A 41674-nucleotide genomic window follows, 5' to 3' on the forward strand; every position below is an offset into this window, starting at 1 on the left:
TCGCCACTGCGATAGGGGCGGTTTGCGTTTATGGGGACTGGTTTTTGTTTACAGCACTGTGAGGGCTGGTTGTCGGACTTGGCATGAGTCGCTCGAGGAAATGGCGTACTCTTCGTGCAATGATACCCCGATGACAGGGCAGGCAATGGACGAGTTAATGGTAATAGGCGCCGTATTGGTACTGTTTGTACTGAGTGGCGCGCTCATGGGCTGGCTCAGCATGCTGAGAGTCAGGGGGTTGGAGCGCCGTCTCCGTCAGGTGGAGGGAAAGCTCTCACGCTCGACACACTCTGTTATGCACAGCAGGGGCGCATTACCAGGTGTGGATAAGTCAGGGCGCTCTCAGTCAGCAGAGTCAGCTCCATCACCATTAGCCTCGCCGGTATCTGGGTTATCCACGACAGTATCGAATGAGAGTGATCGCACCTTAGGTAATGACAGGGCTTCCCCGCAGGAAGCTGCTGGTGGAAGAATTGATTCACCTCGTCCTGCTGCAGAAAATTCTCCCTTCAATGCTCTGCTGAAGCGTTTGTTGTATGGGGCTTCCGGAGCTGCTGTCCGTGCTGAGCAGAATCCAGATAATACTGAAGGTTACAAGTCAGATCGAGGTGGCGCGTATAGCTACACTGCTCGACTCATCACATTAGTGCGCGAGCACTGGATGATATTGATAGGTGCACTATCGCTAGTGATGGCTGGCGTATTGTTGGTGGGCTATTCCCTTGACCAGGGTCTGCTGGGACCTGGAGTGCGGCTGGTGCTTGGTCTGGGCTTCGGGGTGATCATGACAGTACTCGCCGAATGGCTCCGGCTCCGAACGAATCAGTCATCCAGTCTGACAGGGGCTATCAGCGCTGCCGGTAGCTTGGTCATGGCTGCCAGCTTGCTTGCCGGTCACTATCTTTTGGCGTTGATCTCGTTGCCGATGACCTTCTTTGTGCTTGCCACGCTCAGCCTTTGGACGATGGAGCGAGCCCGCCATCATGGTCCGTGGTTAGCAGCTCTTGGCATGCTGGGAGGTTATGCGTTGCCGCTAGCCTTGCCTGTTCAGGCAATGTTGGGGAATTCAGGAAATTTGTTGTTGCTTGGTCATGTTGGTGTGATTGCCCTGGCATGCCGACTCCTCTATCAGCAGGTCGCGGTAAGCTGGCTGTATTGGGGAGGATTGATGGGTGCGGTGGCATGGTGGTTCATGTTGAACCCAGCAGATCTGGGGGTGTTTGAAACACGCATGTTGGGCAGCGTGTGGCTGGGTGTGCTGGCACTCGCATATCTGCATTCGTGGAAAAGCACGTTATCTCTCCAAGCGGAGCAGCAGGAAGAAGTGATGACCTGTGAGGAAGCTTGGTGCCCATGGCAGGTCAGTACAGCGCTACGCCGCCAATGGCTCGCCGGTGCCCTGCTTGGTGTTACCACTGCCTTGAGCCTATGGATTCAGTCCATTGGGGCAAGCAGCTTGGCGGGTGATGTGCCGGGTATCGTCATCAATGACATGAGCTGGGGCATGATCGGAGTGCTTCCGATGCTGGTTATTGCCGGGGTATCTCGCCGACACGCGGTGTTGTGGTCCATGCTCTTGATCAATGTTGTGCTCTGGTTGCTGGTCTGGGCTCTTGCGCTGTCGCCGACGAGCGGTATCGAAGCCATCGGCTGGCCGCTACTGATAACCCTGACGCTACTGATCCTGGCGCGGCTGAAGCTGGCGAGCGCCACTAGTGCAGTACACCTTCGCTTAATGGGGGCCTGCTGGTGGGCACTGGCTACACTAACGCCACTGTTGGCATGGGCGCTGGCGACTTGGCAGGGAGCAACCCCCGGAAGTACTGAGCAAGCAGGGCATGAAATACTGCTCAATGGAGCACTGCCGCCGCTGATCTGGGGGCTTATCTGCTGGGTAGGCGCTAATCGCTTTCATGCCAAGGAGGGGGTGCAGCTTGCCGCAGGGCTTTGGCTGCCGGCCCAGTTTGGTATTTTCCTGTCACTGGTGACCGGACTGGAAGGCCCGTCACTAACACTGGCGTTGGCATTGCAGCTGCTTGGATTGACAGCCTGTGAGTGGCGCTGGTGGCGGAGCCAGCAGAGTGAGGTGAATGCAGGGCGTTCATTGTTCGCCGAGTTGTCGAGGTTACTGGCCTGGGGGCTGGTGCTGCGTTTGATGTATGAGGTCGCTACGGATGGCTATGTTGGTGTCGCGCACTGGCCCCTGCAGATCTTCCTGCCGGTATTGCTGTGCGTCACCCTTGGCAGTTACGGCATGCGTCATCGCCCGCGTATCCAGCGCTGGCTGGAAGGAGTCGTCGTCCAGCTCATGCTTGCCACGGCGGTATTGGAGATTCGTTACCTGCTGACGGAGGGGCATCCTTTCAGTGGTGAGTTGTCGCTACCGGAGCTTTCCTTGCAGGTACTAGCGCTCGCAGGTGTGGCGGCAGGCTATACATGGCGTGCTCGTGGCGTGGGTGCCAGTGCCCGTCTGTATCGTGCGCTTGCACTTGGTGTCGGTGGTTTGGTGGTGCTCATATGGCTGGGCGGTGTCGTCATGATGTTCAATCCGTTGTGGCATGACGGTGACGTTGGCCGCTGGCCGCTGCTGAATTGGTTGCTGCCTGCTTATGGGCTGCCGGCAGTATCGGCGGCACTCGTATGGCGTCTTATACCGCAAGAGGTTCGTTCACGACGTTTGTGCGAAGGGATGGGCCTGCTCTCCGCTAGCTTGTGGCTTGGCTTGAATTTACGCCACTACTGGCACGGAGGAGAGCTTGGGCTATGGTACGGCGTCGTACAGGCAGAGCTTTATGCCTATAGCTTGACGTTGTTGTGTGTCGCCGCGGCGCTTGTAATGAGTGGTGCCAGGTTGCAGCAGCTACATTGGCAGCGGGTAGGGCAAGGTGTACTGATTCTAGCTGTCATCAAGGTAGGGATATGGGATACCGCGACCCTTGAAGGGTTATGGCGGGCAGGGTCGTGGCTTGGTCTGGGTACGGCATTGATGCTGTTAGCGGGCCTGTTCAAGCGTCTCGCAGGAGCGGGGGGGAGTGGTAAAGGCAAGAATTCATGAATTGTCAGGCAACTTTGGTCGTTGTTCTTGGCTTGCAAGCCTCTGAATCCGATAGAATGTGGCCTTTTACACAGGGACACGCCTCGCATGACTATCCGTGATCTCATTCGCCTACTTGGAGATGGTGGTTACCACTCTGGAGAGGCCCTGGGCGAAGAGCTCGGGGTGTCGCGTACGGCGGTCTGGAAACAGCTGAAAAAGCTGGAAGCACTTGATATCCCGCTCGAAGCCGTCAAGGGGCTCGGTTATCGTCTCGCGCACCCTATTGAGCTGCTGGATGGACAGTCCATTATCGAAGCGCTGCCGCGAGAAACGCGTAAACGTCTGACGCGTCTGTTCGTCGAGGAGTCGGTAGAGTCCACCAATACCTTCCTGCGTGAGCGGTTTCGTCAGGGAGCGGGCCACGCTGAAGTCTGTCTTGCGGAAGTTCAGTCTGCTGGGCGAGGCCGTCGCGGGCGCGAGTGGCAGACCCCTTGGGGGCGCAGTTTGGTCTTTTCGCTGGGTTGGCGTTTTGAATCGGGCGCCTCCTCTCTGGAAGGGTTGAGCTTGGCCATCGGTGTGGTAGTCGCTGAAATGCTGGAGAGCGACGGTTTGCCGGCGCGCTTAAAGTGGCCAAATGATGTTCTTTTGCAGATTCAGAAGGATCAGCCCAAGATTGCCGGCATTCTGGTCGAAGTGACGGGCGATGTCTCCGGGCCTTGTGATGTTGTGATCGGTATCGGGTTGAACATCGAGTTGCCGGCGAGTCATCGCGAGGATATCGGGCAATCGGTCACGGCGGTACGTGACATCATCCCGGGGGCTTCACGCAACGCTTATGCGGCTCGCCTGATGGAGTCGCTGCTGGCCCTGTTGCCTGAGTTCGAAGCTGAAGGGTTTTCTGCCTGGCAGCAGCGCTGGAATGAGCGCAATGCGTTCAAGGGGCGCGATGTGGTGATTCTGCGAGGCGACAAGCGGGAGGAAGCCATCGCTGAAGGTGTGGATATCAACGGAAATCTCGAGGTGCGCATGAATGGCGAAACCATCACACTCGCCGGTGGCGAGATCAGTCTGCGCGCTGTCTCATGATTCTGGATCTTGATATCGGCAACACCTTGTCCAAGTGGCGTCTCAAGGACACTGTCTCCAGCGAGATCCGCTCACGCGGCGCAGTATGGACCCGTGAAGAGTGGCGTCCAGGGGAGGATATTCCCGATCTGGACGTCGTCACGGCAGTGCGCATTTCCAGCGTGGCGCGCAAGCAAGTGTTGGACGAGACAGTGACCTTGTTGCGTAATCAAGTGGGGGCAGTGCATGTTGCTCGTTCTACGCGTGAAGCACTCGGAGTTACCTGCGGCTACGAAGAGCCTCAACGTCTTGGAGTTGATCGTTGGCTTGGGGCGCTGGCTGGGCACCATCTGACGGGAGGCTGTTGCAGTGTCGACTGTGGAAGTGCCATCACAGTGGACTTCGTCCTGCCGGGTGGGCGTCACCTTGGTGGCTACATCATCCCAGGACTGCGCCTGATGAAAGAAAGTCTCAAGCTGGGAACGCGCAATGTCGCCATCGACCCTGATAGCGAGGTCGACAGCTTATTGGCGCCCGGCCGCAACACCGTCGAAGCTGTCAATCATGGCATCTATATGGCTGCGGTCAGTGCGGTTAATCGGTTGTATGCTGAAGTTTGCGACCGTGAGGGCGTAGCCTTGCCGCTACTGTTGACAGGAGGCGATGCGCGAGTGGTTGCGCGCGGCCTGCGTGTCCCGCACGCTTTATGGCCGGATATGGTCTATGCAGGGCTCGAGGCGCTATACCCATTGACGCTGCCGAGCGTGCGGGCCGCCTTTCCGGTGCGCCAGAATTGCCACGCGTAGCAGACTTGGAAAAAATTCGCTCGGGACTTGCACTGACCCAAATGCTTTGACATACTACGCCCCGTTCTGAGGCGATACATTCCCTCAAGCGCTTGAAGTGAAAGAAAATCAAGCACTTGACAGCGTATTGCAAGCGACGTAAGATTTGTCGCCAGAGATGGTGGGGTTCCCGAGTGGCCAAAGGGAGCAGACTGTAAATCTGCCGCGAAAGCTTCGAAGGTTCGAATCCTTCCCCCACCACCAGATTCGCTTATGATGCTTCGTGCATCAGGGCAGCAAGAGTTGGAAAGCGGGCATAGTTTAATGGTAGAACCTCAGCCTTCCAAGCTGATGACGCGGGTTCGATTCCCGCTGCCCGCTCCAGTTCATCTCGCAGTGCGAGAGTGATGCAAGGTTTTGCTCGTGTAGCTCAGGGGTAGAGCACACCCTTGGTAAGGGTGAGGTCGGCGGTTCAAATCCGCCCACGAGCTCCATACAATGAAGAAGGCGAGTCGCTGGTTGGCTCGTCTTTTTTGTTTCCGACGACCTCCCAGGTCGCGGTCAAAGATAAGGCTTGTCAGTTTGGGTTGTCTCAGCTATGATGGCGCCCGCTGTTAAATCAGCCTTGTTTTTAGTCTCTGGAACACGCAAGTGTTACAGGCCAGTAGCTCAATTGGCAGAGCAGCGGTCTCCAAAACCGCAGGTTGGGGGTTCGATTCCCTCCTGGCCTGCCATCCTTCCCCAGGATGGTATCGACTTCTTACCGATTCTCGATTCTAGCGATCGCTGCACCCTTGAGGAGTCTCTTTTGATGAAACAGAACGCCGAGGTGCAGGAAGCGCGCCACGACGGATTCAAGTGGTCGGTCGTCGTCATTCTTCTTGTGCTGGCTGTCGCCGGCAACGCCTATTTTGCTGACCAAGCGCTGCTTTATCGCGTGCTTGGCGTCGTCGTGCTTGGCGTTGCAGCGACCGCTTTGGCTATCACGACCAACAAGGGCCGTGATGTTGTTGAGCTGGCAAGTAGTGCGCGCCGTGAGATCCAGCGCGTCGTTTGGCCGACCCGACAGGAAACTGTCCAGACAACTGCCATCGTGCTGGGTGCCGTGCTTATCGTGGGCCTGTTGCTATGGCTCATCGATACCACCCTCGGCTGGCTGATGTCCGGCATCGTCAGTTAACGGAGTTTCCATGTCCAAGCGTTGGTATGTCATACACGCCTATTCCGGTTTCGAAAAGCAGGTGCTGCGTTCGCTTACTGAGCGAGTGAAGCTTTATGCCATGGAAGATCATTTCGGTGAGATCCTGGTACCTGTAGAAGAAATCGTCGAAATGCGTGACGGCAAGCGCCGCAAGAGCGAGCGCAAGTTCTACCCGGGCTATGTGCTGATCGAAATGGAAATGAATGATCAGTCCTGGCACATGGTGAACGAAACCCCGCGCGTCATGGGTTTCATCGGTGGCACTCCGGAAAAGCCGGCAGCGATCACCCAGAAAGAAGCGGATGCCATGCTGCAGCGTGTGCAGGATGGTACCGATAAGCCGCGGCCGAAGACGCTCTTCGAGCCGGGCGAGACTGTTCGTGTCACCGATGGTCCGTTCGCGGACTTCAACGGCGTCGTCGAAGAGGTGAATTACGAGAAGAGCCGTCTGCAGGTCAGTGTGCTGATCTTTGGGCGTGCTACGCCGGTGGAGCTCGAGTTTTCTCAGGTAGAGAAAGATTAATCTTCGGATTATGACATCTTGCTGAGTATGAGCATCGCGGCAACATGACGGGTCGCCTGAGGCGGCCCGGTTTTACGGGGAGCCGCAAGGCGCTACCACCCATACTGGAGTCTTATCATGGCTAAGAAAGTTAATGCTTACATCAAACTGCAGGTTGCAGCCGGTAAAGCAAATCCGAGTCCGCCCGTAGGTCCTGCCCTCGGTCAGCACGGTGTCAACATCATGGAGTTCTGTAAAGCGTTCAATGCCGCTACCCAGAACATCGAAGTCGGTCTTCCGACTCCTGTGGTCATCACTGTGTATTCTGATCGCAGCTTCACTTTCGTCACCAAGACGCCGCCTGCGGCCGTCCTGTTGCTGAAAGCAGCTGGCATCAAGTCTGGTTCTGGCGAGCCGAACAAGAAGAAGGTCGGTACTGTGACCCGCGCTCAGCTGGAAGAGATTGCGGCCACCAAAGAGCCGGACCTGACAGCTTCCAATCTGGATGCTGCTGTTCGTACTATCGCTGGTACTGCCCGTAGTATGGGCCTGAACGTGGAGGGTCTTTGATCATGGCTAAAATTTCAAAGCGCACCCAGGCAATCAACGAGAAAGTTGAAGCTGGCAAGGTCTACAGCGTTGAAGAAGCTGTCGCTCTGCTGTCCGAGCTATCTACCGTCAAGTTCAAAGAGACCATCGAAGTCGCTTTGAATCTGGGTGTTGATCCGCGTAAATCTGATCAGGTTGTTCGCGGTGCTACCGTTATGCCCAACGGCACTGGTAACGATGTGCGCGTCGCGGTCTTCACTCAAGGCGCTAACGCTGAAGCAGCGAAGGCAGCTGGTGCAGATATCGTCGGCATGGATGACCTCGCCGAGCAGGTCAAGAAAGGCGTGATGGACTTTGACGTCGTCATCGCTTCTCCGGATGCCATGCGCGTCGTCGGTCAGCTGGGTCAGATTCTTGGTCCGCGCGGTCTGATGCCGAACCCGAAAGTTGGTACTGTGACGCCGGACGTTGCAACTGCCGTCAAGAATGCCAAAGCAGGTCAGGTTCGCTTCCGTACCGATAAAAACGGCATCATTCATGCTGGTATCGGCAAGACTGACTTCAGTGCTGACTCTATTCAGGGTAACATTGATGCATTGGTCGCCGAAGTCAAGAAGCTCAAGCCGAGCACTTCCAAGGGTATCTACCTGAAGAAGATTTCCCTGTCCAGCACTATGGGCCCGGGTCTGACCGTCGATCACGCCAAGTACGCGTAAGGCAGTCACAGAATGTTTCACTTTGCGGTCCCCGTGCTCAGCCGCGGGGCGCCGTCAAAGACCGCAGGCGCTGGTCTCGTTACTTCGGTATCTAGGCTGGCTTAATCGTGATGTGATGCTTGCATTACTCGTAGCCTGCGCAGATGGTGTCCCAGCCTTGCTGGTGGCAACCATCATCCAAGACTCTCCCGCGCACCACAGGTGAGAGAGATGGTAAACCACTAGGGAATTCGTTCCCTGGCACGAAATGGAGTCAACACCGTGGCTTTAGGTCTCGAAGACAAGAAGGCAATTGTTGCTGAGGTCACCGAAACCGCCAAGGGTGCTCTCTCCGTAGTCGCTGCCGACTCTCGTGGTGTTACTGTTGGCGCAATGACCGAATTGCGTAAACAGTGCCGCGAAGCGGGCGTCCAGCTACGTGTTGTTCGCAACACGCTAGCTCGTCGTGCGCTGTCCGGTACCTCTTATGAGGTGCTGAATGAGTCCTTCGTCGGCCCGACCCTGCTTGCATTCTCCATGAAACACCCGGGCGCTGGCGCTCGTTTGTTCAAGGAATTTGCCAAGAAGGTCGAGGCATTCGAAGTCAAGGCATTAGCCTACGAAGGCGAGTTCATCCCGGCGGCGAACATTGACCGTCTGGCATCTCTGCCGACTCGCGATGAAGCACTGTCCAAGCTGCTGTCTGTCATGAAGGAAGCTTCTGCAGGCAAGCTGGTCCGTACTATCGCAGCACTGCGCGATCAGAAGCAGGAAGCCGAAGCCGCTGCGTAAGCTGCGCTTCTCCCTCCTCGCTGTCTCGTGCAGCCTGAATCGATTTCCGTTTGACTGAGCATCTTTGCTCCGCAAAGTTTAGGATTGCTAAAATGGCACTGACCAAAGAAGACATCATCAACGCCGTCGCTGACATGACCGTCATGGAAGTGGCTGAGCTGATCGAAGCAATGGAAGAGAAATTCGGCGTTTCTGCCGCTGCCGCTGTCGCTGCTGGCCCGGCTGCTGCTGAAGTTGTTGAAGAGCAGACTGAATTCGACCTCATTCTGACCGCTGCTGGTGACAAGAAAGTTAACGTCATCAAGGCTGTTCGTGAGCTGACCGGTCTGGGTCTGAAAGAAGCCAAGGCAACTGTCGACGGCGCTCCGGCTACTGTGAAAGAAGCCTGAGCAAAGACGAAGCTGAAGCTGCTAAGACGAAATTGGAAGAAGCTGGCGCGACCGTGGAACTCAAGTAACACGTGTTCCAAGCTGCGCACGCTGCGTAAGCTTCCAGGCTGGTGGCGGACTCCGCCGCCAGCCTTTTTCTGTTGCAAGATGAATTATGACGGCGAGCCAGCCCGCAAGGGAGGCTTGCCGTCCGCGCCTGATGGACATCGCCGCGCCATCAGGATGAGCCGACCACGCATCGGTCACCCAAGGTGAACAAGCTGGGGAATACAGATGGCTTACTCATACACTGAGAAAAAACGCATCCGCAAGGATTTTGGCAAACTGCCCCAAGTGATGGATGTGCCTTACCTGCTGGCCATCCAGCTTGATTCCTACCACGACTTTCTCCAGCAGGACAGGGCGCCAGAACAGCGCCTGGAAGTCGGCCTTCACGCTGCCTTCAAGTCCGTGTTCCCGATTGCCAGCTTCTCTGGCAACGCAGCGCTCGAGTATGTCAGCTACCGTTTCGGTACGCCGGCGTTCGACGTCAAGGAATGTCAGCTGCGCGGAGTAACCTACTCTGCACCGCTGCGCGTGAAAGTGCGCCTGATGATCTATGACAAAGAATCGTCAAACAAGGCGATCAAGGACATCAAGGAGCAGGAAGTCTACATGGGGGAAATCCCCCTGATGACAGAGAACGGTACCTTCGTTATCAATGGTACTGAACGTGTCATCGTGTCTCAGCTTCACCGCTCGCCGGGTGTGTTCTTCGACCATGACAAGGGCAAGAGCCACTCCTCCGGCAAGCTGCTGTATTCGGCACGTGTGATTCCTTACCGCGGTTCCTGGTTGGACTTCGAGTTTGATCCGAAGGACAACGTCTACGTCCGTATTGACCGTCGTCGTAAGCTGCCGGCCTCCGTGTTGTTGCGTGCCATGGGCATGACCAGCGAAGAGATCCTCGGTGCCTTCTTCGATACTACGATGTACAACATCGAGCGCAGCGGTTTCTCCGTTGAGCTGGTGCCGTCGCGTCTACGTGGCGAGACTGCAGCCTTCGATATCAAGGATACCGATGGCAGTGTAATCGTGGAGGAAGGTCGTCGTATCACCCAGAAGCACATCCGTCAGATAGAAGCGTCCGGCCTCAAGCAACTCGAAGTGCCGATGGACTATCTGTATGGCAAGGTGTTGGCCAAGGATCAGATTGATTCGGCCACGGGTGAGTTGGTATGCGAAAGCAATAGCGAGATTACCCCGGAATTGTTGGAGAAAATGGCTCAGGCCAAGATCACCCAGTTCGAGGTTATCTACACCAATGATCTGGATTGCGGACCGTTTGTTTCCGACACGCTGAAGCTGGATGGTACGCGTAATCAGCTTGAAGCTCTGGTCGAGATTTACCGCATGATGCGTCCGGGCGAGCCGCCCACCAAGGACGCTGCAGAGTCACTGTTCCAGAACCTGTTCTTCAACGAAGACCGCTACGACTTGTCGGGCGTTGGTCGTATGAAGTTCAACCGTCGCCTGCGTCGTGAAACCGACACTGGTAGCGGTGTGCTGGGTCAGGATGACATTCTGACGGTCATGCAGGAATTGATCAGCATCCGTAACGGTAATGGCGATGTCGATGACATTGATCACCTGGGCAACCGTCGTATTCGCTCTGTAGGCGAAATGGCGGAAAACCAGTTCCGTGTCGGTCTGGTGCGCGTCGAGCGTGCGGTCAAGGAGCGTCTCTCCATGGCCGAGAGCGAAGGCCTGATGCCACAGGATCTCATCAACGCCAAGCCGGTTGCGGCAGCGGTGAAGGAATTCTTCGGTTCCAGCCAGCTCTCCCAGTTCATGGATCAGAACAACCCGCTGTCCGAAGTGACGCACAAGCGTCGTGTCTCGGCACTTGGCCCGGGTGGTTTGACCCGTGAGCGTGCCGGCTTCGAAGTGCGTGACGTTCACGCTACTCACTACGGCCGCCTGTGCCCGATCGAGACACCTGAAGGCCCGAACATCGGTCTGATCAACTCGCTGGCGACCTACTCCAAGACCAACAGTTATGGCTTCCTTGAGACGCCGTACCGCAAGGTCGTGGATTGTCAGGTCACCGACGATGTTGTCGATCTGTCCGCGATCGAGGAGGGCGATTTCATCATCGCTCAGGCCTCGGCGACTGTCGACGAGAATAATCGTCTGGTAGATGCCCTCGTTCAGGTGCGTCACCGTGGTGAGACCACCTTCATGGCGCCCGAAAAGGTGACCATGATGGATGTATCGCCGCGTCAGGTTGTTTCTGTCGCAGCTGCGCTGATCCCGTTCCTCGAGCACGATGATGCTAACCGTGCCCTGATGGGTGCGAACATGCAGCGTCAGGCCGTTCCGACACTGCGTGCTGATAAGCCGCTCGTCGGTACTGGCATGGAGCGCTTCGTGGCGCGTGACTCCGGCGTCTGTGCCGTGGCACGTCGTGGCGGCCTCATCGACTCTGTCGATGCCAAGCGCATCGTGGTACGTGTGCGGGAAGAAGAAATCATCGGCGGTGAAGCTGGCGTTGATATCTACAATCTGACCAAATACGTACGTTCTAACCAGAACACCTGTCAGAACCAGCGTCCGATCGTTCGTCCGGGTGATGAAGTCGCCATTGGCGACATCCTGGCCGACGGTCCGTCCGTCGACATGGGCGATCTGGCGCTCGGTCAGAACATGCGTCTGGCGTTCATGCCCTGGAACGGCTTCAACTTCGAGGATTCCATCCTGTTCTCGGAGCGTGTGGTGCAGGAAGATCGCTTCACCACGATCCACATCCAGGAACTGACCTGTGTCGCACGTGACACCAAGCTCGGGCCGGAAGAAATCACTTCCGATATTCCGAATGTCGGCGAATCTGCACTCTCCAAGCTGGATGAGTCTGGTGTTGTCTACATCGGTGCCGAGCTGAACCCGGGCGACATCCTGGTCGGCAAGGTCACGCCGAAGGGTGAGACCCAGCTGACGCCGGAAGAGAAGCTTCTACGTGCCATCTTTGGTGAGAAGGCGTCTGATGTTAAAGACACCTCTCTGCGTGCTCCTACCGGCATGAAGGCCACCGTCATTGACGTTCAGGTCTTCACCCGTGATGGCGTCGAGAAAGATGCGCGTGCACTGTCTATTGAGCAGATGCAGCTCGCTGAGGTCCGCAAGGATCTGCAGGAAACCTACCGCATTGCGGAAGAGGCGACCTTCGAGCGTATGCAGCGCAACTTGATGGGCCAGGCCGTCAACGGTGGTCCGAAGCTCAAGAAGGGCGACGTGCTGACTGATGACTATCTTGAGTCACTGCCGCGTCAAGAGTGGTTCAAACTGCGTCTGCAGGATGAAGCACTCAACGAGCTGCTGGCTCAGTCCGATGAGCAGCTTGAGATTCGTCGTCGCGAGATGGATGAGCGCTTTGAAGACAAGAAGCGCAAGCTCACTCAGGGTGATGACCTGGCACCAGGCGTACTCAAGATCGTCAAGGTATACGTTGCCGTGAAGCGTCGTATCCAGCCGGGCGATAAAATGGCTGGCCGTCACGGTAACAAGGGTGTCATCTCCGCCATCATGCCGGTAGAAGACATGCCGTTTGATGATTCTGGCGAGTCGGTTGATGTGGTTCTGAACCCGCTGGGTGTACCGTCGCGCATGAACGTCGGTCAGATCCTCGAGACTCACCTCGGCATGGCCGCGCGTGGTCTTGGTGTGAAGATCGAGCACATGCTGCGCGAGGAGCGTGCCGAGCAGGTCAAGCAGATCCGCGAGTTCCTCGACAAGGTGTACAACACTGTCGGTGGCCGTCAGGAAGACCTGTCTGTGCTCAGCGATGATGAAATCATCTCCATGGCCCATAATCTGAAGAAGGGTGTGCCGATGGCAACGCCGGTCTTCGATGGTGCCAAGGAGCATGAGATCAAGCAGCTGCTCACGCTGGCTGGCATCCCCGATTCCGGTCAGATGGACCTCTACGATGGCCGCACCGGCGAGAAGTTCGATCGCAAGGTGACCGTCGGTTACATGTACATGCTCAAGCTCAACCACCTGGTGGATGACAAGATGCATGCGCGTTCTACCGGCTCCTACTCCCTCGTCACACAGCAACCGCTGGGTGGTAAGGCGCAGTTTGGTGGTCAGCGCTTCGGTGAGATGGAGGTCTGGGCCCTCGAGGCGTATGGCGCTGCCTACACCCTCCAGGAGATGCTCACGGTCAAGTCCGATGATGTGGAAGGCCGTACCAAGATGTACAAGAGCATCGTAGATGGCGATCACACTATGCAAGCGGGCATGCCCGAATCCTTCAACGTGCTGGTGAAGGAAATCCGCTCGCTGGGTATCGACATGGAGCTGGAAGGCTGACGCCGAAAAGCCACAAGTTTGACGGTCCGCAAAGCCTGGTGTCAGCAGCCAGGCTTTGCCCATGACAACTCCGCAGCGGAGCGACCCATGAAAGATTTGGTGAAAGTTCTCAAATCACAGGCGCAGTCCGAAGAATTCGACGCTATCAAGATTACGCTAGCGTCACCGGACATGATTCGCTCGTGGTCTTTTGGTGAAGTGAAAAAGCCTGAAACCATCAATTACCGGACATTCAAGCCGGAACGTGATGGTCTTTTCTGTGCCAAGATCTTTGGTCCGGTAAAGGACTATGAGTGCCTGTGTGGCAAGTACAAGCGGATGAAGCATCGTGGCATCATCTGTGAAAAGTGTGGCGTAGAAGTGACCAAGGCGGCTGTTCGTCGTGAGCGTATGGCTCACATCGAACTGGCGAGCCCGGTCGCGCATATCTGGTTCCTGAAATCACTGCCGTCTCGTATCGGCATGCTGCTCGACATGACATTGCGTGATATCGAGCGCGTACTGTATTTCGAAAGCTTCGTGGTCATCGATCCGGGCATGACGACTCTTGAAAAGGGTCATCTGCTCAACGATGAGCAGTACTTCGAAGCGCTGGAAGAATTTGGTGATGACTTCGATGCCCGCATGGGCGCCGAAGCTATCAAGGCGCTGCTTGAAGACATCGAGCTGGAAGAAGAGGTCGAGCGTCTGCGTGAAGAGATCCCGCAGACCAACTCCGAGACCAAGATCAAGAAGCTTTCCAAGCGCCTCAAGCTGCTGGAAGCCTTTTACTATTCCGGCAACAAGCCGGGTTGGATGATCATGGAAGTGTTGCCAGTGCTGCCGCCGGACTTGCGTCCGTTGGTACCGCTGGACGGCGGCCGTTTCGCGACCTCGGATCTGAACGATCTGTATCGTCGTGTGATCAACCGTAACAACCGTCTCAAGCGTCTGCTTGATCTCAATGCGCCGGATATCATCGTGCGCAACGAGAAGCGTATGCTGCAGGAATCCGTGGATGCACTGCTCGACAACGGTCGTCGCGGTCGTGCCATCACCGGTTCCAACAAGCGTCCGCTGAAGTCGCTGGCCGACATGATCAAGGGTAAGCAGGGTCGTTTCCGTCAGAACCTGTTGGGTAAGCGCGTCGACTACTCTGGTCGTTCTGTTATTACCGTGGGCCCGACACTTCGTCTGCACCAGTGTGGTCTGCCGAAGAAGATGGCACTTGAACTGTTCAAGCCGTTCATCTACGCCAAGCTGCAAGCGTCTGGTCATGCCAGCACCATCAAGGCTGCCAAGAAGATGGTCGAGCGCGAAGCCCCGGAAGTCTGGGATTTCCTCGCCGATGTCATCCGTGAGCACCCGGTGTTGTTGAACCGTGCCCCGACTTTGCACCGTTTGGGTATCCAGGCGTTCGAGCCGTTGCTGATCGAAGGCAAGGCCATCCAGCTTCACCCGCTAGTCTGCGCTGCGTACAACGCTGACTTTGATGGTGACCAGATGGCTGTTCACGTGCCGCTGACGCTGGAAGCCCAGCTGGAATCGCGCGCGCTGATGATGTCGACCAACAACGTGCTGTCGCCGGCCAACGGCGAGCCGATCATCGTGCCGTCTCAGGACGTCGTGCTGGGTCTGTACTACATGACCCGCGAGAAGATCGGTGCCAAAGGTGAAGGCATGGCCTTCGCGAATCTGGGTGAAGTGGAGCGTGCCTTTGGCACCCATAACGCTCACCTGCACGCGATGGTCAAGGTACGTCTGACCGAAACGCTCAAGGATGAAGAGTCCGGTGAGCTGTACGAGAAGGTCTCCCTGCATGACACTACCGTCGGTCGGGCGCTGCTGTTCCGCATCCTGCCGAAGGGTATGCCGTTCGAGCTGATCAACCAGGTGATGAAGAAGAAGGCCATCTCCGGATTGATCAACGAGGCATATCGTCGCGTGGGTCTGAAGGACACCGTCATCTTTGCTGATCAGCTGATGTACACCGGTTTCCGTCTTGCAACGTGGTCTGGCGCCTCTATCGGTGTCAACGATTTCGTTATTCCGGACGCGAAGAAGGTCATCATCGACGCAGCCGAAGATGAAGTGAAAGAAATCGAGAACCAGTTCTCCTCCGGTCTTGTGACCGCGGGTGAGAAATATAACAAGGTCATCGATATCTGGGCGCGTGCCAACGACCGCGTTGCCAAAGAGATGATGGCGGGTATTTCGAAAGAGACCGTCATCAACTGGAAGGGCGAAGTTGTCTACGGTGAAGATGGTAAGCCGTTGGAGCAGGACTCCTTCAACAGCGTCTTCATCATGGCTGACTCCGGTGCGCGTGGTTCTGCTGCTCAGATCCGTCAGCTGGCCGGTATGCGTGGCTTGATGGCTAAGCCGGATGGCTCGATCATCGAGACGCCGATCACCGCTAACTTCCGTGAAGGTTTGAACGTACTCCAGTACTTCATCTCGACTCACGGTGCCCGTAAGGGTCTGGCGGATACGGCTCTGAAGACCGCCAACTCTGGTTACCTGACGCGTCGTCTGGTCGATGTTGCCCAGGATCTGGTCATCACCGAAGTCGATTGCGGCACCCAGGAAGGCTTGATTCTGCACCCGGTCATCGAAGGTGGCGACATCATCGTCCCGCTGTCTCAGCGTGTGCTGGGTCGTGTCGTGGCGCAGGACGTGATTGATCCGACCTCTGACGATGTGTTGATCGCTCGCGGTACGTTGCTGGATGAAGCTTGGTGTGCACAGCTCGATACCATGGGTGTCGACGAGATCATCGTGCGTACTACCATCGGCTGTGAAACTGTGCACGGTGTCTGTTCGTCCTGTTATGGACGTGATCTGGCACGTGGCCATCAGGTCAATGTCGGTGAAGCCATCGGCGTCATCGCGGCACAGTCCATTGGTGAGCCGGGTACCCAGCTGACTATGCGTACCTTCCACATCGGTGGTGCCGCATCGCGGGCCTCTGCCGTGGATAGTGTTCAGGTCAAGCATGGCGGCAAGGTGCGTCTGCATAACATCAAGTCGGTCGAGCGTGCTGATGGCAAGTTGATTGTCGTTTCGCGTTCCAGCGCCTTGGCTGTGGCAGATGATCACGGTCGTGAGCGTGAGTTCTATAAGCTTCCGTATGGTGCTGAACTGTCCATACGTGATGGCGACCCGGTTGCATCCGGTCAGTCTGTTGCTAAGTGGGATCCGCACACCCACCCGATTGTCGCGGAAGTCGCGGGTCAGGTGCAGTTCACTGATATGGAGGATGGTCAGACCATCAACCGCACCACCGATGAGATGACAGGCTTGTCCTTCATCGAGATCATCGAAAGCGCCTCACGCCCGTCCGCGGCTCGTGATAAGCGTCCGATGATCATGCTGGTGGATGACAGTGGTCAGCACGTGACTCTGCCGGGCTCCAATACGCCGGTCCAGTACCTGCTGCCGGGCAATGCTGTTGTTTCCGCCGAGAATGGAGCGACTGTCGGCGTCGGTGACGTTATCGCACGTATTCCGATGGAAGCGACTAGTAACAAGGACATCACCGGTGGCCTGCCGCGCGTTGCCGACCTGTTCGAAGCACGTCGTCCGAAGGAACCGGCTATTCTTGCCGAAATCTCCGGTACTGTGACCTTCGGCAAGGAAACCAAAGGCAAGCGTCGTCTGACCATCACCCCGACTGAAGGTGATCCGTTCGAGTTGTTGATCCCGAAATGGCGCCAAATCAGCGTCTTTGAAGGGAGACGGTCGAGAAGGGTGAAGTTATCTCCGATGGCCCGAGTAATGCGCACGATATTCTGCGCCTGCTCGGTGTTGCGGAAATGACCAAGTACATCACTACTGAGGTCCAGGAGGTTTATCGCCTTCAGGGCGTTGGCATCAATGATAAGCACATTGAAGTTATCGTGCGTCAGATGCTGCGTAAGGTAGAGATTACTGACTCTGGTGATTCCACCTTCATCACCGGCGACCAGGTGGAATACGCCCGTGTCGTTGAACAAAATTTGCGTCTCGAGGCTGATGGCAAGTTCTTGGCCAAGTTCGACCGCATCCTGCTCGGTATCACCAAGGCGAGCCTGGCAACCGAATCGTTCATCTCCGCGGCATCCTTCCAGGAAACCACGCGAGTTCTGACCGAAGCGGCTGTTACCGGCAAGCGCGATTATCTCCGTGGTCTGAAGGAGAACGTCGTGGTCGGTCGCCTGATTCCGGCGGGTACTGGCCTGGCTTATCATGATGAGCGTCGCCGCCGTCGTGATGGCCTGCCGCTCGCACCGGCCCCGTCGGCACAGGACGTTGAGCAGGAGCTGGGTGCCCAGCTCACCGCACTCGACGCGGACGACGACGACCTCTGAGGTCTTGCAACCCCGTCGTCTCTGGCGGCGGGGTTGACGCCCTTGTGGCCCAAGCCCTAGAATATGCAGCCTTTAACAGTAGGACAGGTGAATTCTGTCTTGCTGTTGGAAGGCAGTACAACCCATTGGAGCAAGCAAATGGCAACCGTTAACCAGCTCGTGCGCAAGCCGCGCAAGCGTCAGGTCACGAAAAGTGACGTCCCTGCGCTGCAGGCATGTCCGCAAAAGCGTGGCGTGTGTACTCGCGTATACACTACTACCCCGAAGAAGCCGAACTCCGCACTCCGTAAGGTTTGCCGTGTTCGTCTGACCAATGGTTTCGAAGTCACTTCGTACATCGGCGGTGAAGGTCACAACCTTCAAGAGCACTCTGTTGTTCTGATCCGTGGCGGTCGTGTGAAGGATTTGCCGGGTGTCCGTTACCACACAGTTCGTGGTGCACTGGATACCTCTGGCGTCCAAGGTCGTAAGCAGGGTCGTTCCAAGTACGGCGCCAAGCGCCCGAAAGTCTAAATCAAAGTTTAATATCGGTCTGATAAGAGTAAGGTCGGGCGTTGCGTATATCGCGAAGCATCCCGGGTTTACCTGAAGGACCCTTCTACTGAGGGCTTATCATGCCTAGAAGACGTGTAGCAGCTAAGCGCGAAATCCTCCCGGATCCTAAGTTCGGAAGCGAGCGCCTGGCCAAGTTCATGAACCACCTGATGTTCAGCGGCAAGAAGTCTGTTGCAGAGCGCATTGTTTACGGTGCCCTCGATCGCGTTGCCGAACGCTCCAATGAAGATCCGCTGGATCTCTTCGACAAGGCGCTGGAAGCCATCCAGCCGATGGTTGAGGTGAAGTCCCGTCGTGTCGGTGGTGCAACTTATCAGGTGCCCGTGGAAGTTCGCCCGTCCCGCCGTCACGCGCTTGCCATGCGCTGGCTGGTGGACGCTGCGCGTAAGCGCGGCGAAAAGACCATGGTGCAGCGTCTCTCTGGTGAGATCCTGGATGCCGCTGAAGGCAAGGGTTCTGCTGTGAAGAAGCGTGAAGACGTGCATCGCATGGCGGAAGCCAACAAGGCCTTCTCCCACTACCGCTTCTAAACAACGGGGATACTCACCGTGGCACGCAAGACTCCACTTAAGCGTTACCGCAATATCGGTATCGTGGCTCACGTTGACGCCGGTAAGACGACTACTACCGAGCGTGTCTTGTTCTACACTGGCCTGTCTCACAAGGTCGGCGAAGTCCACGATGGCGCAGCACCATGGACTGGATGGAGCAGGAACAGGAACGTGGCATCACGATCACCTCCGCGGCGACCACCTGCTTCTGGCAGGGCATGAACAAGCAGTTCGACGAGCACCGTATCAATATCATCGATACTCCGGGGCACGTTGACTTCACGGTCGAAGTCGAGCGTTCACTGCGTGTTCTCGATGGCGCGGTTGTTGTGCTGTGTGCTTCTTCCGGTGTCCAGCCTCAGACAGAAACTGTCTGGCGCCAGGCTAACCGTTACGAAGTGCCGCGTCTGATCTTCGTCAACAAGATGGACCGTGCTGGCGCAGACTTCTTCATGGTTGTTGACCAGGTGCGCAAGCGTCTGGGTGCTAACGCTGTGCCGATCCAGATCAACTGGGGCGCAGAAGAAGAGTTCAAAGGCGTCATCGACCTTCTCAAGATGAAGGCGATCGTCTGGGACGAAGCTAACCACGGCATGAACCACGAGCTGATCGACATTCCGGCTGAGCTGCAAGAAACAGCTGCCGAATGGCGTGAGCATATGCTCGAGGCTGCTGCTGAGGCGTCTGAAGAGCTGATGGACAAGTACCTTGAAGAAGGCGAACTGTCCGAGGAAGAAGTCAAAGCTGCGCTGCGTCAGCGTACTCTGGCCAATGAAATCTGCCTCGTGACCTGTGGTTCTGCTTTCAAGAACAAGGGTGTTCAAGCAGTTCTGGATGCGGTCATCGAATACATGCCGTCTCCGCTTGAAGTCAAGGCCATCGAAGGTGAGCTTGACGATAAAGACGGCACCATCGAGACGCGTGAAGCAGACGACAGCGCGCCGTTCGCGGCCCTGGCGTTCAAGATTGCCACCGATCCGTTCGTGGGTACTCTGACCTTCATTCGCATCTATTCTGGCGTGCTGAAGTCTGGCGACGGTGTCTTCAACTCCGTTAAGAGCAAGAAGGAGCGTGTTGGTCGTATCGTCCAGATGCACGCTAACTCTCGCGAGGAGATCAAGGAAGTGTACGCTGGCGATATCGCGGCGTGCATCGGTCTGAAGGACGTGACCACTGGGGATACCCTATGTGATCCGGACAACAAGATCATCCTTGAGCGCATGGAATTCCCGGAGCCGGTGATTTCCGTTGCTGTTGAGCCGAAGTCCAAGGCTGACCAGGAAAAGATGGGTGTTGCACTGGGTAAGTTGGCCCAGGAAGATCCGTCATTCCGCGTCGAAACTGACGAAGAGTCAGGTCAGACGATTATCTCCGGTATGGGTGAGCTTCACTTGGACATCCTCGTCGACCGTATGCGTCGCGAGTTCAATGTCGAAGCGAACATCGGCAAGCCGCAGGTGGCTTACCGTGAAACCATCCGTAGCAAGGTCGAGCAAGAAGGTAAGTTTGTTCGTCAGTCAGGTGGCCGTGGGCAGTTTGGTCATGTCTGGCTTCGCATTGAGCCTCTGACTGCAGAGGACAAGGGCGATGACGAAGAGATGACCTTCAAGTTCGTGTCCGAGGTCGTCGGTGGTGCGGTTCCGAAGGAATACGTACCTGCCGTCGAGAAGGGCGCCGCTGAGCAGCTCAAGAATGGTGTCATCGCCGGCTATCCGATGATTGACGTCAAGGTAACGCTGTTCGATGGTTCCTACCACGACGTCGACTCTAACGAGACTGCGTTCAAGGTTGCCTCTTCCATGGCAATCAAGGCTGGTGCCCCGAAAGCCGGTGCCGTGCTGCTTGAGCCGCTCATGAAAGTCGAAGTCGTCACACCTGAAGATTTCATGGGTGACGTCATGGGCGATCTGAACCGTCGTCGTGGTCTCGTTCAGGGCATGGATGACTCTTCCACTGGTAAGATCATCAATGCACTGGTGCCTCTGGGTGAGATGTTCGGTTATGCGACCGATCTGCGCTCACAGACCCAGGGCCGCGCAAGCTACTCTATGGAGTTTGCGAAATACGACGAAGCGCCGAACAGCATCGTCGAAGCCGTCATCAATCAGAAGTAACCGATTAGCTAACGAAAGAGGTTATAGCAGTGGCTAAGGAAAAATTTGAGCGTTCGAAGCCGCACGTCAACGTCGGCACCATTGGTCACGTCGATCACGGCAAGACCACTCTGACTGCGGCTCTGACTCGCGTCTCTGCAGAGGTCTTCGGTGGTGACGCGCGTGCGTTTGACTCCATCGATAATGCCCCGGAAGAGCGTGAGCGTGGTATCACCATCTCCACAGCTCACGTTGAGTATCAGTCTGAAGTGCGTCACTACGCGCACGTCGACTGCCCGGGTCACGCTGACTACGTCAAGAACATGATCACCGGTGCTGCGCAGATGGATGGCGCTATCCTGGTCTGTTCTGCCGCAGATGGCCCGATGCCGCAGACTCGTGAGCACATCCTGCTGTCCCGTCAGGTCGGCGTTCCGTACATCGTTGTCTTCCTGAACAAGGCAGACATGGTCGATGACGAAGAGCTGCTCGAACTGGTCGAAATGGAAGTTCGTGAACTTCTGAGCCAGTACGACTTCCCGGGTGACGACACTCCGATCATCATCGGCTCTGCCCTGATGGCTCTGGAAGGCAAGGATGACAACGGCATGGGTACTACCGCCGTCGCCAACCTGATCAAGGCTCTGGATGACTACATCCCGGAGCCGGAGCGTGCTATTGATCAGCCGTTCCTGATGCCGATCGAAGACGTCTTCTCTATCTCTGGCCGCGGTACTGTTGTTACTGGCCGTATCGAGCGTGGTCTGGTCAAGACTGGCGAAGAGATCGAGATCATCGGCGTGCGTGACACTACCAAGACTACCGTTACCGGTGTCGAGATGTTCCGCAAGCTGCTGGACGAAGGTCGTGCTGGCGAAAACGTTGGCGCCCTGTTGCGTGGCACCAAGCGTGATGACGTCGAGCGTGGTCAGGTTCTGGCCAAGCCGGGCTCCATCAAGCCGCACACCAAGTTTGAAGCCGAAGTCTACATCCTGTCCAAGGAAGAAGGCGGACGTCACACTCCGTTCTTCAAAGGCTATCGTCCGCAGTTCTACTTCCGTACCACCGATATTACTGGTACTTGTGAACTGCCGGAAGGCGTCGAGATGGTCATGCCGGGCGACAACGTCCAGATGGTCGTATCTCTGATCGCTCCGATTGCGATGGAAGATGGTCTGCGTTTCGCTATCCGTGAAGGCGGTCGTACCGTCGGCGCTGGCGTCGTGGCCAAGATTGTCGAGTAAGGTTCTCCTTGCCTGACACAGAAGGGGGTCCTTGAAAGGGCCCCCTTTTCTCGCATGTTTGACACCTGATGTCAGTCTGCCTATAATGCGCATCCTTTGAATGCGTGGGTGACGGCCTACGCCGTCGACATCCATTGGAGTTTTGGGCAATGCAAAACCAGAAGATTCGCATCCGGTTGAAAGCATTCGACCACCGTCTGATCGATCAGTCCTCTGCAGAGATCGTTGAAACTGCAAAGCGTACTGGTGCTCAGGTTCGTGGCCCGATCCCGCTGCCGACCCGTCGCGAGCGTTACACCATCCTGGTCTCTCCGCACGTCAACAAAGACGCGCGTGACCAGTATGAGATTCGTACCCACAAGCGCGTTCTCGATATCGTCGAGCCGACAGAGAAGACTGTCGACGCGCTGATGAAGCTTGACCTGGCCGCCGGTGTAGACGTCCAGATCAAGGTTGACTGATACCTCACTAGTCACTGCGGCCCAGCGCTCCGAAACTGATTCCGGAGCAGCAGCCGCCACGCCGGGATGGCGTCATACAATGTGCTAGTGGAATGCTCTGGAAAGGGCAGCCATAGCGGGTGACAGCCCCGTACACTAAAGGAGACTGAACATGTCTATCGGTTTAGTCGGTAAGAAGGCCGGGATGACCCGTGTCTTCACCGAAGCTGGCGCATCTGTGCCGGTTACCGTGATTGAAGTTGAGCCTAACCGCATCGTAACCATCAAGTCTCTCGAGACTGACGGCTACAATGCCATTCAGGTGACAACTGGCTCTCGTAAAGCCAAGCACCTCACCAAGGCGACTGCTGGTCAGTACGCCAAGGCGGGTGTTGAGGCTGGCCGTACCCTAATGGAATTCCGTCTGAATGAAGGCGATGAAGCTCCTGCAGTGGGCGGCGAACTCACCGTATCCCTCTTTGAAGCTGGTCAAAAGATTGACGTGACCGGCACCTCCAAGGGTAAAGGTTTCCAGGGCGCAGTTAAGCGCTGGAACTTCCGCACCCAAGACGCTACCCACGGTAACTCACTGTCGCACCGCGCGCCGGGTTCCATCGGTAACTGTCAGACCCCGGGCCGCGTCTTCAAGGGTAAGAAGATGGCTGGCCAGATGGGCAACGTCCGTTCCACCGTCCAGAGCCTGGAAGTGGTTCGCGTCGACGCTGAACGCAATCTTCTGTTGGTCAAGGGTGCCGTTCCAGGTGCTCCGGGCGGCGAAGTGATCGTGCGTTCCGCTGTGAAAGCTCGCTGAGGGGAATTAACCGATGAATCTTAATCTTGCAGGTGCAGGCGGCGCAGTAGACGTCTCCGATGCCACCTTTGGTAAGGACTTCAACGAGGCTCTGGTTCACCAGGTCGTCACCGCCTATCTGGCTGGTGCACGTCAAGGTACAGTGGCTCAGAAGACCCGTTCTGACGTGTCCGGCGGTGGTAAGAAGCCGTGGCGTCAGAAAGGTACTGGTCGTGCACGTGCCGGTACCATCCGCTCTCCGCTGTGGCGTTCTGGCGGTGTTACCTTTGCGGCGCGTCCTCAGGACCACTCGCACAAGGTTAACCGCAAGATGTATCGCGCTGCCATGCGTTCCATCCTGTCTGAGCTGGTCCGTCAGGATCGCCTGGTCGCGGTCGATGCTATTAGCGTCGATGCTCCGAAGACCAAGCTGCTGATTGCCAAGCTCCAGGAACTGGGCCTTGAGAAAGCGTTGATCGTCACTGAAGAGCAGGACGTCAACCTGTATCTGGCTGCGCGCAACATCCCGTATGTTGACGTCGTCAATGTCGCTGGCGCTGACCCGGTCAGCCTCGTCGGTTACGACAAGGTGCTGATGACTGTCGCTGCCCTGCGTAAGTTCGAGGAGAACCTGGGATGAATCAGGAACGCGTATTCAAGGTCCTGCTTGGTCCTCATATGACCGAGAAGGCCGCGGTCGCCGCCGAGAACAACCAGTACGTGTTCAAGGTTGCCAGCGACGCGACAAAGCCCGAAATCAAGAAAGCCGTCGAAGCGCTGTTTGGTAAAAAGGTCAATAGTGTTCAGGTTCTGAACATGAAGGGCAAAACCAAGCGCACCGCTCGCGGTGTTGGTCGTCGCGCTGGTTATCGCAAGGCCTATGTAACTCTGGCCGCCGGCGAGACCATCGAAGACTTCTCTGGCGCCGAGTAAGGCAGGAGTATGGATCATGGCAATTGTTAAGACAAAACCTACCTCCGCCGGTCGCCGCCACCTGGTAAAAGTCGTCAATGACGAACTTTTCAAAGGTCGCGCGTACGCTCCGCTGCTTGAAAAGCAGTCAAAGTCCGGTGGTCGTAACAATAATGGTCGCATCACTACTCGCCACATCGGCGGTGGTCATCGTCACCATTACCGTTTGGTAGATTTCAAGCGCAACAAGGATGGCATCGCTGCCATCGTCGAGCGCTTGGAATACGATCCGAACCGCAGCGCGAACATTGCGCTGGTGAAGTACCTCGATGGCGAACGTCGCTATATCATTGCACCGAAAGGTGTCTCTGCTGGTGACCGTCTCGAGTCCGGTGTCAACGCACCGATCAAGAAAGGCAACGCTCTGCCGCTGCGCAATGTTCCGGTGGGTTCCACCGTTCACTGTGTAGAGCTCAAGCCGGGCAAAGGCGCTCAGATTGCACGTAGTGCAGGTACCAGTGCCCAGGTTGTGGCACGTGAAGGTAACTACACCACTCTGCGTCTGCGCTCTGGCGAAATGCGCAAAGTGCTGTCCGAATGCCGTGCAACTCTCGGCGAAGTGGGCAACTCTGAGCACAGCCTCCGTCAGCTGGGCAAGGCCGGTGCTAAGCGTTGGAGAGGCGTGCGCCCGACAGTTCGCGGTGTCGCGATGAACCCCGTCGACCACCCGCATGGTGGTGGTGAAGGTCGTACCTCTGGTGGCCGTCACCCGGTCAGCCCGTGGGGCGTCCCGACCAAGGGTCACAAGACTCGTAAGAACAAGCGCACCGATAAGCTTATCGTCCGTCGCCGTAAGGCCAAGTAACAGATATTGAGGGGTAACGGCTGTGCCACGTTCACTGAAGAAAGGTCCTTTTATTGACCTTCATCTGCTGAAGAAGGTTGAGACAGCAGTGGAAAAGAACGATCGCAAACCGATCAAGACCTGGTCGCGTCGTTCCATGATCCTGCCGAACATGGTCGGGCTCACCATTGCCGTCCATAACGGTCGCCAGCATGTACCGGTTCTCGTTTCTGAGGAAATGGTCGGTCATAAGCTCGGCGAGTTTGCTGCCACCCGCACATACCGTGGGCATGCTGCAGATAAAAAAGCCAAACGGTAAGCCAGAGAGGATTTAAGAGATGGAAGTAGCTGCTAAGCTGCGCGGCGCTCGTTTATCCGCCCAGAAGGCCCGTTTGGTGGCTGACCAGGTGCGCGGTAAGCCGGTCGCCGAGGCGCTGAATCTGCTCGCTTTCTCACCGAAGAAGGCTGCGAAGATAGTTCGCAAGGTTCTGCAGTCCGCGATCGCAAATGCGGAAGAAAATAACGGCATGGACATTGACGAGCTTCGCATCTCGACTATCTGTGTCGACGAGGGCATGACGCTCAAGCGCATCCAGCCACGTGCCAAAGGCCGTGCGGATCGTATCTTGAAGCGCACTTGTCATATCACCGTCAAGGTAGCCGAGAAGTAGGAGACGACCAGATGGGTCAGAAAGTTAATCCGACAGGTTTCCGACTGGGTATCGTCAAGGATCATACCTCTGTCTGGTACGCCGAAGGCGCTACCTATGCCGACAAACTGAACAACGATCTGCAGGTGCGTAGCTTCCTGGAAGAGCGTCTGAAAAGCGCTTCCGTGAGCCGCATCAGCATTGAGCGTCCGGCAAACAACGCCCGTATTACCATTCACACCGCCCGTCCGGGTATCGTGATTGGTAAGAAAGGTGAAGATGTCGATCGCCTTCGTCGTGAAGTTTCCGAGATGATGGGCGTTCCCGTCCACATCAACATCGAGGAGATTCGCAAGCCGGAACTCGATGCCAAGCTGGTTGCTGCCAATGTGGCAGGTCAGCTCGAGCGTCGTGTAATGTTCCGTCGTGCGATGAAGCGTGCTGTGCAGAACGCAATGCGTCTGGGCGCCAAGGGCATCAAGATTCAGCTCTCTGGTCGTCTTGGCGGTGCCGAAATCGCCCGTACCGAATGGTACCGCGAAGGCCGCGTTCCGCTTCACACTCTGCGTGCTGACATTGATTACTCCACCTTCGAAGCTCACACCACCTACGGCATCATTGGTGTCAAGGTCTGGATCTTCAAAGGCGAGATCCTCGGTGGCATCGAAGAGGTGCGAGCCAAGGCGAAGCAGCCCGCGTCCGCACCCAAGAAGAAAGGCAAGTAAGGGGGTAATCGATGTTACAGCCCAAGCGTATGAAATTCCGTAAGATGCAGAAAGGTCGCAACCGTGGCCTGGCGCATCGCGGAAGTAAGGTAAGCTTTGGTGAGTTTGGCCTGAAAGCCACGGGCCGTGGTCGTCTCACCGCTCGTCAGATCGAAGCTGGCCGTCGTGCCATCACCCGTCACGTCAAGCGTGGTGGTAAGATCTGGATCCGCGTCTTCCCGGATAAGCCGATTTCCAACAAGCCGTTGGAAGTTCGCATGGGTAAAGGTAAGGGTTCTGTCGAGTACTGGGTCGCTCAGATCCAGCCCGGCAAGGTCCTCTACGAGATCGAAGGCGTATCTGAAGAGCTGGCCCGCGAAGCATTTAGTCTGGCCGCTATGAAGATGCCGATCTCCACCACCTTTGTTAAGCGGACGGTGATGTGATGAAAGCCCAGGAACTCCGTGAAAAGTCAGTCGAGGCGCTTCAGGAGCAGTTGTTTGAACTCCTGCGTGAGCAATTCAATCTGCGCATGCAGAAGGCTACCGGTCAGCTGAGTCAGGTTCACCTGCTCAAGCAGACTCGTCGCCAAATTGCTCAGGTTAAGACTGTGCTCAACCAGAAGTCAGGTGAGTAAAATGGCCGAAGAAACTAAAGCACGCATACTCACCGGCAAAGTGGTGAGTGACAAGATGGAAAAATCCATCGTTGTCATGATCGAGCGCCGTGAGCGTCATCCGATCTATGGCAAGTACCTGAGACGCTCCACCAAGCTGCACGCCCATGATGAGGCGAATCAGGCTCGGATCGGTGACACCGTCTCTATCGCCGAGACTCGTCCGCTGTCCAAGAAGAAAGCCTGGACCCTGGTCGAGGTGGTTGAACAGGCCAAGGGTTAATTCCCTAGGCCAGTTCCCACCAGGCAGTCAGATTAGGTTTGGAGAAAACCGATGATTCAGACTCAGACAATGCTGGATGTCGCCGACAACAGTGGCGCGCGCCGGGTGCAATGCATCAAGGTGCTAGGCGGTTCACACCGTCGTTACGCTCGTGTTGGAGACATTATCAAGGTCACCGTCAAAGAAGCTATCCCGCGTGGCAAGGTCAAAAAAGGCCAAGTCATGAAGGCAGTGGTCGTTCGTACCAGAGCCGGTGTCCGTCGTAATGACGGTTCCGTGATCCGCTTCGACGGTAATGCGGCCGTTTTGTTGAATAATACCAACGAACAGCCGATCGGTACCCGTATCTTCGGCCCGGTTACCCGTGAACTTCGCAGTGAGAAGTTTATGAAGATCATTTCCCTGGCGCCCGAAGTGCTGTAAGGAGCGGAGCGGATATGCAAAAGATCAAACGTGACGATGAAGTCATCGTCATCGCCGGGAAGGACAAGGGCAAGCGCGGCACCATCAGCAAAGTGCTGAAGGGTGACCGTTTGGTCGTGTCCGGTGTGAATATGATTAAGCGTCACACCAAGCCCAACCCGATGCTGGGCACTCAGGGGGGTATCGTCGAGCGCGAGGCTCCGATTCACGCGTCCAACGTGGCCATCTTCAACCAGGAGACCGGCAAGGCGGATCGTGTCGGTATCCAGGTACAGGAAGACGGTACTAAGGTACGCATCTTTAAGTCGACTCAGAAGCTGATCGACGCCTAACGCGAGTCGGGTACAACATGGCGAACTTGAAAGAACGTTATCAGAACGAAGTGGCCGCCCAGCTTAAAGAGCAGTTCGCTACGCCAACGTGATGCAGGTGCCGCGTATCACCAAGGTGACCCTGAATATGGGCATCGGTGAAGCGACCGCTGACAAGAAGCTGATCGACAATGCATTTGCCGATCTCCAGATGCTTTCTGGTCAGAAGCCGATCATCACCAAGGCACGCAAGTCCATCGCTGGCTTCAAAGTCCGCGAAGGATGGCCTATCGGTGTTAAGGTGACCCTGCGTAGCGATCGTATGTGGGATTTCCTGGACCGCCTCGTGAACGTGGCTATCCCGCGCGTTCGTGATTTTCGCGGTCTGAACCCGAAGTCCTTCGATGGCCGTGGAAACTACTCCATGGGTGTGCGTGAACAGATCATCTTCCCTGAGATCGAGTATGATAAGATCGATCGGATTCGTGGCCTGGATATCACTATCACCACTAGCGCCAACACCGATGATGAAGGTCGTGCGTTGCTGGGCGCGCTGAACTTCCCGTTCAAGAAATAAGGGTGGATCATGGCAAAGAAAAGCATGGTTGAGCGTGAGCTCAAGCGCACCAAGCTGGTCGCTAAGTACGCCGTTAAGCGCGACGCACTGAAGACCATCATCAACGACGTCAACGCTTCCGAAGAAGAGCGCTTCGACGCACAGCTGAAGTTGCAGCAGCTACCGCGTGATGCCCACCCGGTTCGTCAGCGTAATCGCTGCCGTATCACTGGCCGTCCGCACGGTTACTACAACAAGTTCGGCCTGAGCCGCAACAAGCTGCGTGAAGCCGCTATGCGTGGTGACGTGCCTGGACTGACCAAGTCCAGCTGGTAACACCATTGCAAGAATTCAGGAGCGCAACGTAATGAGCATGCAAGACACTCTGGCGGATATGTTTACTCGTATCCGCAATGCGCAGATGGCCACCAAGGAGACGGTTTCCATGCCGTCTTCCAAGCTCAAGATTGAAGTGGCCCGCGTATTGAAGGAAGAGGGTTACATTTCCGAGTTTGCTGTCGCAGAAAGCGCCAAGCCGGAGCTGACCGTGACCCTCAAGTACTTTGAAGGCAAATCGGTTATCGAGCACATCAAGCGCATTTCCAAGCCTTCCCTGCGCCAGTACAAGGGCAAGGGTGAGCTTCCGAAAGTCGCGGATGGCCTGGGTATTGCGATCGTTTCCACCTCCCGGGGCGTGATGACCGATCGTGCGGCCCGTCAAGCTGGTGTCGGCGGCGAAGTCCTCTGCACCGTATTCTAGGAGTTTGGAATGTCCCGCGTAGCCAAGTATCCGGTTAAATTGCCGAACGGCGTCGAGGCAAAACTCGATGGCGACAAGCTGACCGTGAAGGGCAGCAAAGGCCAGCTGGAACTGACCGTCCACCAGGACGTGGTTATCACTCTGGAAGAAGGTCAAATGTCCTTCACTCAGAGTGATGCTGCCAAGAACTGGGCGATGGTTGGTACCACTCGTGCTCTGGTCAACAACATGGTGTCTGGTGTTTCCGAAGGCTTCACTAAGTCTTTGGAAATCAATGGTGTGGGTTATCGTGCCCAGGCCAAAGGCCAGACAATCAACCTGACACTGGGTTTCTCACACCCGGTCGACTATGAACTGCCGGCAAGTGTTACGGCTGAAACGCCGAAGAACACTGTGATCGTCCTGACGTCTGCTGATAAGCAGGCTTTGGGCCAGGTCGCCGCAGAGATTCGCTCCTTCCGTCCGCCGGAGCCCTATAAGGGCAAAGGTATTCGGTACAGTGACGAAGTCGTCCGTCGTAAAGAAGCCAAGAAGAAGTAAGGCAGGGTTATGAACGCGAAGAAAGAATCTCGTCTCCGTCGTGCCCGCCGCGCTCGTGCGAAAATCCGCGAGCTGGGCGTGTTTCGCCTGTGCGTGAACCGCACCCCGCGTCACATCTACGCGCAGATCATCTCGCCGGATGGTGGCCAGGTCCTGGCCACCGCATCCACGCTTGATAAGAGCCTGCGTGAAGGCTCTACCGGCAACTCGGACTCCGCCGCCAAGGTGGGTGCTCTGATTGCCGAGCGCGCGAAGGAAGCGGGTATCAAGCAAGTGGCTTTCGATCGCTCCGGGTACAAGTACCACGGTCGCGTGAAGGCCCTGGCCGATGCCGCACGTGAAGGCGGCCTGGAATTCTAAAGGGTTTTACGATGGCGCATATCGAACAGAAGGGCGGTGACCTGCAAGAGAAACTCGTGCAGATCAACCGCGTCGCCAAGGTAGTCAAGGGCGGCCGTATCTTCGGTTTCACCGCTTTGACTGTCGTCGGTGACGGCAATGGTCGTGTTGGCTTCGGTCGTGGCAAGGCGCGTGAAGTGCCGGTCGCGATTCAGAAGGCAATGGATCAAGCACGCCGCAACATGATCATGGTTGACCTGAAGGGCCACACCTTGCAGTACCCGGTGAAGGCACGTCATGGCGCATCCAAGATCTACATGCAGCCAGCATCCGAAGGTACCGGCATCATTGCCGGCGGTGCGATGCGTTCCGTGCTCGAACTGGCCGGCGTCCATGACGTCCTGGCCAAGTGCTACGGTTCCACCAATCCGGTCAACGTGGTGCGCGCGACTATTAATGGTCTCGCCTCCATGAAATCTCCGGAAGACATCGCCGCCAAGCGTGGCCTGTCTGTCGACAAGATTGCGGGGTAAGACACCATGGCAGCTAAGATCACGGTAACCCAGATCCGCAGCACCATCGGCGTCCTAGAAAAGCACAAGGCTACTATGAAAGGTCTTGGGCTGCGTCGCATCGGTCATACTGTCGAGCTGGAAGACACCCCCGCGGTACGCGGCATGATCAACAAGGTTCATTACCTTGTCCGTGTTGAGGGAGAGTAATCCATGAAATTGAATACCCTGAGTCCGGCCCCGGGCTCCAAGCACGCTGCAAAGCGTGTTGGTCGTGGTATCGGCTCCGGTCTTGGTAAGACCGGCGGTCGTGGCCATAAAGGCCAGAAGTCCCGTTCCGGTGGCAGTGTCAAGCCGGGCTTCGAAGGCGGTCAGATGCCTATGCAGCGTCGTCTGCCGAAGTTTGGTTTCACTTCCGCGAAATCCCTGATTTCGGAAGAAGTGCGCCTGAGCGAACTGGCATTGGTAGACGGCGACATCGTCGACCTCGAAACGCTGAAGAAGGCCAACGTGCTTCGTAATTCTACGAAGTTTGCGAAGGTCATGCTCTCCGGCGAACTGGACAAGGCAGTTACCGTCCGCGGCGTTAAGGTCACCAAAGGTGCCCGTGCTGCGATCGAAGCTGCCGGTGGAAAGGTAGAGGACTAAATGGCTAAGTCAGGAAACGTACCGGCAGTGCAGGGAAGTGGGTTGAGCGAACTCTGGGCGCGTTTGCGCTTCGTGTTCATCGCCATCGTGGTGTACCGAATCGGTGCGCACATCCCCGTTCCCGGTATCAATCCTGACCAGCTTGCTGCCTTGTTCAGGGAAAACCAGGGCACCATCTTGAGCATGTTCAACATGTTCTCTGGTGGTGCACTGGAGCGAATGAGTATCTTCGCGCTGGGCATCATGCCCTACATCTCCGCGTCGATCATCATGCAGCTCCTGACGGTGGTCTCGCCTCAGCTTGAGCAATTGAAGAAGGAAGGCGAGGCCGGCCGTCGCAAGATCAGTCAGTACACGCGCTACGGCACGGTAGTACTGGCCCTGGTCCAATCGATCGGCATGGCAGTCGGACTGGTCGGAAACGGTGTCGCCTATTCCGCTGACTTCAGTTTCTACTTTACCGCCGTGAGTACATTCGTGGCTGGTGCAGTGTTCCTGATGTGGCTGGGTGAGCAGATCACCGAGAAGGGTATTGGCAACGGGATCTCATTGATCATCTTTGCTGGTATTGTCGCCGGGCTGCCGAGTGCCATCGGCCAGTCTTTCGAACTGGCGCGCAATGATGGTGCCTGGAATGTGCTTCCGCTGCTGGCGCTAACGCTGCTTGCAGTCATTACCGTTGCCTTTGTGGTGTTCATTGAGCGCGGTCAACGCCGTATCACTGTGAACTACCCACGCCGTCAGGTGGGCAATAAGATGTATGCAGGTCAGAGCAGTTACTTGCCTATGAAGGTCAATATGGCTGGGGTTATCCCGCCGATCTTTGCGTCAAGCATTTTGCTGTTCCCTGCATCGATGGGTCAATGGTTTGGCCAGAGTGAAAGTATGCAATGGTTGCAGACGGCTTCTCAGGCACTTGGCCCGGGTCAGCCTCTCTACATCTTGCTTTTCGCTGCCGCTGTAGTATTCTTCTGCTTCTTCTACACGGCGCTGGTCTTTAACCCCAAGGATGTTGCTGACAACCTCAAGAAGTCAGGAGCGTTTCTGCCGGGGATTCGCCCAGGCGAACAGACGGCCCGTTACATCGATAAGGTGATGACTCGCCTGACGCTGTTCGGCGCCCTCTACATCACCCTCGTATCTCTGATGCCTCAGTTCCTCGTTGTTGCGTGGCAGGTCCCGTTCTATTTTGGCGGCACCTCTTTGCTCATCGTGGTTGTGGTAGTCATGGACTTTATGGCTCAGGTGCAATCGCACTTGATGTCAAATCAGTACGCGTCGGTGATGAAGAAGGCCAACCTCAAAGGCTATGGCAGCGGTGGCATGATGCGCTGATTGCGCAGCCTCTGTTAGTAAACTGGAGAGAACGATGAAAGTTCGAGCTTCCGTCAAGAAAATTTGCCGTAACTGCAAGATCATTCGGCGTCGTGGCGCAGTGCGGGTCATCTGCACTGAGCCGCGCCACAAGCAGCGTCAGGGTTAATCCCCTAGACCCGCTTAGCTGAATACAAGCTCGGGTGCTGGCATACCCCCTTGCTCCCAATGGGATCAAGGGGTATGCTATTGCGCCCTTTGTGGATGAAAAATCCGCCGCTAACCTTTCGGAGAAAACTGATGGCCCGTATTGCTGGCGTCAATATCCCGGACAACAAGCACGCGGCGATCTCGCTGACTTATATCTTCGGGATTGGCCGTACGCGTGCACAGCAGATCTGCGCCGCCCTCGGTCTAGAGCCGAGCGTCAAGATCGCTGATCTGTCTGTTGAACAATTGGACTTGGTTCGTGCCGAGGTGGGTAAGTACACCGTCGAAGGCGACCTGCGTCGTGAGATCACGCTTAACATCAAGCGTCTCATGGACCTCGGTTGCTATCGTGGCCTGCGCCATCGTCGTGGTCTTCCGTTGCGCGGTCAGCGCACCAAGACCAACGCACGTACACGCAAAGGTCCGCGTAAACCGATTCGCAAGTAAACGAACTGGCGTTTAGACAGGAAACATCTAATGGCTAACCCGAGTAAGCGCAAGAAAGTTAAAAAGCAGGTTGTGGATGCCATCGCGCATATCCACGCCTCTTTTAACAATACTATCGTGACGATCACAGACCGCCAGGGCAATGCTCTTTCCTGGGCAACTGCCGGTGGTTCGGGTTTTCGTGGTTCTCGCAAGAGCACCCCGTTCGCTGCGCAAGTCGCAAGTGAACGTGCAGCGACTGCTGCAGCCGAATATGGTGTGAAGAACGTCGACGTGCTGGTCAAGGGCCCGGGTCCGGGTCGTGAGTCTGCCGTGCGCGCTCTCAATGCCGCAGGCTTCCGCGTGCAAAGCATCAACGACGTGACCCCCATCCCGCATAATGGGTGCCGTCCGCCGAAGAAACGCCGCGTTTAAGGAGACAGACTCATGGCTCGTTATATTGGACCGAAGTGCAAACTGTCTCGTCGTGAAGGCACCGACCTCTTCCTGAAGAGTGGCGTGACTCCGTTCGAGAAAAAGTGCAAATCCGAACAACCCCCGGGTGTTCATGGCCAGCGCCGTCAGCGTCTTTCAGACTACGGCCTGCAGTTGCGTGAAAAGCAGAAGGTTCGTCGTATGTACGGCGTACTGGAAAAGCAATTCCGCAATTATTACAAAGAAGCCGCTCGCCTCAAGGGTGCGACCGGTGAGGTTCTGCTCCAGCTCCTCGAGGCTCGCCTCGATAACGTCGTCTACCGCATGGGCTTCGGCTCTACGCGTTCTGAGTCACGTCAGCTGGTCAGCCACAAGGCGATCGCCGTGAACGGCCGTACCGTCAACGTTGCTTCCTTCAAAGTGAAGGCAGGCGATGTGGTCACCGTTCGTGAGAAGGCCAAGAACCAGGCTCGCATCCAGCTGTCTTTGGCAATTGCTGCCAATCGCGGTGATGTGACTTGGGTCGACGTCGACTCCAAGAAGATGGAAGGCACTTTCAAGGCTGTCCCCGAGCGTGGCGACCTGTCTGCCGATATCAACGAAAACCTGATCGTCGAGCTGTACTCCAAGTAATGTGATGCTGGGCCGATTCATCGGCCCAGCTGTGGAGTACCCAGATTATCCGTTTGGCAGCCTTAAAGGTGTTCTTATGCAGCGCTCAGTGACAGAGTTTCTCCGTCCTCGCGATATCAAGGTCGAGGAAGTCAGCGCCAATCATGCGCGGATCGTCCTCGAGCCCTTCGAGCGTGGTTTTGGCCACACCCTGGGGAATGCTCTGCGTCGCATCCTGCTTTCTTCCATGCCCGGCTGCGCCGTCGTGGAAGCTGAGATCGAAGGCGTTCTGCACGAGTACAGCGCCATTGAAGGGGTGCAGGAGGATGTGATTGAAATCCTGCTGAACCTCAAGGACGTGGCCATCAAGATGCATGGTCGCGACGAAGCTGTACTGGCGCTGAACAAGAAGGGCCCGGGTATCGTGACTGCTGGCGACATCGCTGGCGATCATGATCTTGAGATCGTAAATCCGGATCACGTCATTGCTCACCTGAATGATGGTGGCGAGCTGAAGATGCAACTCAAAGTCGCTCGTGGCCGTGGCTACGAACCGGCTGATGCGCGTCTTTCTGCAGATGACGAATCTCGTGCGATTGGCCGCCTCCAGCTGGATGCGACCTTTACGCCGGTTCGCCGAGTCTCCTATGCCGTCGAGGCTGCGCGTGTTGAACAGCGTACCAACCTCGACAAGCTGGTGATTGACCTGGAAACCGACGGCACGCTGGATCCGGAAGAAGCGATTCGCCGCTCCGCAACTATCTTGCAGGAGCAGTTGGCCGCCTTCGTTGATCTGGAAGCAGACAAGGAACAGGAAGTCGAAGAAGAAGAAGATCAAATTGATCCGATTCTTCTCCGTCCCGTAGACGATCTTGAGCTGACCGTTCGCAGTGCGAACTGTCTCAAGGCCGAGAATATCTACTACATCGGTGATCTCATTCAGCGCACCGAAGTTGAGCTGCTGAAGACCCCGAATCTCGGTAAGAAGTCCTTGAATGAAATCAAGGACGTGCTGTCCGCGCGTGGTCTGTCCCTCGGCATGCGGTTGGAAAATTGGCCGCCTCAAAGCCTGAAGGACGACAAGGCTTCCGCTTAAGGAAGTCCGGTCGGCTCAAGCCCCAGACTGGTAAGGAATCACAACCATGCGTCATCGTAAGAGTGGTCGTCACCTGAACCGTACCAGCTCTCACCGTGAAGCCATGTTCAAGAACATGTGCATCTCTCTGGTAGAGCACGAAGTCATCAGGACTACCCTGCCGAAAGCCAAGGAACTGCGTCGTTATATCGAGCCGCTGATCACTCTGGCCAAGCAGGACACCGTTGCGAACCGCCGTCTGGCGTTCTCTCGCACGCGCTCCAAGGAAGCGGTCGGCAAGCTCTTCACTGAGCTCGGCCCGCGCTACACCACCCGTCCGGGCGGTTATCTGCGTATCCTGAAGTGCGGCTATCGTACCGGTGACAATGCCCCGATGGCATTCGTCGAGCTGGTCGATCGTCCGGTTGCCTCTGAGGCAGCGGGCGAAGAGTAAGCTCCGGCTTGCTTCGTCCACAAGAAAAGGCCAACCCCCAGGGGTTGGCCTTTTTTTATGCGTGCATTACATGTAATGCACATCGACACCACTCTCGCGAAGGCCAGTTCTTTGAGGCACTTTCGCTGCAAGTAAAAGCCATCATCCCTCCGTGGATGATGGCTTTCATAGTGTATCTATCTACCTGTTCAGTCTGTCACTTTGGTGGTCGTCTTCGTGCTTTTTCCAGCCGCCTTGTCTTTTGCAGCTTTGTTCGCTGCCTGACGTGCTAGCAAAGGGGCAAGGAAGCGCCCAGTATGTGACACCTCTTGTGTGGCTAACTGTTCCGGCGTGCCTTCGGCAATGATCTGTCCGCCACCGGAACCGCCTTCTGGCCCGAGATCGATCAACCAGTCAGCTGTCTTGATGACATCGAGATTGTGTTCGATCACGACCACCGTATTGCCATGATCACGCAAGCGGTGCAGGACGACCAGCAGTTGACGAATATCTTCGAAGTGCAGACCAGTGGTCGGCTCATCAAGGATGTAGAGCGTCTTGCCAGTATCACGCTTGGCTAGTTCGCGAGCCAGCTTGATACGCTGGGCTTCACCACCTGATAGTGTTATCGCGCTCTGGCCGAGGCGTACATAGGATAGCCCTACGTCCATGAGTGTCTGCAGACGACGCGCGATAGCAGGCACTGGTGAGAAGAACTCCAGAGCCTCTTCGATCGTCATTTCCAGCACTTCATGGATGTTCTTGCCTTTGTACTGCACCTCGAGTGTTTCGCGATTGTAGCGTTTGGCCTTGCAGACATCACAGGGCACGTACATGTCGGGTAGGAAATGCATCTCGACCTTGATCAGGCCATCACCTTGGCAGGCCTCGCAGCGGCCTCCCTTGACGTTGAAGCTGAAGCGGCCCGGCTTATAGCCACGCGCACGTGCCTCTTGGGTGCCCGAAAACAGCTCACGGATGGGCGTAAAGATGCCGGTATAGGTGGCCGGGTTGGAGCGAGGTGTACGCCCGATAGGGCTCTGGTCGATATCGACCATCTTGTCGAACAGATCTAGTCCTTCGATTTTACCGTAGGGAGCGGGTGTCAGAGTCGTCGCGCGATTGAGCTCGCGTGCCGCCAATGGCATCAAGGTTGCGTTGATCAACGTCGACTTGCCCGAGCCGGATACGCCAGTGATACAGGTCAGTAGGCCGGTAGGCACTGCCAGCGTCACGTTCTGCAGATTGTTGCCCGTGGCTCCGCTCAGGCGCAGCATCTTGTCTGGATTGGCTGGTAGCCGGTAGGGAGGTACCGCGATTTCACGTGCGCCGCTCAGGTACTGACCGGTCAGTGAGCCTGGCGTAGCTCGATTTGGGCAGGAGTCCCTTGGGCGACGATCTCACCACCATGCACGCCGGCGCCGGGCCCAATATCGAGTACGTGATCGGCAGCGCGAATAGCATCTTCGTCATGCTCGACCACGATGACGGTATTGCCGAGGTCGCGCAGATGAATCAACGTCTTGAGCAGTCGGTCATTGTCACGCTGATGAAGCCCGATTGAGGCTCATCAAGGATGTACATGACGCCTACCAGCCCAGCGCCGATTTGGCTGGCCAGACGGATACGCTGTGCTTCTCCACCGGACAGCGTATCGGCACTGCGCTCCAATGTTAGATAGTCGAGACCGACATTGACGAGGAACTCGAGTCGCGCCTGGATCTCGCTGACGATTTTGGCGGCAATCTCGCCCTTGCGTCCCGGCAGGCTCATCTTGCCGAATTCCTTCCAGGCCTCACCGATTGGCTGACGTACTACTTCAGAGAGCGTGCGGTTATCGACGTAGACGTTACGTGCTTCTCGACGTAGGCGTGCGCCATCGCAGCTTGGGCAAGGTTGTACGGCCAGATAGCGCGAAAGGTCTTCGCGTACCATGTTGGATTCCGTCTCGCGGTAACGGCGGCTCATGTTGGGCAGAACGCCCTCGAACGGGTGCTCACGAGTAACCTTGCGGCCACGATCATTGACGTAGCTGAAAGCGATATCTTCGCGGCCGCTGCCATTGAGCACAGCGTTACGCGCTTCGTCACTTAATGATTCCCATGCAGCTTCAAGTGCGAATCCATAGTGCTCGGCGACGGCTTGCAGTTGGCTGAAGTAATAGACGCTACGGCGATCCCAACCCTTGATGACGCCTTCGGCTAGCGATAACTCTGGATGACTGATCAACTTATCGGGATCAAAGTACTGCTTTACCCCAAGGCCATCACAGGTCGGGCAAGCGCCCGCCGGGTTATTGAACGAGAAAAGGCGTGGTTCCAGTTCGGCTAGGGCGTAGCCGCATACCGGACAGGCGAAGCGCGAGGAGAACACGAGATCTTCCTGCTCGCCATCCATGAAGTGCAGATGTGCACTGCCATCTGCCAGATTGAGCGCAGTCTCGAAGGACTCAGCCAGGCGCTGCTTGAGGTCTTCACGCACCTTGAAGCGGTCGACGATAACCTCGATGTTGTGTTTCTTGTTCTTTTCCAGCGGCTTGAGATCGTCAAGCTCAACAATGACGCCGTCGATGCGGGCGCGAACGAAACCTTGAGCGCGTAGCTCGGAGAGCAGCTGTAGATGCTCACCCTTACGGCCGTTGACTACCGGTGCCATCAGCATCAGCTTGCTGCCTTCGGGGAGAGCGAGTGCCTGATCGACCATCTGCGAGATAGTCTGAGCTTCAAGATCATTGCCGTGATCGGGGCAACGCGGCGTACCAGCACGTGCATAGAGCAGGCGTAGGTAGTCGTAGATCTCGGTGATGGTTCCCACAGTGGAGCGTGGATTGTGTGATGTCGATTTCTGCTCGATGGAGATCGCCGGTGATAGACCTTCAATATGGTCGATATCCGGCTTTTCCATCATCGATAGAAATTGACGTGCATAAGTCGACAGTGATTCGACGTAGCGCCGCTGTCCCTCGGCATAGAGCGTGTCAAAGGCAAGAGAGGACTTGCCGGAGCCAGAAAGGCCCGTTACCACGATGAGCTTGTCACGCGGCAGTTCGACGTCGATGTTCTTGAGGTTGTGGGTGCGTGCACCCCTGACCTGAATCCTGTCCATTGCCACCTCGGGCTGCGTCGATAAAAGCAACGATTATAAGGCGCGGGCGAAACGCCCGGCAAAGGCTGCATGCTTTCAAAGCCGTCAAGCGGGCCTTAGAATGTGCAGTCCGACGCGCATGCACTGCGTGTGAACGGCACTTTCTGGCGACCCGTATGGTCGGCCTCCTTTTCTAGACTGTCATGCTCCGGAGCCCGCCGCCGCCCATGAAGACCTCTCAACTGCTAGGCCCTGAACGCCGTGCGATCGCTGGCCTTGCCAGCCTCTACGCCACGCGCATGATGGGACTGTTCATGGTGTTGCCAGTATTGGCGCTATACACCCGCGATCTCGCTGGTGCAACGCCGACGCTGGTAGGCATTGCGCTTGGTGGCTATGGCCTGACTCAGGCCGTACTACAGATACCGTTCGGCTGGTTATCTGACCGCCTTGGGCGCAAGGCCGTCATTGGCTTCGGGCTTGGGCTATTCATTCTTGGCTCGGTAGTCGCTGCGACAGCCACCAGCATCGAGATGATCATCCTCGGGCGTTGCTTGCAGGGGAGCGGCGCTGTTGCCGGAGCCATCATGGCACTGCTGGCCGATCAGACGCGTGAGGAGGTTCGCACTGTCGCGATGGCCTCTATTGGCATGTCGATTGGTCTAGCTTTTGCGCTGGCCATGGTGGTTGGTCCCTTGGCCGCTGATGCCTTTGGGCTATCGGGCGTCTTCTGGTTAACCGCGGTAATGGCTGTTGCCAGTCTACTCGTCCTCTGGAAGCTGGTGCCTGCTGCACCGAAGCGTCAACATCAGGATGTGGGGCTTGATCGCCGCCAGCTCAAGGGCATCTTGGCTAATTCAGCGCTATTACGGATGGATATCTCGATATTTGCGCTGCACATGATCCTTACGGCCTGTTTCGTGGCGATTCCTCAGCAGCTGGTCAGCTTCGGTATTGAGCCGGCACATCATGGCTGGGTTTATCTACCCTTGATGGGCTTGGCATTTGTCGCAATGCTTCCCTTGGTCATTGTGGCCGAGAAGTATCGGCGTATGAAGCCGGTTTTCCTCGGTGCGGTCGCGACCATTGCAATCAGCCTGCTATTACTGGGCATAGAGGGTATTGAGGATACCGGTTTGACCATGTTCCTCGCTGTTCTGTGGTTGTTCTTCGTTGCCTTCAATCTACTGGAGGCTACGCTGCCCTCGATGATTTCCAAGCTGGCACCGGCAGGCGCCAAGGGGACAGCGATGGGCGTTTATTCGACCAGTCAGTTTCTCGGGGCCTTTGTCGGCGGTGTTGGCGGAGGCTGGTTGACTGGCCAGTTCGGCTTGAGTGGCGTTTTCATCGCCATGGGGCTGTTGGCACTGCTGTGGTTAGCGGCCGTTTGGGGCATGCAACCGCCGCGGCATCTGGCCAGTGAAGTTGTGGGGCTATCCCGCGAAGTATCTCACTTGTCGGCAGTTGAGCTGCAATCCCAGCTGCTGGCGATCGCTGGCGTGGAAGAGGCGCTGGTAGTGCGAGAGGAACAGGTCGCCTACCTTAAGGTCACACGCGATACACTAGATGATAAGGCGTTGGCACATTTTACTCGCCAACGTGACGATGAGACTCCGGCAGGTACTGAGGTGCCTGCTAGCTGAACCCTGACACCGGCAAGTTGTTGTCGGTGCACTCGATACCTTCTCCGATGCGAGATGCGCATCGGTCTATTTGCAGGAGTAATTTTCATGGCTCGCGGCGTAAACAAGGTCATTTTGATCGGCAATCTCGGCCAGGACCCGGAAGTTCGCTTCACTCCATCTGGCAGCGCGGTATGCAACTTGAACCTCGCTACTACCGATACCTGGAATGATCGTCAGAGCGGTCAGCGTCAGGAACGTACTGAATGGCACCGGGTAGTGATGTTCAACAAGCTGGCAGAGGTTGCTCAGCAGTACGTCAAGAAGGGCTCGCGCCTGTATATCGAAGGTCGTCTGCAGACGCGCAAGTGGCAGGACCAAAACGGTAACGACCGCTACAGCACTGAGATTGTGGCCAACGATATGCAGATGCTCGACACGCGCGGTGAAGGCGGTGGTGGTAACTTTAGTGGTGGTGGGCGCCCGCAGCAGGCACCGCCGCAGCAAGGTGGTAACTTTGGTGGCCAGCAACAAGCAGCGTCACAGCCTGCCGCGGCTCCACAGCAGGGTGGAAACTTCGGTGGTCAGCAGCCTGCTCAACAACAGGGCGGCAATTCTGGTGGTCAGCAATCTGCTCCGCAGCAGGGTAACGGCTTTGGTGGACAGCAATCGTCCAGTCCGGCTCAACCAGCGAGCCAGCAGAACAATAACTTTGGCGCGCCGCCCGCGGGTAGCTTTGATGACTTCGATGATGAGATCCCGTTCTAGCTTCTACTAAATTGTAGGGGTTAGAGGTCACCGCGGCGTGAATTGCTAGATAACTGTGCGACATATCATGGAAAGCCCTCGCTCCGCGGGGGTTTTTTGATTTCAGAAGACGGGATGGCAGCCGATAGACGTGGAGGAGGTTGAGCATGCTGCAACGGATAGCTCATTCTCAGGTTGAAAGAATCTTTTATCGCATGACATCTGCATCATCGTGACGAGCGTAAAGGGGGG

Annotated in this window: 40 protein-coding genes, 4 tRNA genes and 6 pseudogenes; 49 read left to right on the top strand and 1 reads right to left on the bottom strand. The window is 56.5% G+C overall.

Annotation, left to right across the window (positions count from 1 at the left end; all coding sequences use genetic code 11):
• Nucleotides 1-661 precede the first annotated feature (661 nt).
• The 47 genes and pseudogenes from BF12_RS0101005 (at nt 662) to rplQ (ending at nt 35990) form a co-directional block, all read left to right on the top strand.
• Nucleotides 662-3055, top strand: a complete 2394-nt coding sequence (locus BF12_RS0101005; protein WP_024950639.1) for a DUF2339 domain-containing protein — start codon at nt 662-664, stop codon at nt 3053-3055.
• Nucleotides 3056-3142: 87 nt separating this feature from the next.
• The gene (locus tag BF12_RS0101010; RefSeq protein WP_024950640.1) at nt 3143-4123 is read left to right on the top strand and encodes a biotin--[acetyl-CoA-carboxylase] ligase; all 981 of its coding nucleotides are present in this window, start codon (nt 3143-3145) and stop codon (nt 4121-4123) included.
• Nucleotides 4120-4958: pseudogene (locus BF12_RS18100) on the top strand (type III pantothenate kinase). The gene BF12_RS0101010 and the pseudogene BF12_RS18100 overlap by 4 nt, the downstream one beginning before the upstream one ends.
• Before the next feature lie 109 nt (nt 4959-5067).
• Nucleotides 5068-5151: transfer RNA gene (locus tag BF12_RS0101020), tRNA-Tyr, on the top strand.
• Nucleotides 5152-5197: 46 nt separating this feature from the next.
• Nucleotides 5198-5271 (top strand) — tRNA-Gly (locus BF12_RS0101025).
• Nucleotides 5272-5306: 35 nt separating this feature from the next.
• Nucleotides 5307-5381: transfer RNA gene (locus BF12_RS0101030), tRNA-Thr, on the top strand.
• A 164-nt stretch (nt 5382-5545) separates the two neighbouring features.
• Nucleotides 5546-5621: transfer RNA gene (locus BF12_RS0101035), tRNA-Trp, on the top strand.
• Between the two features lie 77 nt (nt 5622-5698).
• Complete coding sequence (gene secE, locus BF12_RS0101040; RefSeq protein WP_024950641.1) at nt 5699-6067, top strand: preprotein translocase subunit SecE; 369 nt, start codon at nt 5699-5701, stop codon at nt 6065-6067.
• A gap of 10 nt (nt 6068-6077) precedes the next feature.
• Entirely contained in the window at nt 6078-6611 is a 534-nt protein-coding gene (gene nusG / locus BF12_RS0101045) for a transcription termination/antitermination protein NusG (RefSeq protein ID WP_024950642.1), read from the top strand.
• Between the two features lie 117 nt (nt 6612-6728).
• Nucleotides 6729-7160: a 50S ribosomal protein L11 gene (gene rplK, locus BF12_RS0101050; RefSeq protein WP_024950643.1), complete on the top strand. Its 432-nt coding sequence runs from the start codon at nt 6729-6731 to the stop codon at nt 7158-7160.
• A gap of 2 nt (nt 7161-7162) precedes the next feature.
• A complete protein-coding gene (gene rplA, locus BF12_RS0101055; RefSeq protein ID WP_024950644.1) occupies nt 7163-7855 on the top strand; it encodes a 50S ribosomal protein L1 in 693 nt (230 codons plus the stop codon).
• A 261-nt stretch (nt 7856-8116) separates the two neighbouring features.
• Nucleotides 8117-8626, top strand: coding sequence for a 50S ribosomal protein L10 (rplJ, locus tag BF12_RS0101060; RefSeq protein WP_024950645.1), 510 nt, complete (start codon nt 8117-8119; stop codon nt 8624-8626).
• Between the two features lie 92 nt (nt 8627-8718).
• Nucleotides 8719-9083 (top strand): annotated as a pseudogene (rplL, locus tag BF12_RS18105) (50S ribosomal protein L7/L12).
• 205 nt (nt 9084-9288) lie between these two features.
• On the top strand, nt 9289-13365 hold the full coding sequence (rpoB, locus tag BF12_RS0101070) for a DNA-directed RNA polymerase subunit beta (RefSeq protein WP_024950646.1): 4077 nt from the start codon (nt 9289-9291) through the stop codon (nt 13363-13365).
• An 87-nt stretch (nt 13366-13452) separates the two neighbouring features.
• Nucleotides 13453-17693: pseudogene (gene rpoC, locus BF12_RS18110) on the top strand (DNA-directed RNA polymerase subunit beta').
• A 138-nt stretch (nt 17694-17831) separates the two neighbouring features.
• The gene (rpsL, locus tag BF12_RS0101080) at nt 17832-18206 is read left to right on the top strand and encodes a 30S ribosomal protein S12 (RefSeq protein WP_024950647.1); all 375 of its coding nucleotides are present in this window, start codon (nt 17832-17834) and stop codon (nt 18204-18206) included.
• A 101-nt stretch (nt 18207-18307) separates the two neighbouring features.
• Nucleotides 18308-18778, top strand: coding sequence for a 30S ribosomal protein S7 (rpsG, locus tag BF12_RS0101085; protein ID WP_024950648.1), 471 nt, complete (start codon nt 18308-18310; stop codon nt 18776-18778).
• Between the two features lie 18 nt (nt 18779-18796).
• Nucleotides 18797-20913, top strand: a pseudogene (gene fusA / locus BF12_RS18115) (elongation factor G).
• Nucleotides 20914-20942: 29 nt separating this feature from the next.
• A complete protein-coding gene (gene tuf, locus BF12_RS0101095) occupies nt 20943-22136 on the top strand; it encodes an elongation factor Tu (RefSeq protein ID WP_024950649.1) in 1194 nt (397 codons plus the stop codon).
• A gap of 149 nt (nt 22137-22285) precedes the next feature.
• Entirely contained in the window at nt 22286-22597 is a 312-nt protein-coding gene (gene rpsJ / locus BF12_RS0101100) for a 30S ribosomal protein S10 (protein WP_024950650.1), read from the top strand.
• A 151-nt stretch (nt 22598-22748) separates the two neighbouring features.
• The gene (rplC, locus tag BF12_RS0101105) at nt 22749-23387 is read left to right on the top strand and encodes a 50S ribosomal protein L3 (protein WP_024950651.1); all 639 of its coding nucleotides are present in this window, start codon (nt 22749-22751) and stop codon (nt 23385-23387) included.
• Nucleotides 23388-23400: 13 nt separating this feature from the next.
• The gene (gene rplD, locus BF12_RS0101110; RefSeq protein WP_024950652.1) at nt 23401-24006 is read left to right on the top strand and encodes a 50S ribosomal protein L4; all 606 of its coding nucleotides are present in this window, start codon (nt 23401-23403) and stop codon (nt 24004-24006) included.
• Complete coding sequence (rplW, locus tag BF12_RS0101115; RefSeq protein ID WP_024950653.1) at nt 24003-24299, top strand: 50S ribosomal protein L23; 297 nt, start codon at nt 24003-24005, stop codon at nt 24297-24299. The genes rplD and rplW overlap by 4 nt, the downstream gene beginning before the upstream one ends.
• A gap of 16 nt (nt 24300-24315) precedes the next feature.
• Nucleotides 24316-25143, top strand: coding sequence for a 50S ribosomal protein L2 (rplB, locus tag BF12_RS0101120; RefSeq protein WP_024950654.1), 828 nt, complete (start codon nt 24316-24318; stop codon nt 25141-25143).
• A 22-nt stretch (nt 25144-25165) separates the two neighbouring features.
• A complete protein-coding gene (rpsS, locus tag BF12_RS0101125; protein WP_024950655.1) occupies nt 25166-25441 on the top strand; it encodes a 30S ribosomal protein S19 in 276 nt (91 codons plus the stop codon).
• A gap of 19 nt (nt 25442-25460) precedes the next feature.
• Nucleotides 25461-25793, top strand: a complete 333-nt coding sequence (rplV, locus tag BF12_RS0101130) for a 50S ribosomal protein L22 (protein WP_024950656.1) — start codon at nt 25461-25463, stop codon at nt 25791-25793.
• Nucleotides 25794-25804: 11 nt separating this feature from the next.
• The gene (rpsC, locus tag BF12_RS0101135) at nt 25805-26497 is read left to right on the top strand and encodes a 30S ribosomal protein S3 (RefSeq protein ID WP_024950657.1); all 693 of its coding nucleotides are present in this window, start codon (nt 25805-25807) and stop codon (nt 26495-26497) included.
• A gap of 11 nt (nt 26498-26508) precedes the next feature.
• Nucleotides 26509-26922, top strand: coding sequence for a 50S ribosomal protein L16 (rplP, locus tag BF12_RS0101140; protein ID WP_024950658.1), 414 nt, complete (start codon nt 26509-26511; stop codon nt 26920-26922).
• Nucleotides 26922-27113, top strand: a complete 192-nt coding sequence (gene rpmC, locus BF12_RS0101145; RefSeq protein ID WP_024950659.1) for a 50S ribosomal protein L29 — start codon at nt 26922-26924, stop codon at nt 27111-27113. Before rplP ends, rpmC begins: the two co-directional genes overlap by 1 nt.
• Nucleotide 27114: 1 nt before the next feature.
• A complete protein-coding gene (gene rpsQ, locus BF12_RS0101150) occupies nt 27115-27375 on the top strand; it encodes a 30S ribosomal protein S17 (RefSeq protein WP_024950660.1) in 261 nt (86 codons plus the stop codon).
• A gap of 51 nt (nt 27376-27426) precedes the next feature.
• A complete protein-coding gene (gene rplN, locus BF12_RS0101155; protein WP_024950661.1) occupies nt 27427-27798 on the top strand; it encodes a 50S ribosomal protein L14 in 372 nt (123 codons plus the stop codon).
• A 14-nt stretch (nt 27799-27812) separates the two neighbouring features.
• Nucleotides 27813-28130 carry a 50S ribosomal protein L24 gene (gene rplX, locus BF12_RS0101160; protein ID WP_024950662.1) on the top strand — a complete coding sequence of 106 codons (318 nt, stop codon included), beginning with the start codon at nt 27813-27815 and terminating at the stop codon, nt 28128-28130.
• Nucleotides 28131-28147: 17 nt separating this feature from the next.
• A pseudogene (gene rplE, locus BF12_RS0101165) lies at nt 28148-28686 on the top strand (50S ribosomal protein L5).
• Between the two features lie 9 nt (nt 28687-28695).
• Nucleotides 28696-29001 (top strand): 30S ribosomal protein S14, encoded by a 306-nt coding sequence (rpsN, locus tag BF12_RS0101170; protein ID WP_024950664.1) that lies wholly within the window; start codon nt 28696-28698, stop codon nt 28999-29001.
• A gap of 31 nt (nt 29002-29032) precedes the next feature.
• Nucleotides 29033-29425 (top strand): 30S ribosomal protein S8, encoded by a 393-nt coding sequence (gene rpsH, locus BF12_RS0101175; protein WP_024950665.1) that lies wholly within the window; start codon nt 29033-29035, stop codon nt 29423-29425.
• Between the two features lie 9 nt (nt 29426-29434).
• A complete protein-coding gene (rplF, locus tag BF12_RS0101180; RefSeq protein WP_024950666.1) occupies nt 29435-29965 on the top strand; it encodes a 50S ribosomal protein L6 in 531 nt (176 codons plus the stop codon).
• A 9-nt stretch (nt 29966-29974) separates the two neighbouring features.
• The gene (gene rplR / locus BF12_RS0101185) at nt 29975-30325 is read left to right on the top strand and encodes a 50S ribosomal protein L18 (protein ID WP_024950667.1); all 351 of its coding nucleotides are present in this window, start codon (nt 29975-29977) and stop codon (nt 30323-30325) included.
• Between the two features lie 11 nt (nt 30326-30336).
• Nucleotides 30337-30837 (top strand): 30S ribosomal protein S5, encoded by a 501-nt coding sequence (gene rpsE / locus BF12_RS0101190; protein ID WP_024950668.1) that lies wholly within the window; start codon nt 30337-30339, stop codon nt 30835-30837.
• A gap of 6 nt (nt 30838-30843) precedes the next feature.
• Complete coding sequence (rpmD, locus tag BF12_RS0101195) at nt 30844-31026, top strand: 50S ribosomal protein L30 (RefSeq protein WP_024950669.1); 183 nt, start codon at nt 30844-30846, stop codon at nt 31024-31026.
• Between the two features lie 3 nt (nt 31027-31029).
• On the top strand, nt 31030-31464 hold the full coding sequence (gene rplO, locus BF12_RS0101200) for a 50S ribosomal protein L15 (protein ID WP_024950670.1): 435 nt from the start codon (nt 31030-31032) through the stop codon (nt 31462-31464).
• A complete protein-coding gene (secY, locus tag BF12_RS0101205) occupies nt 31465-32799 on the top strand; it encodes a preprotein translocase subunit SecY (protein ID WP_024950671.1) in 1335 nt (444 codons plus the stop codon).
• 34 nt (nt 32800-32833) lie between these two features.
• Nucleotides 32834-32947 (top strand): 50S ribosomal protein L36, encoded by a 114-nt coding sequence (rpmJ, locus tag BF12_RS21480; protein ID WP_077373351.1) that lies wholly within the window; start codon nt 32834-32836, stop codon nt 32945-32947.
• 131 nt (nt 32948-33078) lie between these two features.
• Entirely contained in the window at nt 33079-33435 is a 357-nt protein-coding gene (rpsM, locus tag BF12_RS0101210) for a 30S ribosomal protein S13 (RefSeq protein ID WP_024950672.1), read from the top strand.
• A 30-nt stretch (nt 33436-33465) separates the two neighbouring features.
• Nucleotides 33466-33849: a 30S ribosomal protein S11 gene (gene rpsK, locus BF12_RS0101215; protein ID WP_024950673.1), complete on the top strand. Its 384-nt coding sequence runs from the start codon at nt 33466-33468 to the stop codon at nt 33847-33849.
• Nucleotides 33850-33861: 12 nt separating this feature from the next.
• A complete protein-coding gene (gene rpsD / locus BF12_RS0101220; RefSeq protein ID WP_024950674.1) occupies nt 33862-34482 on the top strand; it encodes a 30S ribosomal protein S4 in 621 nt (206 codons plus the stop codon).
• A 76-nt stretch (nt 34483-34558) separates the two neighbouring features.
• Nucleotides 34559-35557 (top strand): DNA-directed RNA polymerase subunit alpha, encoded by a 999-nt coding sequence (locus BF12_RS0101225; protein ID WP_024950675.1) that lies wholly within the window; start codon nt 34559-34561, stop codon nt 35555-35557.
• A gap of 46 nt (nt 35558-35603) precedes the next feature.
• Complete coding sequence (gene rplQ, locus BF12_RS0101230) at nt 35604-35990, top strand: 50S ribosomal protein L17 (protein WP_024950676.1); 387 nt, start codon at nt 35604-35606, stop codon at nt 35988-35990.
• A gap of 188 nt (nt 35991-36178) precedes the next feature.
• On the opposite strand, the pseudogene uvrA reads toward rplQ, so the two are convergent.
• A pseudogene (gene uvrA, locus BF12_RS18120) lies at nt 36179-39074 on the bottom strand (excinuclease ABC subunit UvrA).
• Nucleotides 39075-39280: 206 nt separating this feature from the next.
• Here uvrA and BF12_RS0101240 point away from each other — a divergent pair.
• Together BF12_RS0101240 and BF12_RS0101245 are read left to right on the top strand one after the other, a co-directional pair.
• Entirely contained in the window at nt 39281-40696 is a 1416-nt protein-coding gene (locus tag BF12_RS0101240) for an MFS transporter (RefSeq protein WP_024950677.1), read from the top strand.
• 87 nt (nt 40697-40783) lie between these two features.
• Nucleotides 40784-41443: a single-stranded DNA-binding protein gene (locus BF12_RS0101245; RefSeq protein WP_024950678.1), complete on the top strand. Its 660-nt coding sequence runs from the start codon at nt 40784-40786 to the stop codon at nt 41441-41443.
• Nucleotides 41444-41674 lie beyond the last annotated feature (231 nt).

The organism is Cobetia crustatorum (genome assembly GCF_000591415.1).
Classification (GTDB): domain Bacteria; phylum Pseudomonadota; class Gammaproteobacteria; order Pseudomonadales; family Halomonadaceae; genus Cobetia; species Cobetia crustatorum.

Coding starts and splice junctions, on each gene's coding strand:
- BF12_RS0101005 (WP_024950639.1), top strand. CDS start 662: ATGATATTGATAGGTGCACTATCGCTAGTGATGGCTGGCGTATTGTTG.
- BF12_RS0101010 (WP_024950640.1), top strand. CDS start 3,143: ATGACTATCCGTGATCTCATTCGCCTACTTGGAGATGGTGGTTACCAC.
- secE (WP_024950641.1), top strand. CDS start 5,699: ATGAAACAGAACGCCGAGGTGCAGGAAGCGCGCCACGACGGATTCAAG.
- nusG (WP_024950642.1), top strand. CDS start 6,078: ATGTCCAAGCGTTGGTATGTCATACACGCCTATTCCGGTTTCGAAAAG.
- rplK (WP_024950643.1), top strand. CDS start 6,729: ATGGCTAAGAAAGTTAATGCTTACATCAAACTGCAGGTTGCAGCCGGT.
- rplA (WP_024950644.1), top strand. CDS start 7,163: ATGGCTAAAATTTCAAAGCGCACCCAGGCAATCAACGAGAAAGTTGAA.
- rpoB (WP_024950646.1), top strand. CDS start 9,289: ATGGCTTACTCATACACTGAGAAAAAACGCATCCGCAAGGATTTTGGC.
- rpsL (WP_024950647.1), top strand. CDS start 17,832: ATGGCAACCGTTAACCAGCTCGTGCGCAAGCCGCGCAAGCGTCAGGTC.
- rpsG (WP_024950648.1), top strand. CDS start 18,308: ATGCCTAGAAGACGTGTAGCAGCTAAGCGCGAAATCCTCCCGGATCCT.
- rpsJ (WP_024950650.1), top strand. CDS start 22,286: ATGCAAAACCAGAAGATTCGCATCCGGTTGAAAGCATTCGACCACCGT.
- rplC (WP_024950651.1), top strand. CDS start 22,749: ATGTCTATCGGTTTAGTCGGTAAGAAGGCCGGGATGACCCGTGTCTTC.
- rplD (WP_024950652.1), top strand. CDS start 23,401: ATGAATCTTAATCTTGCAGGTGCAGGCGGCGCAGTAGACGTCTCCGAT.
- rplW (WP_024950653.1), top strand. CDS start 24,003: ATGAATCAGGAACGCGTATTCAAGGTCCTGCTTGGTCCTCATATGACC.
- rplB (WP_024950654.1), top strand. CDS start 24,316: ATGGCAATTGTTAAGACAAAACCTACCTCCGCCGGTCGCCGCCACCTG.
- rplV (WP_024950656.1), top strand. CDS start 25,461: ATGGAAGTAGCTGCTAAGCTGCGCGGCGCTCGTTTATCCGCCCAGAAG.
- rpsC (WP_024950657.1), top strand. CDS start 25,805: ATGGGTCAGAAAGTTAATCCGACAGGTTTCCGACTGGGTATCGTCAAG.
- rplP (WP_024950658.1), top strand. CDS start 26,509: ATGTTACAGCCCAAGCGTATGAAATTCCGTAAGATGCAGAAAGGTCGC.
- rpmC (WP_024950659.1), top strand. CDS start 26,922: ATGAAAGCCCAGGAACTCCGTGAAAAGTCAGTCGAGGCGCTTCAGGAG.
- rpsQ (WP_024950660.1), top strand. CDS start 27,115: ATGGCCGAAGAAACTAAAGCACGCATACTCACCGGCAAAGTGGTGAGT.
- rplN (WP_024950661.1), top strand. CDS start 27,427: ATGATTCAGACTCAGACAATGCTGGATGTCGCCGACAACAGTGGCGCG.
- rplX (WP_024950662.1), top strand. CDS start 27,813: ATGCAAAAGATCAAACGTGACGATGAAGTCATCGTCATCGCCGGGAAG.
- rpsN (WP_024950664.1), top strand. CDS start 28,696: ATGGCAAAGAAAAGCATGGTTGAGCGTGAGCTCAAGCGCACCAAGCTG.
- rpsH (WP_024950665.1), top strand. CDS start 29,033: ATGAGCATGCAAGACACTCTGGCGGATATGTTTACTCGTATCCGCAAT.
- rplF (WP_024950666.1), top strand. CDS start 29,435: ATGTCCCGCGTAGCCAAGTATCCGGTTAAATTGCCGAACGGCGTCGAG.
- rplR (WP_024950667.1), top strand. CDS start 29,975: ATGAACGCGAAGAAAGAATCTCGTCTCCGTCGTGCCCGCCGCGCTCGT.
- rpsE (WP_024950668.1), top strand. CDS start 30,337: ATGGCGCATATCGAACAGAAGGGCGGTGACCTGCAAGAGAAACTCGTG.
- rpmD (WP_024950669.1), top strand. CDS start 30,844: ATGGCAGCTAAGATCACGGTAACCCAGATCCGCAGCACCATCGGCGTC.
- rplO (WP_024950670.1), top strand. CDS start 31,030: ATGAAATTGAATACCCTGAGTCCGGCCCCGGGCTCCAAGCACGCTGCA.
- secY (WP_024950671.1), top strand. CDS start 31,465: ATGGCTAAGTCAGGAAACGTACCGGCAGTGCAGGGAAGTGGGTTGAGC.
- rpmJ (WP_077373351.1), top strand. CDS start 32,834: ATGAAAGTTCGAGCTTCCGTCAAGAAAATTTGCCGTAACTGCAAGATC.
- rpsM (WP_024950672.1), top strand. CDS start 33,079: ATGGCCCGTATTGCTGGCGTCAATATCCCGGACAACAAGCACGCGGCG.
- rpsK (WP_024950673.1), top strand. CDS start 33,466: ATGGCTAACCCGAGTAAGCGCAAGAAAGTTAAAAAGCAGGTTGTGGAT.
- rpsD (WP_024950674.1), top strand. CDS start 33,862: ATGGCTCGTTATATTGGACCGAAGTGCAAACTGTCTCGTCGTGAAGGC.
- BF12_RS0101225 (WP_024950675.1), top strand. CDS start 34,559: ATGCAGCGCTCAGTGACAGAGTTTCTCCGTCCTCGCGATATCAAGGTC.
- rplQ (WP_024950676.1), top strand. CDS start 35,604: ATGCGTCATCGTAAGAGTGGTCGTCACCTGAACCGTACCAGCTCTCAC.
- BF12_RS0101240 (WP_024950677.1), top strand. CDS start 39,281: ATGAAGACCTCTCAACTGCTAGGCCCTGAACGCCGTGCGATCGCTGGC.
- BF12_RS0101245 (WP_024950678.1), top strand. CDS start 40,784: ATGGCTCGCGGCGTAAACAAGGTCATTTTGATCGGCAATCTCGGCCAG.